Annotated in this window: 58 protein-coding genes, 1 tRNA gene and 1 pseudogene (1 of these 60 running past the window's edge); 40 read left to right on the top strand and 20 right to left on the bottom strand. The window is 46.0% G+C overall.

What is annotated here, in order from left to right:
- The 4 genes from pheA to FTU69_RS09855 all read left to right on the top strand — a co-directional run.
- On the top strand, positions 1–861 hold the 3' portion of the coding sequence (gene pheA / locus FTU69_RS09870; RefSeq protein ID WP_005179005.1) for a prephenate dehydratase. Its footprint begins 249 nt before the window's first position; 861 of the gene's 1110 nt are visible here — the last part of the coding sequence; the start codon falls outside the window, past its left edge; its stop codon occupies positions 859–861.
- Positions 862–925: 64 nt separating this feature from the next.
- Positions 926–2017, top strand: a complete 1092-nt coding sequence (gene hisC / locus FTU69_RS09865; protein ID WP_180103816.1) for a histidinol-phosphate transaminase — start codon at positions 926–928, stop codon at positions 2015–2017.
- A 3-nt stretch (positions 2018–2020) separates the two neighbouring features.
- Positions 2021–4267 carry a bifunctional prephenate dehydrogenase/3-phosphoshikimate 1-carboxyvinyltransferase gene (locus tag FTU69_RS09860; RefSeq protein ID WP_180103815.1) on the top strand — a complete coding sequence of 749 codons (2247 nt, stop codon included), beginning with the start codon at positions 2021–2023 and terminating at the stop codon, positions 4265–4267.
- A 96-nt stretch (positions 4268–4363) separates the two neighbouring features.
- Positions 4364–4729 (top strand): hypothetical protein, encoded by a 366-nt coding sequence (locus FTU69_RS09855; protein WP_016659168.1) that lies wholly within the window; start codon positions 4364–4366, stop codon positions 4727–4729.
- A 114-nt stretch (positions 4730–4843) separates the two neighbouring features.
- Here the strand turns inward: FTU69_RS09855 and FTU69_RS09850 are convergent, their stop codons facing one another.
- The gene (locus FTU69_RS09850) at positions 4844–5476 is read right to left on the bottom strand and encodes an alpha/beta hydrolase (protein ID WP_005178998.1); all 633 of its coding nucleotides are present in this window, start codon (positions 5474–5476) and stop codon (positions 4844–4846) included.
- A gap of 135 nt (positions 5477–5611) precedes the next feature.
- On the opposite strand from FTU69_RS09850, the gene yaaA reads away from it, so the two are divergent.
- Together yaaA and FTU69_RS09840 are read left to right on the top strand one after the other, a co-directional pair.
- Positions 5612–6391, top strand: a complete 780-nt coding sequence (gene yaaA, locus FTU69_RS09845) for a peroxide stress protein YaaA (RefSeq protein ID WP_180103814.1) — start codon at positions 5612–5614, stop codon at positions 6389–6391.
- Between the two features lie 17 nt (positions 6392–6408).
- Positions 6409–7053: a metal-dependent hydrolase gene (locus FTU69_RS09840; protein ID WP_180103813.1), complete on the top strand. Its 645-nt coding sequence runs from the start codon at positions 6409–6411 to the stop codon at positions 7051–7053.
- A 76-nt stretch (positions 7054–7129) separates the two neighbouring features.
- Here the strand turns inward: FTU69_RS09840 and slyD are convergent, their stop codons facing one another.
- The 3 genes from slyD to FTU69_RS09825 form a co-directional block, all read right to left on the bottom strand.
- Positions 7130–7612 (bottom strand): peptidylprolyl isomerase, encoded by a 483-nt coding sequence (gene slyD, locus FTU69_RS09835; protein ID WP_005178991.1) that lies wholly within the window; start codon positions 7610–7612, stop codon positions 7130–7132.
- A gap of 134 nt (positions 7613–7746) precedes the next feature.
- Complete coding sequence (locus FTU69_RS09830; protein ID WP_163141670.1) at positions 7747–9033, bottom strand: NAD(P)/FAD-dependent oxidoreductase; 1287 nt, start codon at positions 9031–9033, stop codon at positions 7747–7749.
- 128 nt (positions 9034–9161) lie between these two features.
- A complete protein-coding gene (locus tag FTU69_RS09825) occupies positions 9162–10472 on the bottom strand; it encodes a D-alanyl-D-alanine carboxypeptidase family protein (RefSeq protein WP_257223631.1) in 1311 nt (436 codons plus the stop codon).
- Positions 10473–10651: 179 nt separating this feature from the next.
- Between FTU69_RS09825 and FTU69_RS09820 the strand changes: the two genes are divergently transcribed.
- Positions 10652–12355 (top strand): M61 family metallopeptidase, encoded by a 1704-nt coding sequence (locus tag FTU69_RS09820; RefSeq protein ID WP_180103812.1) that lies wholly within the window; start codon positions 10652–10654, stop codon positions 12353–12355.
- A 95-nt stretch (positions 12356–12450) separates the two neighbouring features.
- On the opposite strand, the gene paaI is transcribed toward FTU69_RS09820, so the two are convergent.
- Both paaI and FTU69_RS09810 read right to left on the bottom strand, forming a co-directional pair.
- A complete protein-coding gene (paaI, locus tag FTU69_RS09815) occupies positions 12451–12843 on the bottom strand; it encodes a hydroxyphenylacetyl-CoA thioesterase PaaI (protein ID WP_005178971.1) in 393 nt (130 codons plus the stop codon).
- Between the two features lie 177 nt (positions 12844–13020).
- Positions 13021–13806, bottom strand: coding sequence for an rRNA large subunit pseudouridine synthase E (locus FTU69_RS09810; protein ID WP_180103811.1), 786 nt, complete (start codon positions 13804–13806; stop codon positions 13021–13023).
- A 406-nt stretch (positions 13807–14212) separates the two neighbouring features.
- Between FTU69_RS09810 and icd the strand changes: the two genes are divergently transcribed.
- Positions 14213–15469, top strand: a complete 1257-nt coding sequence (gene icd / locus FTU69_RS09805; RefSeq protein ID WP_016659160.1) for an NADP-dependent isocitrate dehydrogenase — start codon at positions 14213–14215, stop codon at positions 15467–15469.
- A gap of 289 nt (positions 15470–15758) precedes the next feature.
- On the opposite strand, the gene FTU69_RS09800 is transcribed toward icd, so the two are convergent.
- Positions 15759–15920 (bottom strand): hypothetical protein, encoded by a 162-nt coding sequence (locus FTU69_RS09800; RefSeq protein ID WP_180088509.1) that lies wholly within the window; start codon positions 15918–15920, stop codon positions 15759–15761.
- Positions 15921–16137: 217 nt separating this feature from the next.
- Here FTU69_RS09800 and FTU69_RS09795 point away from each other — a divergent pair, with 217 nt between their 5' ends.
- Positions 16138–16707, top strand: a complete 570-nt coding sequence (locus tag FTU69_RS09795; RefSeq protein ID WP_005178963.1) for a M23 family metallopeptidase — start codon at positions 16138–16140, stop codon at positions 16705–16707.
- Between the two features lie 6 nt (positions 16708–16713).
- On the opposite strand, the pseudogene FTU69_RS09790 reads toward FTU69_RS09795, so the two are convergent.
- Positions 16714–17010 (bottom strand): annotated as a pseudogene (locus FTU69_RS09790) (MFS transporter); the annotation flags it as partial.
- Between the two features lie 127 nt (positions 17011–17137).
- On the opposite strand from FTU69_RS09790, the gene FTU69_RS14945 reads away from it, so the two are divergent.
- A complete protein-coding gene (locus FTU69_RS14945) occupies positions 17138–17347 on the top strand; it encodes a hypothetical protein (protein ID WP_180088554.1) in 210 nt (69 codons plus the stop codon).
- A 161-nt stretch (positions 17348–17508) separates the two neighbouring features.
- Entirely contained in the window at positions 17509–17670 is a 162-nt protein-coding gene (locus tag FTU69_RS09780; protein WP_155757556.1) for a hypothetical protein, read from the top strand.
- A 6-nt stretch (positions 17671–17676) separates the two neighbouring features.
- On the opposite strand, the gene FTU69_RS09775 is transcribed toward FTU69_RS09780, so the two are convergent.
- Together FTU69_RS09775 and FTU69_RS09770 are read right to left on the bottom strand one after the other, a co-directional pair.
- Positions 17677–18855, bottom strand: coding sequence for a YbfB/YjiJ family MFS transporter (locus FTU69_RS09775; RefSeq protein ID WP_180046832.1), 1179 nt, complete (start codon positions 18853–18855; stop codon positions 17677–17679).
- A 107-nt stretch (positions 18856–18962) separates the two neighbouring features.
- Positions 18963–19541 carry a flavin reductase family protein gene (locus FTU69_RS09770; RefSeq protein ID WP_168384636.1) on the bottom strand — a complete coding sequence of 193 codons (579 nt, stop codon included), beginning with the start codon at positions 19539–19541 and terminating at the stop codon, positions 18963–18965.
- A gap of 135 nt (positions 19542–19676) precedes the next feature.
- Between FTU69_RS09770 and FTU69_RS09765 the strand changes: the two genes are divergently transcribed.
- Together FTU69_RS09765 and FTU69_RS09760 are read left to right on the top strand one after the other, a co-directional pair.
- Entirely contained in the window at positions 19677–20504 is an 828-nt protein-coding gene (locus FTU69_RS09765) for a PhzF family phenazine biosynthesis protein (RefSeq protein ID WP_180103810.1), read from the top strand.
- A gap of 121 nt (positions 20505–20625) precedes the next feature.
- Positions 20626–23388, top strand: a complete 2763-nt coding sequence (locus FTU69_RS09760) for a pitrilysin family protein (protein WP_168383745.1) — start codon at positions 20626–20628, stop codon at positions 23386–23388.
- Positions 23389–23529: 141 nt separating this feature from the next.
- Here the strand turns inward: FTU69_RS09760 and FTU69_RS09755 are convergent, their stop codons facing one another.
- Together FTU69_RS09755 and FTU69_RS09750 are read right to left on the bottom strand one after the other, a co-directional pair.
- Positions 23530–24597: an amidohydrolase gene (locus tag FTU69_RS09755; RefSeq protein WP_163170252.1), complete on the bottom strand. Its 1068-nt coding sequence runs from the start codon at positions 24595–24597 to the stop codon at positions 23530–23532.
- A 124-nt stretch (positions 24598–24721) separates the two neighbouring features.
- On the bottom strand, positions 24722–25117 hold the full coding sequence (locus FTU69_RS09750) for a DUF3144 domain-containing protein (RefSeq protein ID WP_180103809.1): 396 nt from the start codon (positions 25115–25117) through the stop codon (positions 24722–24724).
- Between the two features lie 108 nt (positions 25118–25225).
- Here FTU69_RS09750 and FTU69_RS09745 point away from each other — a divergent pair, with 108 nt between their 5' ends.
- Entirely contained in the window at positions 25226–25858 is a 633-nt protein-coding gene (locus FTU69_RS09745; RefSeq protein WP_163141681.1) for a hypothetical protein, read from the top strand.
- A gap of 22 nt (positions 25859–25880) precedes the next feature.
- On the opposite strand, the gene FTU69_RS09740 is transcribed toward FTU69_RS09745, so the two are convergent.
- Both FTU69_RS09740 and FTU69_RS09735 read right to left on the bottom strand, forming a co-directional pair.
- Positions 25881–27356 carry a CYTH and CHAD domain-containing protein gene (locus FTU69_RS09740; protein ID WP_180103808.1) on the bottom strand — a complete coding sequence of 492 codons (1476 nt, stop codon included), beginning with the start codon at positions 27354–27356 and terminating at the stop codon, positions 25881–25883.
- A gap of 113 nt (positions 27357–27469) precedes the next feature.
- Positions 27470–28927 carry an inorganic triphosphatase gene (locus tag FTU69_RS09735; RefSeq protein WP_180103807.1) on the bottom strand — a complete coding sequence of 486 codons (1458 nt, stop codon included), beginning with the start codon at positions 28925–28927 and terminating at the stop codon, positions 27470–27472.
- 236 nt (positions 28928–29163) lie between these two features.
- Between FTU69_RS09735 and FTU69_RS09730 the strand changes: the two genes are divergently transcribed.
- From FTU69_RS09730 to FTU69_RS09685, 10 genes are all read left to right on the top strand, one after another.
- On the top strand, positions 29164–29547 hold the full coding sequence (locus FTU69_RS09730) for a DUF962 domain-containing protein (RefSeq protein WP_016659152.1): 384 nt from the start codon (positions 29164–29166) through the stop codon (positions 29545–29547).
- Positions 29548–30085: 538 nt separating this feature from the next.
- Entirely contained in the window at positions 30086–30706 is a 621-nt protein-coding gene (gene thiE / locus FTU69_RS09725; RefSeq protein ID WP_016659151.1) for a thiamine phosphate synthase, read from the top strand.
- Positions 30707–30748: 42 nt separating this feature from the next.
- Positions 30749–32050 carry a glutamate-1-semialdehyde 2,1-aminomutase gene (hemL, locus tag FTU69_RS09720; protein ID WP_180088760.1) on the top strand — a complete coding sequence of 434 codons (1302 nt, stop codon included), beginning with the start codon at positions 30749–30751 and terminating at the stop codon, positions 32048–32050.
- 63 nt (positions 32051–32113) lie between these two features.
- On the top strand, positions 32114–32530 hold the full coding sequence (locus FTU69_RS09715; protein ID WP_180088762.1) for a heme-binding protein: 417 nt from the start codon (positions 32114–32116) through the stop codon (positions 32528–32530).
- Positions 32531–32671: 141 nt separating this feature from the next.
- Positions 32672–33466: a hypothetical protein gene (locus FTU69_RS09710; protein ID WP_163141690.1), complete on the top strand. Its 795-nt coding sequence runs from the start codon at positions 32672–32674 to the stop codon at positions 33464–33466.
- Between the two features lie 66 nt (positions 33467–33532).
- Positions 33533–34231, top strand: a complete 699-nt coding sequence (locus FTU69_RS09705; RefSeq protein WP_180088764.1) for a phosphopantetheine-binding protein — start codon at positions 33533–33535, stop codon at positions 34229–34231.
- Between the two features lie 141 nt (positions 34232–34372).
- Positions 34373–35017: an RluA family pseudouridine synthase gene (locus tag FTU69_RS09700; RefSeq protein WP_180037021.1), complete on the top strand. Its 645-nt coding sequence runs from the start codon at positions 34373–34375 to the stop codon at positions 35015–35017.
- Between the two features lie 139 nt (positions 35018–35156).
- Positions 35157–37994: an RNA polymerase-associated protein RapA gene (gene rapA / locus FTU69_RS09695; protein ID WP_180103806.1), complete on the top strand. Its 2838-nt coding sequence runs from the start codon at positions 35157–35159 to the stop codon at positions 37992–37994.
- Between the two features lie 185 nt (positions 37995–38179).
- Complete coding sequence (locus tag FTU69_RS09690) at positions 38180–38446, top strand: PAAR domain-containing protein (RefSeq protein WP_005178913.1); 267 nt, start codon at positions 38180–38182, stop codon at positions 38444–38446.
- Positions 38447–38554: 108 nt separating this feature from the next.
- Positions 38555–39355, top strand: a complete 801-nt coding sequence (locus tag FTU69_RS09685) for an alpha/beta fold hydrolase (RefSeq protein ID WP_180088766.1) — start codon at positions 38555–38557, stop codon at positions 39353–39355.
- A 20-nt stretch (positions 39356–39375) separates the two neighbouring features.
- On the opposite strand, the gene fabR is transcribed toward FTU69_RS09685, so the two are convergent.
- The gene (fabR, locus tag FTU69_RS09680; protein ID WP_228151050.1) at positions 39376–40002 is read right to left on the bottom strand and encodes an HTH-type transcriptional repressor FabR; all 627 of its coding nucleotides are present in this window, start codon (positions 40000–40002) and stop codon (positions 39376–39378) included.
- Between the two features lie 207 nt (positions 40003–40209).
- On the opposite strand from fabR, the gene FTU69_RS09675 reads away from it, so the two are divergent.
- The 8 genes from FTU69_RS09675 to FTU69_RS09640 all read left to right on the top strand — a co-directional run bounded on the left by FTU69_RS09675 (position 40210) and on the right by FTU69_RS09640 (position 46134).
- Complete coding sequence (locus FTU69_RS09675; RefSeq protein WP_180103805.1) at positions 40210–41280, top strand: ferredoxin reductase; 1071 nt, start codon at positions 40210–40212, stop codon at positions 41278–41280.
- A gap of 15 nt (positions 41281–41295) precedes the next feature.
- On the top strand, positions 41296–42390 hold the full coding sequence (locus FTU69_RS09670) for an acyl-CoA desaturase (RefSeq protein ID WP_005178901.1): 1095 nt from the start codon (positions 41296–41298) through the stop codon (positions 42388–42390).
- A gap of 443 nt (positions 42391–42833) precedes the next feature.
- Positions 42834–43097, top strand: a complete 264-nt coding sequence (locus FTU69_RS09665; protein ID WP_127800261.1) for a hypothetical protein — start codon at positions 42834–42836, stop codon at positions 43095–43097.
- Positions 43091–43540: a Tfp pilus assembly protein FimT/FimU gene (locus FTU69_RS09660; protein ID WP_168383869.1), complete on the top strand. Its 450-nt coding sequence runs from the start codon at positions 43091–43093 to the stop codon at positions 43538–43540. The genes FTU69_RS09665 and FTU69_RS09660 overlap by 7 nt, the downstream gene beginning before the upstream one ends.
- On the top strand, positions 43521–43958 hold the full coding sequence (locus FTU69_RS09655; protein WP_127800257.1) for a type II secretion system protein J: 438 nt from the start codon (positions 43521–43523) through the stop codon (positions 43956–43958). The genes FTU69_RS09660 and FTU69_RS09655 overlap by 20 nt, the downstream gene beginning before the upstream one ends.
- Positions 43959–43971: 13 nt before the next feature.
- Positions 43972–44649 (top strand): prepilin-type N-terminal cleavage/methylation domain-containing protein, encoded by a 678-nt coding sequence (locus FTU69_RS09650; RefSeq protein WP_163170240.1) that lies wholly within the window; start codon positions 43972–43974, stop codon positions 44647–44649.
- 14 nt (positions 44650–44663) lie between these two features.
- Positions 44664–45014 (top strand): hypothetical protein, encoded by a 351-nt coding sequence (locus tag FTU69_RS09645; RefSeq protein WP_180103804.1) that lies wholly within the window; start codon positions 44664–44666, stop codon positions 45012–45014.
- A 1-nt stretch (position 45015) separates the two neighbouring features.
- Entirely contained in the window at positions 45016–46134 is a 1119-nt protein-coding gene (locus FTU69_RS09640) for a hypothetical protein (RefSeq protein ID WP_180103803.1), read from the top strand.
- Positions 46135–46190: 56 nt separating this feature from the next.
- Here the strand turns inward: FTU69_RS09640 and FTU69_RS09635 are convergent, their stop codons facing one another.
- Positions 46191–46838, bottom strand: a complete 648-nt coding sequence (locus tag FTU69_RS09635) for an HAD-IB family phosphatase (protein ID WP_180103802.1) — start codon at positions 46836–46838, stop codon at positions 46191–46193.
- Entirely contained in the window at positions 46805–48010 is a 1206-nt protein-coding gene (locus tag FTU69_RS09630; protein ID WP_180103801.1) for a DUF1615 domain-containing protein, read from the bottom strand. The genes FTU69_RS09635 and FTU69_RS09630 overlap by 34 nt, the downstream gene beginning before the upstream one ends.
- 441 nt (positions 48011–48451) lie before the next feature.
- Here FTU69_RS09630 and FTU69_RS09625 point away from each other — a divergent pair.
- From FTU69_RS09625 to FTU69_RS09605, 5 genes are all read left to right on the top strand, one after another.
- Positions 48452–48528: transfer RNA gene (locus FTU69_RS09625), tRNA-Met, on the top strand.
- A gap of 175 nt (positions 48529–48703) precedes the next feature.
- Complete coding sequence (locus tag FTU69_RS09620) at positions 48704–48925, top strand: hypothetical protein (RefSeq protein ID WP_005178882.1); 222 nt, start codon at positions 48704–48706, stop codon at positions 48923–48925.
- A 200-nt stretch (positions 48926–49125) separates the two neighbouring features.
- Positions 49126–49335 carry a cold-shock protein gene (locus FTU69_RS09615; RefSeq protein ID WP_005178879.1) on the top strand — a complete coding sequence of 70 codons (210 nt, stop codon included), beginning with the start codon at positions 49126–49128 and terminating at the stop codon, positions 49333–49335.
- Positions 49336–49565: 230 nt separating this feature from the next.
- Positions 49566–50585: a tRNA dihydrouridine synthase DusB gene (dusB, locus tag FTU69_RS09610; RefSeq protein ID WP_257223632.1), complete on the top strand. Its 1020-nt coding sequence runs from the start codon at positions 49566–49568 to the stop codon at positions 50583–50585.
- A 222-nt stretch (positions 50586–50807) separates the two neighbouring features.
- Positions 50808–51398, top strand: a complete 591-nt coding sequence (locus tag FTU69_RS09605; protein ID WP_005178874.1) for a hypothetical protein — start codon at positions 50808–50810, stop codon at positions 51396–51398.
- Between the two features lie 67 nt (positions 51399–51465).
- On the opposite strand, the gene FTU69_RS09600 is transcribed toward FTU69_RS09605, so the two are convergent.
- Positions 51466–52509 (bottom strand): nitronate monooxygenase family protein, encoded by a 1044-nt coding sequence (locus FTU69_RS09600; RefSeq protein ID WP_180088774.1) that lies wholly within the window; start codon positions 52507–52509, stop codon positions 51466–51468.
- A 209-nt stretch (positions 52510–52718) separates the two neighbouring features.
- Between FTU69_RS09600 and FTU69_RS09595 the strand changes: the two genes are divergently transcribed.
- From FTU69_RS09595 to FTU69_RS09585, 3 genes are all read left to right on the top strand, one after another.
- Positions 52719–53978: a putative DNA modification/repair radical SAM protein gene (locus tag FTU69_RS09595; RefSeq protein ID WP_005178869.1), complete on the top strand. Its 1260-nt coding sequence runs from the start codon at positions 52719–52721 to the stop codon at positions 53976–53978.
- The gene (locus tag FTU69_RS09590) at positions 53978–54757 is read left to right on the top strand and encodes a TIGR03915 family putative DNA repair protein (protein ID WP_104472890.1); all 780 of its coding nucleotides are present in this window, start codon (positions 53978–53980) and stop codon (positions 54755–54757) included. The genes FTU69_RS09595 and FTU69_RS09590 overlap by 1 nt, the downstream gene beginning before the upstream one ends.
- 62 nt (positions 54758–54819) lie before the next feature.
- Complete coding sequence (locus tag FTU69_RS09585; RefSeq protein WP_005178855.1) at positions 54820–55338, top strand: hypothetical protein; 519 nt, start codon at positions 54820–54822, stop codon at positions 55336–55338.
- Between the two features lie 47 nt (positions 55339–55385).
- On the opposite strand, the gene FTU69_RS09580 is transcribed toward FTU69_RS09585, so the two are convergent.
- Together FTU69_RS09580 and FTU69_RS09575 are read right to left on the bottom strand one after the other, a co-directional pair.
- A complete protein-coding gene (locus FTU69_RS09580) occupies positions 55386–56087 on the bottom strand; it encodes a VIT family protein (RefSeq protein WP_005178853.1) in 702 nt (233 codons plus the stop codon).
- A 92-nt stretch (positions 56088–56179) separates the two neighbouring features.
- A complete protein-coding gene (locus FTU69_RS09575; RefSeq protein WP_180103799.1) occupies positions 56180–57391 on the bottom strand; it encodes a YeeE/YedE family protein in 1212 nt (403 codons plus the stop codon).
- Between the last annotated feature and the right edge of the window lie 280 nt (positions 57392–57671).

The following is a 57671-nucleotide window of genomic DNA, read 5'->3' as shown; positions in this document are numbered from 1 at the left end:
TTATTCCGTGAAATCATGTCGGCCTGTCTGGCACTGGAAGCACCGCAAAGTATTGCCTTCCTGGGGCCTGTTGGGACTTATACCCATTCTGCGGTACTCAAGCATTTCGGTCATGATGCCCTGGTGCGCCCTTTACAAACCATTGATGAAGTCTTCCGTGAAGTGGAAGCGGGTAGTGCGCATTATGGTCTGGTGCCGGTAGAAAACTCCTCTGAAGGGGTGGTGAACCATACCTTAGACTGCTTTAAAACTTCAAATCTGAATGTGATTGGCGAAGTTGAATTGCCGATTCATCATCAGTTCCTGATTTCTGCAAATACCCGTAAAGACAGCATTAAACAGATTTATGCTCACCAGCAAACGCTGGCACAGTGCCGTAAATGGCTAGATGCGCATTATCCTGGGGTGGAGCGTGTGGCTTTAAGTTCCAATGGTGAAGCGGCGCGCCGTATTCGTAATGAATGGCATTCTGCGGCCATTGCTTCTGAAATTGCGGCAACCATTTATGATCTTGAAATCATGCACAGCAATATCGAAGACAACCCGGAAAACACCACGCGCTTCTTGGTGATTGGCCGTGAGAAAGTGCCACAAAGCGGCAATGACAAAACTTCATTGCTGGTGTCTGCACATGACCGTGCCGGTGCCTTGCTGGAAATTCTGGCGCCATTTGCCAAACACAACATTAGTCTAACCAGTATTGAAACCCGTCCGGCTTTACCTGAAAAATGGGCCTATGTGTTCTTTATTGATCTGGAAGGTCATATTGAGCAAGACAATGTTAAAGCTGCGATTGAAGAAATCCGTCCATTGGTGAAAGAAGTCCGTGTACTCGGCTCTTATCCGGCGGCAGTTTTATAAAATTCTCTGGTGGCCGTGTGCGCTGCATGCGGCTGCTTTTCACCTGTAAATCTGGAAGTAAAAAATGTCGTTTGTCCCAGCTAATGAAGGCATCTCTAAGTTAAAGCCATATCAACCAGGTAAGCCGATCAGTGAACTTGAGCGTGAATTGGGTATTACCGATATTGTGAAATTGGCATCCAATGAAAACCCGTTGGGCTGTTCAGACAAAGTCAAAGAGGCCGTGGCTGCCGAGCTGGCAGAAATTGGTCGTTATCCAGATGGCGGTGGTTTTATTTTAAAAGACCAGATTGAAGCGCAGTTTGGTTTTGGTCATGAACGGATTACTTTGGGTAATGGTTCAAATGACCTGCTGGAAATGTTTGCCCGCGCTTTTGTGTCCGAGCAGGACTCAATCGTATATAGCCAGCACGCCTTTGCGGTTTATGCGCTGGTGACTCAGGCCATTAATGCACAGGCCATTGAAGTACCAGCCAAAGGTTTCTCGCACGATTTAGAGGCGATGGCTGCAGCCATTCAAGCCAACACCAAGCTGGTGTTCATTGCCAATCCGAATAACCCGACTGGCACCTGGTTTGAAGAAGCTGAATTTGAAGCCTTCATGCAGAAAGTACCGGCCAATGTAATTGTGGTACTGGATGAAGCCTATGTGGAATACTTCCCGGAAAACTTCAACAGCCTGAAATATCTGGATCAGTATCCAAACCTGATTGTTAGCCGTACCTTATCAAAATGCTATGGTCTGGCAGCGCTACGAGTTGGTTTTGCTCTGGCCTCTGTACAGGTGACTGACTATTTAAACCGTATCCGTCAGCCATTTAACGTGAACCATTTAGCTATGGTGGCAGCTGTAGCAGCGCTGAAAGATGAAGCCTTTATCGAAAAATCACGTGAAGTGAACAAGGCTGGTATGGCGCAGTTGGAAGCAGGCTTTAAAGCACTGGGCCTGAATTATGTACCTTCACGTGCCAACTTTATTCTGGTTGATGTACAGGCTGATCCGGCACAAACCTTTAATGCCTTGCTTAAAGAAGGTGTGATTGTACGTCCGGTTGGTATTCCAAACCATCTTCGTGTATCCATTGGAACAGAAGTAGAAAATGCCAAATTCCTGACTGCACTGGCGAAGGTGTTAGGTCTGGACGCAAAGGCATAAGCCATGACGCAACCCCTGTTTGAAAAAGTCGCTTTTATTGGACTTGGGCTGATTGGCTCAAGTCTGGCGCGTGTGATTCAGGCTGAACAGCTGGCTCATGAGGTAGTGGCATCGACCCGTTCGCAAAAAACGCTAGAAGATGCCAAAGCCTTGGGTTTAATTGCTGCCGGTTATAGCGATCCGGTCGAGGCGGTGAAAGATGCTGATCTGGTGGTGCTGGCCTTGCCGGTACGTGCCACCGAATATGTATTGCAGCAGATTAAACCGTATTTAAAACCTGATGCAATCCTGACCGATGTCGGCAGCACCAAAGGCAATGTGGTCGATGCAGCCAAAGCAGTTTTTGGTGAACAACTGCCTGCCGGTTTTGTGCCGGGGCATCCGATTGCTGGAGCCGAGCATACCGGGGTCCATGCCGGTAAGGTCGATTTATTCGCCAATCATAAAGTGATTTTGACTCCATTACCGACCAGTGCGGATTGGGCGGTCAATAAACTGATTCAACTGTGGGAAGCAGCCAAAGCGGAAGTGATCTGTATGGATGTGGACAAGCACGATGAAGTGCTGGCACATACCAGTCATCTTCCGCATTTAATGGCATTTAACCTGGTGGAGCAACTGGCCAACAGGGAAGACAATTTAGATATTTTTCGCTATGCTGCAGGCGGCTTTCGTGATTTCTCGCGAATTGCAGCCAGTGATCCACAAATGTGGCACGACATCTTCTTTGCCAATAAAAAGGCAATTTTGAATGCAGTCGATGGCTTTGAACAACAGCTGGCAATCTTGCGCCAGCTGATCGAACAGGAAAACTCGCAGGCTTTAATGGGCCTGCTGGGACATGCTCAAGCAGCGCGTCAGCATTTTAATCATATGCTGGCCCAAAAACCGTTGATGGAGAACAATAAAGTGACACAACAATTTACGATTTTACCGGGCTCTAAAAATTTCCAGGGTAAATTTACTGTGCCAGGTGATAAATCTGTGTCACATCGTTCAATCATGTTTGGTGCGATTGCAGAAGGCACCACCCATGTCACCGGCTTTTTGGAAGGTGAAGATGCGCTGGCGACCTTGCAGGCTTTTCGCGATATGGGTGTCAGTATTGAAGGCCCGAAAAATGGTGAAGTGACCATTCATGGTGTTGGTATGCAGGGCCTCAAAGCTCCAGCCGGTGCACTGTATATGGGGAACTCTGGCACCTCCATGCGTTTGCTGTCAGGCATGTTATCGGCGCAGGCCTTTGATTCGGTGATGACCGGTGATGCATCCTTGTCCAAGCGTCCAATGGAGCGTATTGCCAAGCCATTACGTGAAATGGGGGCGCAAATCCAGACCACAGGTGAGCGTGGTACGCCACCGGTGTCAATTACGGGCAGCCAGCAGTTAAAAGGCATTCAGTACGATTTACCAATGGCCTCTGCACAGGTGAAATCAGGAATTTTACTGGCCGGTTTGTGGGCCGAAGGTGAAACTGCAGTAACTGAACCGGAACCAACCCGCGACCATACCGAGCGTATGCTGCGTGCTTTTGGTTATGAAGTGAAAACCGAAGGTAACCGTATTTCCCTGCAAGGCGGCGGTAAACTGGTGGGAACCAATATTCAGGTGCCTTCAGATATTTCATCTGCAGCGTTCTTTATGGTGGGCGCGGCCATTACTGAAAATGCCGATGTCACTTTAGAAGCTGTGGGCATTAACCCGACCCGTACTGGCGTGATTGAAATCCTCAAACAAATGGGTGCAGATATTACTGTATCCAACGAGCGTATTGCCGGTGGTGAACCGATTGCCGACATTCGTATTCAGGGCAGCCGTACCTTAAAAGGCATTCATATTCCGGAAGATCAGGTGCCACTGGCGATTGATGAATTCCCGGCGCTGTTTATTGCAGCAGCCTGTGCGGAAGGTCAGACTGTATTGACTGGTGCAGCTGAACTTCGCGTCAAAGAATCTGACCGGATTCAGGTGATGGCAGATGGCTTGAAAACCATGGGCATTGACTGTACCCCAACTGAAGATGGCATCATCATTGAAGGCAAGGGCAAAGCAGGTGACTGGTCGCCTGTGTTCACCGGCGGTGAAATTGAGTCACATCATGACCACCGTATTGCCATGAGCTTCTCGATTGCCGGTTTACGTAACTCGGAAGTAATTAAAATTGTGGGTACAGAAACGGTCGCGACCAGCTTCCCGACCTTTACCCAATTGACCGCTCAGGCCGGTCTGCAGATTGAAGTGACCGAATAAAGAGAAAAATAACCCAAAACAGCCAAGCTTTTGCTTGGCTGTTTGCTTTATATTGCTTATGCTAAAAATACAACAAGAACAGCAGTAGGGTCGTTTATGAAAACACTCCAGTTTACCGCACAATGTGATAACAAGGCCGAATTACAGGACTGTAAGATTGCCCAGAACTATGTGGCAGATTTGCTGGCCCGACAGTTAAACCAGCACGGCTTTGAAACCCTGCCGCAAAGTGGCGCACAAATTGCGGTTAGTGTGGAAGATCATCCTTTGCCCTTAAGCGTGAGCTGTGAAAGCCGCGATGCCGAAGGACGACTGGTGTGTGAAATCCTGTCTTATCCGGAAGAAGAGCAGGACTGGTTTGACCGGATTGAATCGCAAAGCTTGCTAAATCAGCTGGCCCAGGCGGTCGAGCAGACCTTAAAACAGGATGAAAACTTTACGGCCTTTGAATGGAAAAATTAAAACAATCCCAGATTGGAATTGCGAAGCCATTTCGTCTGTATCCATTTTAAAATTAACAGTACCGTCACTGATCTCCTCCCATAAAAAAACCCATCAGCAGATGGGTTTTTGTCTTTAGCCTAAGGCCAGGAAGCGGGTAATTGCAATCCGCAGCTGTTTTAAATAGCCGGTAAAGAAATGGTTGGCACCCGGTAAAATGGTAACCAGATGACGCTGTGGTTTGGCCCAAGTAATCATGTCCGAGAGCAGGGTCACATCATCAGCTTCGCCATGAATAAACAGGATGTCACCTTTAATTTCAGGAGTTACATAGTGACGTACACCAGCTACTGTCGCAGTCGGCAAGCCGCATAAAATGGTCTGTTTTGGCTGTAATTCAACCGGTAGCGCTGCATAACTCTTTGCCATCACATGCGCACCAAAGCTGAAACCGCCGGCATAGAACGGCAGGCCAATGTGCTGGCTGCGCGCATATTTGATGACTTCTAGAATATCGTCCGTTTCGCCAAAGCCTTCATCATGCACACCTTCACTCTGGCCTGAACCGCGGAAGCTTGGGCGATATACCACGCAGCCGCGCTCAAGGTACATTTGTGCTAATAATGCAGGAACTTTGTGTTGCGGGGTGCCGCCTTGCAATGGATGGGGGTGGCTGACAACCGCGAATCCTTTCACTTCACCCTGTGGATAATCTACGAAAACTTCAATTCGACCCACAGGACCTGGAATGAAAATTTGCTCGGACATAAGATAATCGAATAATGGCAGGAGAATCGATTATTTTACCGATTATGTTTAGGAAAAACACAGATTGGCATTAAAATAAGCTGACTGTTATAGTTTGATTAATTATTTTTTAACCACTTTTTGATCAGGATGTGTATGCTCGCCTTAATTTCTCCTGCTAAGACTTTAGATTATGAATCTGCATTACCCACCGACAGCCACACCTTACCAAGACTATTAGCGCATTCACAAGAACTTATCGACGTTAGTCGTACGCTATCTGCTTCAGAAATCGCCAATTTAATGAGTGTGAGCGAAAAAATTGCCAATTTAAACGTAGAACGCTTCCACGACTGGCAGGCCGATTTTGATTTTTCCAATGCGCGTCAGGCGCTGTTTGCCTTTAAAGGCGATGTCTATACCGGTCTGGATGCCTATAGCCTGAAGGATCAGGACATTGATTATGCACAGCAGCATTTGCGCATGTTATCAGGTCTGTATGGCTTATTGCGCCCGCTGGATTTAATGATGCCGTATCGTCTGGAAATGGGCACCAAGCTGAAAAATCCGCGTGGCAGCAATTTGTATGAATTCTGGGGCACCATCATTACTGATCTGATCAATGAAGATCTGGCTGCGGCCAAGTCTGAATTGCTGGTGAATATCGCTTCGGATGAATATTATAAATCGGTGAAAGAAAGCAAGATTCAGGCAGAAATCATCAAGCCGGTATTTTTAGACCAGAAAAATGGCAAATATAAAGTCATCAGCTTCTATGCCAAAAAAGCCCGTGGTTTGATGGCGCGCTATATCATCGAAAATAAAATTGAACGTGCTGAAGATTTAAAAGGCTTTAATAGCGATGGCTATTATTTCGATGCTGACAGCTCCCTAAAAGGTGAGCTGGTGTTTAAGCGAGATGAGCAAGCCGCATAAACAGGGGAGTGCGTGCCATGCAATCAGAACTTGCTGATTTTCAGTTGTATTGGCAACGCTGCGCTCAGCAGTTTTCGCTGAATCGCTGCCAGACGCAGCAGCTGTATGCGCGGCTGCTGGCGGCCTATAGTGAGCCGCAGCGGCACTATCATGGCGTGCAGCATATTCTGCAATGTCTGCAGCATTTCGATCAGATTCGCACACAGTTGCAGCAACCATCGCTGGTCGAGCTGGCGTTATGGTTTCATGATGCGGTCTATCATCCTAAAGCGCAGGACAATGAAGCACAAAGTGCGACATTGTGCCAGCATTTATGTGCAGATTTTTTAACGGCAGCACAACTGGAAACCGTGAGCCGCTGGATTCTCGCGACCCGGCAGCATCAGCCTAGTGATGAGCCAGATTTAAATGCCTTGCTGGATATTGATCTGGCGATTCTGGCTGCGCCGCCAGCACGTTTTGCTGAATATCAGCAACAGATTCATCAGGAATATGCCTGGGTCGAGCAGAATCTTTATCAGCCCAAGCGCCGTGCGGTATTGATGCAGTTTTATCAGATGCAACCGCTATATCAGACCCGGTATTTCCAGCAGCATTATGAAGCACAGGCCAAACACAATCTGGCCCAAGCCTTGTCTGCAGCGGGCGAATTAGCATCGTGATGGTTTATTCACCCACTAAAATTCAGGCATAAAAAAAGGCAAAGTCAGACTTTGCCTTTTCCATCTTGTCACAAGATTAGTGGTGATGACCGCCAACACCGTGTACGTGACCGTGGTCTAACTCTTCTTGAGTCGCTTCACGGATTTCTACGATTTCAACTTCAAAAGTCAGGTCTTGACCAGCAAGCGGGAAGTTGGCATCAACGATTACGTTTTCGCCTTCAACTGCTTTAACCGTTACGATCTGTACGCCATCATCAGTTTGTGCTTGGAACTGCATGCCAGGCTGAATGCTGTCTACGCCTTGGAACATTTGCGCTGGAACTTCTTGAACCAGGTCAGGGTTGTATTCGCCATAACCTTCAGCAGCAGGTACGTTTACAGTGAATTTTTCACCCACAGTTTTACCTTCTAAGGCTTTTTCAAGACCAGGGATGATGTTACCCGCACCATGCAAATAGGCAAGTGGTTCACCTTGAGATTGGTCGAGAGTTTCACCCTCTGCGTTAGTCAATGTGTAGTGGAAAGAAACCACGAGGTCATTTGCAATAGCAGTCATGTTATAGATCCATTTAGTTTTCTAAGGGTACATCATAAAGTGAAAAGGCAAATTTGTTGAATACTTTTACTCAAAAAACTCACATTTGGCTTTTTTATGACATTTTCCCAGATATTGGGGCAGTCGATAAAATTTCAATGCAATTTTATTTTAGGGCCAATTTTTCTGCCGAGCATGTCTTTGGCGGTCAGCACCCCGGCATGGGTATAGCCATGAATGGTGGCCTGATGCAGCCGGTATAAAGACACATACATCGACTTGGCGACTATGCCCTGTACATTGACCCGACCGAGTAATTCACCCACGGCCGTATGCTGGCTTAAAGAAATCAGCGAGCCTTTGTCGGAGAATTTAAACATCGGCAGTGGTTTCCCATTCACGTGCTGGCTCAGGGCACGAACCAGAAAGCTGGCCTGCTGACTGGCCACCTGCGCACGCGGACCCAGCACCGGTTCATCGGCTTTGGGTTGACAATGGGCACAATCGCCAAAGGCAAAAATGTTGGGGTCGGTATAAGTCTGTAAGGTGGCATAGACTTTTAAACGGTGCAGATGATCTTTTTCAAAATCATCCCACTGTTTAAAAATTTCCGGGGCCTGAATTCCGGCAGCCCAGACTTTAATTTCTGCTTCCAGTGGATTGCCTGCAGCAAAATAAACCTGTTCTTCATCGACCTTGGCCACCCGATGCTGGGTCAGCACTTCAATACCAAAGCGCTCCAGCTGGACTTGGGTATGCCGGGAAATTTGCTGCGACAGCGCTGGTAAAATCCGGTCGGCAGCTTCAATGAGCGTAATCCGAACCTGCTGCGGGTCAATCCGGTTTAAACCATATTGGGCAAAGGTCTGTTTGGCCTGATACAGCTCTGCCGCCAGTTCAACACCGGTGGCACCGGCGCCGATAATGGCAATATTCAGGGCACGGCTTTGCGGCTGATTTTGGGCTTCTAAATACAGGTGCAGCAAGTCCTGATGAAACACCGTGGCTTGGGGCAGACTGTCCAGAAAATGACAGTGCTGTTTCACCCCTTCGGTATGAAAGTCATTGGAAGTGGAACCCAGCGCCAGCACCAGTGTGTCATAATCCACGTCGATCTGCTTCGGTGGCTGTTCTTTTTTGGAAAATTGCGGTGCCTGCAACTGAATCTTTTTCTGGGTCCGGTCAAGGCCAACCAGTGTGCCTAATGTAAACTGATAATGATGCTGGGCAGCATGGACAAAATAGTTGGTTTCTTCCTGATGCGGATTGAGCGTGCCGGCTGCAATTTCATGTAGCAGCGGTTTCCAGATATGGGTCAGTTTCTGATCGACCAGAGTAATCTGTGCTTTGCCCGATTTACCCAGACGATGACCGAGTTGGGTAGCAAGCTCCAGACCGCCGGCGCCGCCACCGACAATCACAATATGATGTAAGGCTGACATGATGAACCTATATTGTTATTTTTAATGCAAGAACAGGCTCAATTTATGCCATCTCCCGGTCAGGAAAATGGCTCAGATTGTTCGACAACTTACATCATGTAGCATTTCCACTGTGCTTGTTCACATGATTAAACCAGCGGATAAGTTCTGGCTGCGGTTTCATCCTTGGAGGAAAAGCTAAACAGGCTTTTTAGCCAGATCAGCAATTTTTCAAACAGGCTGGCTTCGGCAATATGTACTTCTTCTTCCAGATGAATGGTATTGATCAGGCGGTTATTCTGATAAACATGCACAGTGGCCAGCTGCATCACCTGTGCCAGCGGGGCCGTCAGTAATTTTTCTTTTAGCTCGACATTCAAATGGGTTTCGGTCTGGGTTAAAGGTTCAATCAGCCGGGTTTGACCGAAGGCATCGTTAACAAACAGGCGCTGCTGGGTCACATCAAACTGTTTTAAATCAATCGCGCTGTTTTCGCCATATAAGGACGTGGTGACAATTTTCGGTTGCTGCACTTCGACCTTGAACATTTTCAGGGTTGACTTCACCACCGGTAATTCGGCAATCAGCTGTTTGTTTTTTAAAGCCACTTCGTTACGGGTGTAGGTATAACTGATGTTCATTAGCTGCTGGGCAATTTCAGCACGTTTAAATGCACTTTTGGCACCCAAAACCACCACAATTAAACGCCGGTTCGGATCATCAAAATTCTGGGTGAGACGGTTGGCCGTCAGTGCCAGATTATAACCGGCGGCTCGGGTATAGCCGGTTTTCAAGCCATCCACCGTCGGGTCCTGTTTGAGCAGAATGTTAGTGGCACGGTGATAACGCTGGTTATAGGTAAAACTGGTCTGTTTGGAATAAGCGAGATAATCCGGAGTGTCATTGACGACCGCCTGTGCCAGACGGGCCAGATCGGCCGCGGTAGAATAATGTTCCGGCATGGTAATCCCGGCCGGATTCTGGAAATGGGTATGCTGCATTCCCAAGGCCTGTGCTTCCTGATTCATACGTGCCACGAACTGCGGTACGCTGCCAGAAATCCGTTCGGCCAGAGTTAGGGCGGCATCATTGGCAGACATCACAATTAAACCAGCTAGCAGCTGATCAACAGAAATCTGCTCACCTTCTTTCAGGTACATCTGGGATTCATCCCACATCACCTGTTTCACCACCGACGTTGCGGTCAGCACATCTGCCACGTTCAGCTTGCCGGCCTGAATGTCCTTGAGCACAATATAGGCCACCATCATCTTGGTCAGCGAGGCTGGAGCGCGCTGAATCTGGCTATTGTGTTCTGCAATGACCTGACCCGATTGTGGATCAAGCACGGTCCAGGCTTCTGCTTCAACCGTTTCAGGATTAAAAGATAATAAGGTGGCATGCGCAAGCGAGCTGCATAGCCAGCACAGCAGCGCAATCAGGTAGATGACACGTTTCAAGGGGATTCCTTTTTTAACCAGTCCGTTGGTCATGAACATAAAAATTTTAGGCATGCTATGCTTTTTTTTGCCGCCTGACTAGCGATAATTTTCGACAATGAAGACGACTGCGCATTGCATGACAAAAAAATGTTAAGCTAATTGATAAGTTATCTCTTTGATCTTTTATATCGCCCATTATGTTGCATTATCAAATCGAATTTGACGATTATCGTCAGCATCTTATTCATGTCACTTTGCGCTTTCTGGCCAATCCGACACAGGTTCTAGCTTTACCAACCTGGATTCCGGGCAGCTATCTGATTCGTGAATTTTCCAAACATATTGAAGCGGTCAAGGCTTATGATGAAGCCGGGCGTATTTTAAAAATCCAGAAATTTGAAAAGAACAAATGGCGTTTGTTTAATACCGATCATGAACTGATTACGGTGGAATATGATGTTTATGCCTACGACCTGTCGGTGCGTGGTGCCTATGTTGATCAGACCCGGTTATATGTCAATCCGGCCTGTGCCTGTTTAGGGCTGGAAGGTCAGGAAGATAAAGCGATTGAAGTCGAAGTGTTCCTACCCAATGAGCTGAAACATTTCCAGCTGGCGACCGGACTGGCGGCCAAAAGTCTGGTGAAGGGGCGTTATACCTTAAAAGCCAAAAACTATGCCGAACTGATTGATGCGCCGTTTGAACTGGCCGAGCAGACCCGTTTTAGTTTTGATGCAGCAGGCATTCCACATGAATTTGTGGTGTCGGGCAAACATGCCATGAATGCTGCGAGAATGCAGCAGGACCTGGAAAAAATCTGCGCCACTGAAATTGCCCTGTTCGGTTCTGCACCGTTTCAGGATTATACCTTTATGACCATGGCGACCGGGAACAGTTATGGTGGTCTGGAGCATCCAAACAGTACCAGCCTGATTACCCCGCGCGATGACTTGCCAAAAGCCAATGAGCCGGAAGAGCCGTCGAAAGAATATCAGCGTTTTCTGGGGCTGTGCAGCCATGAATATTTCCACTCCTGGCTGGTGAAATTTATCCGTCCGGACAGCTTTGTCAATTATGACCTGAACCGGGAAGGTTACACCTCTTTGTTGTGGATTTTTGAAGGTTTCACCTCATATTATGATGACCTGATTTTATTACGCAGCGGTGTGGTTAATCAGGAGTCTTATATTGCTTTATTAAAAGCGCAGATTGACCGTTATTTGCAAAATCCGGGTCGGGCAATCCAAACCGTGGCTGAATCAAGCTTTGATGCCTGGGTGAAATTCTACCGTCAGGATGAAAACTCCAACCATGCCGGCACCAGCTATTACAACAAGGGCTGTCTGGTGGCCTTGTGTCTAGATCTTGGTTTACGTCTGCGTGGCTCTAGTCTGGATGAGTTAATGCGCAAGCTGTATGACAATGCGCAGCAGGGGATTCAGGTGCATGAGCGCACGATTTATGAATTGTGTCAGGAATTAACCGGTGATAGCTGGGCTGAGCAGATTAACCATCTGATTAACACCACCGAAGAATTACCGCTGGATCAGCTGTTCCCGGAATTTGGTCTGAGCTACAGCTTAAAAAATGACAAGCGTTTGCCATTGGGGCTAAAACTGGCCGATAAACCGGAAGGCGTACTGGTACAGGCCGCACGCCGTGATGGTCAGGCAGCGCAAGCCGGTCTGTCGGCGCATGATGTAATCATTGCCATTGATGGCCTCAAAGCCAGCAGCAAACTGATCGAACAGTATGCCAAACAGAGCGGCAGCTTTACAGTACATGCTTTCCGCCGTGATGAACTGATGCAGTTTGAAGTGAATGCAGCAGGTTCTGAACTGACTGAAGTTGAATTAAAAGTTGAAGATCAGGCCAAACTGGATCGCTGGTTAAAAGTGTAAAATCACAGTCTGAAATCTATACTATAAAAAACCGATGCTCAGGCATCGGTTTTTTTATGCAGATCTATCGCAACAAAACCTTTCGCAACAAAACCTTATTTGATGATCAGGCGTGAGGTGCCGCGAAACTCCGCCACAATCTGCTGTTTCTGGTTCGTGACCCGAATATCATAAATACCGCTGCGCCCACTGCTGGCCTTATGTTCTGCCACCGCAGTCAGGGTATCGCCGAGCAGGCCCGGTTTTAAATAATGAATGCCGCAGTGCTGACCCACCGCCGGATGTTCGCCGGTGTTGCAGGCAATGGCAAAAGCCGCATCCGCCAGCGCAAAAATCACCGCACCGTTACAGGTTTGATGGCCTTGTAAATGCTGCTCGGTAATTTTTAATTCAATCTGTGCGCTGTGTTCACCAAACGACACCAAATGGGCGCCCAGATGCTGCATTAATCGGTCCTGATGAAACATGGGATTAACTTGCTGATCCATAGCAGACTCCTTTTTTAAGATACGTTTTATTTTAAATTTAAAATTATGTGAATCATAAATAGCATTGTGATGCTGAAAATACAAGCAAAAAAATAAGGCCCCGTTGGAGCCTTATTTTCATCGTCTATTCAACGCATCTTTGCAACAGCTTTTTTAGCTATACAGATGCCAGCCCCATTAACGGGCACGACGACCACGTGATTTGGTGTTGGGACGGGTGGTGCCATTGGTCTTGCGACGTGGCTTTTCACCTTCTTCCATTTGCCAGATGCGTGGTGTGCCGGATTTTTTCTTGGCGGTACCATCTTTGTTGACTTTTTTCTGCATCGGTTTGCCACCAGCGCCGCCCGGTTTCTTCACATAAGAACGTGAGCGATACGGCTGTTCGGCTGGTACATCTTTAAAGTCGCTATAGAGCAGTGGTTCAATTTCACGGGTTTCACCCGGTTGCAGGCCCAGCTGAACCAGATCAATCGAACCGATTTTGGTGCGAATTAAACGCAAAGTTGGGAAGCCGACCGCAGCGGTCATGCGGCGCACCTGACGGTTACGGCCTTCACAAATTGAAATTTCAGCCCAGGAGGTCGGCACCGAAGCGCGGTAACGTACCGGCGGATGACGTTCCCATAACCACTCCGGTTCAGCCACTTTAATCGCTTTGGCCGGCAAGGTCATGCCATCATTCAGTTCTACACCTTTACGCAGCTGTTCTAGTGCTTCTTCGGTAATGTCACCATCGACCTGGACCAGATAGGTTTTAAACTTTTTATTGGCCGGGTTGGTAATAAACTGGTTTAAACCGCCATGATCGGTCAGGAACATTAAACCTTCTGAATCCATGTCCAGACGACCGGCAATCCGCAAATCCGGATCATCAATGAAGTCGGCCATGGTTGGGTGCTTTTCATCGGGACGAAACTGCGACAGCACATCATAAGGCTTGTTAAGAATAACTATTTTCACTGTAACCTGCTAAAAAATATAAAAAAATCTGGGTGTGATTCTTATGCTAACTGTAATAAAACCCGGCATGGGAGAGAAAGGGTGACAATGAGCAAAAAGAAGGTCCACAATATCCGGCTACTATAGCAGATTCTGTCTGATCTGCCTGAACTTTATGGCAAAGCTGAGCAGATGATTTTGATTGGAAATGTAAAACTTGCTGAGATATGGCACAGGATATATGCCGATTTATTAAGCACAGAAATAAGGCCATTTCCCTTATAAATCCCGGGCTGGTTAAATTTTGATTAAACTGAAAAGATCATCGAGTTAAAAATACAATTAAGCAGACAGCCAAAAAAGACCGGTGCCGGGCAAGAATAGTATGGATTTGCCCGCCCACCAATCACAGGGAGTAGCAAGGATTATGGGTTATCAGAAAATCGTCGTGCCTGCAGATGGCAGCAAAATTACGGTAAATGCAGATTTATCCCTGAATGTGCCGAACAATCCGATTATCCCTTTTATTGAAGGTGACGGGATTGGGGTGGATATTACCCCGACTATGAAAGCGGTGGTGGATGCGGCGGTACAAAAAGCCTATGGCGGCAAACGTGCGATTGAATGGATGGAAGTATATTGCGGCGAAAAGGCCAACAAGATTTATGGCACCTATATGCCGGAAGAAACCTTTGAGGTCTTGCGTGAATTTGTGGTGTCGATTAAAGGGCCGCTAACCACACCAGTTGGTGGTGGGATCCGTTCATTGAATGTGGCCTTGCGTCAGGAACTGGACCTGTATGTCTGTGTGCGTCCGGTGCGCTGGTTTGAGGGCGTACCTTCGCCGGTGCAACATCCGGAACTGACCGATATGGTGATTTTCCGGGAAAACTCGGAAGATATTTATGCCGGGATTGAATGGAAAGCCGATTCACCGGAAGCGAAAAAAGTTATTAAATTCCTGAAAGAGGAAATGGGTGTCACCAAAATCCGCTTTGAAGAAAACTGTGGTATTGGGATTAAACCGGTCTCCAAAGAAGGCACTCAGCGTCTGGTGCGTAAAGCCATCCAGTTCGCGATTGATAATGACAAGCCGAGTGTGACCTTGGTACATAAAGGCAACATCATGAAATATACCGAAGGCGCCTTTAAGGAATGGGGGTATGAAGTGGCGCTGGAGCGTTTTGGCGGCGAATTGCTCGATGGTGGGCCGTGGGTGAAACTAAAAAATCCGAAAACCGGCAAAGAGATTATGATTAAAGATGTAATTGCCGATGCCTTTTTACAGCAGATTTTAATGCGTCCGGCAGATTATTCGGTCATTGCCACCTTAAACCTGAACGGGGATTATATTTCAGATGCGCTGGCGGCAGAAGTTGGCGGGATTGGCATTGCACCGGGCGCCAATATTGGTGGGGCAATTCATATGTATGAAGCCACGCATGGCACCGCGCCAAAGTATGCCGGGCAGGACAAGGTCAATCCGGGTTCGATTATTCTGTCTGCAGAAATGATGCTGCGCGATATGGGCTGGACCGAAGCGGCCGATCTGATTATTCGGGGTGTATCCGGTGCGATTGCAGCCAAAACAGTGACGTATGATTTTGAACGTCTCATGCCAGATGCGACCTTGCTGCGATGCTCCGAATTTGGTCAGGCGATTATTGATAAGATGGACCAATAAAAACGCTATCTATTCGGTGTAACCGCCCGCGTTTAACGCGGGTTTTTTATGCCTTATCTTCCCATTCATTTGTGTCAATGTAATGACAAGTAACCACAGTGATGCTTTGGGTGAGTAAAGTAAAATGACAGAACTTTTTTCACTTGATTTGTAATGGATAATCCTGTGCCCAATTACATTGAGGCAATTTGATACAGCTTATGACTTGGGCAAAAAACAAAACCCGGTAGAGTAATACCTGTACATATTGTGCGACATATCGAACTGATACAGGAGTGATATGAAATGGCTAATCAACAAAACCAGCAGAATCAACAAAACCAACGTCAACAAAATCAGCAGCAGAATGACAATCAACGTCAACAGCAGCAACAGCCTCAGCAACAAAATCAAAAACAGAAAAACCAACGTCAGCAATGATGTCGCACCCCCAATTTAAAAACTTTTTCATCGCCTAAAGGCGCAGATAGGTTTTTAAATTGATTTACTGACAAAGGCTCTCATGATGAGAGCCTTTGTCATATCTATATAGCCCATGACGATCTAGATCGGAAAGCAGCAGAGGAATCATCTCCAAACCCAGATCAGCAAAACCTGTACAAAAACCGTGTTTTATCTACCCCTGAGCAGACCTTAAGATCAAGTTATCCCTTGATGATGCAGGTGCCATGAATATCTTGATTTCTAAACGGCTCGCCGGTCTGGCGCTTGGCTTAAGTTTGAGTGTGCTGCTGGTCGGCTGTCAGCCACCGCCTTCGGGTGATGCCGCCGGTATGCGCTATCCGATGCTGTATCTGAAATTGCAACAGCAGGAATTCATGGCGCCTTTACCGGTCCCGGTAGAAGGTGTGCAGGCCAGGCAGATTAGTGATACCTGGGGCGCAGCGCGCAGTGAAGGGCGTCGGCATGAGGGGACCGATATTTTTGCCAAACGCGGCACGCCGGTACGCTCAACCACGGCTGGAATTGTATCGCGGGTGGGCACCAACAACCTTGGGGGTAAAGTGGTCTGGGTGATTGGTCCGGGCTTAAGCCATCATTATTATGCGCATTTAGAGGATTATGCAGCGGAGATTCAGGAAGGCGACTGGATTGAAGCCGGTGAAATCATTGGTTATGTCGGTAATAGCGGCAATGCTCAAAATACACCGCCACATTTGCATTATGGGATTTATCTCAGTGGTCAAGGCGCCGTGAATCCTTATCCCTATTTGGTACAAGAGCTGACCGATGAATAAGCTAAATCAGTTTACCTCGGCTGTGGAAACCGGTGTTTTGGTGGCCGGCAGGCTGCAAATAAAATATAGATTTCCCAGTGCCAGAACCGCACCGGCCAGTAAAAACTGCTGCGGATAAGACCAGCTGGCGACTTGTAAGCCGCTAAAGCTTAAGCCTCCTATCAGCTGCACGCTGGCAAAGCATAAAGTAGCCATGCCCCATAATTTTTTATAGGCCAGACCATACAGCTGGAGCAGGGTATAAGAGGTCAGAAACACCACCGCCGGATTCAGCAGGCCAGTAAAAAAGGAAGACAGAAAGGTCATCACCTGCCAGGCAGCCACATATTCTGAGGCTGGCCTTACCGAGTTGCGGGAGAAAGGCAATTAATTTTTTATAAGGATTGGCTGAGAGCGGTTTGATCGTTTTTGACCTGTTTTAAATACTGATATTCGTTTTAGTAAAAAGAGGGATAGAAAATTCAGCAGCCTTGGTAGAAATCCAATTAAGGTAAAACTTGCCAGTAAGATTGAACAAATTATTGCTAAGGGGCAGGTTTTTAAACTTGGTGAATCAAGTTATTCCTCTAAAGAAAAAGGGATGACCTACCACTATCTAAAAACTAAGGTTTTTGTAGGCGGCGAGGAAGACGGTGCGTAATGGGTGATTTGAGAGGATTCAAACGAGGCTGTTAATTGTGACATACAAGTCAAAGCAAGTTTTGATGCTATTTTAGACAGTGTGAAAAAATAGGCGATAACTTATAGTTATCGCCTAATGCTACTACTTACAAACCAAGCACCCATGCAGAAGTTAACTCAGTGGCTAGTAGCCAACCCTACGTGCTGCATCACAGTTTAAATATTAATCAATTGAACGAGAATGATCAAGCCATACTTGATGATGCAGGTGCAATGAGCATCTTGATTTCTAAATGGCTTGCCGCTATGTTGCTTGGACTAAGAAAGCTATTTGATGAATAAACGGGATCAGCTTACATCCGCCGTGGAAACCGGGGTTTTGGTGGCCGGCAGTCTGCAAATAAAATACAGATTTCCCAGTGCCAGAACCGCACCGGCCAGTAAAAACTGCTGCGGATAGGACCAGCCGGCGACTTGTAAGCCGCTAAAGCTTAAGCCTCCTATCAGCTGCACGCTGGCGAAGCATAAAGTGGCCATGCCCCATAACTTTTTATAGGCCAGTCCATACAGCTGGAGCAGGGTATAAGAGGTCAGAAACACCACCGCCGGATTCAGCAGGCCTGTAAAAAAGGAAGACAGAAAAGTCATCACTGACCAAGGGGCGATTGCCGCTAAAATGGCCGCCACATACAGGCAATACAGGATTTTCAGGGCTTTGAAATTGCCGAGCTGTTTTGCCAGAAAATAGGCACAGGCCGCTCCGCAGGCACTGCCCAGGCCATATAAAATCCAGTGGCTATTGATCCAGAACAGGCTGAGTTGTTGCACCTGACTTAAATAGTCAATCCAGAAGAGTGAGTGTGGTACATAGGAAAACGCGCTACAGCTATACACCAAGAGCAGGCTGGCAAAGACCTTTTTATTGATGGGTACAGCAGCAGCGCTTTGAGGCTGGCTTTGGATGTTAACCGGTAGGGCTTTGGGTTTGAGCAGGATTAAACCCAGACTGCACAGCACGGCAAAGGCACATAAAATCAGCCAGGCGCTTGAGGTGGAGATATGATCTAAATAGGGCAAAAATAATGTGGCGAGCAGCACACCAAGTCCGATGCCACTAAAACCAATCACATTAATTTTAAACCGATGCTGCAATTCACAGTGCTGCGCAACCACGCTCGGCGCCAGAATCATCAGCCAGCCACCGCAGATGCCGGACAATATTCGCCAGAACAGATACCAGCTGCCCTCAAAACCGGCGAACGCACAGCAGAATAAACTTAAACTGCCGAGAAAGGCCGCGGCCTGAATCCAGCTTAATAGCTGCCGGTTTAAGCGCATGGCCCAGACCGCACCAATTAAATAACCGAGTAAATTGGCGCTGCCTAACAGGCTGGCAAACTCGCTACTCCATTCAAAAGCCAGACGGGTACTGGGTAATAAGGCGGTATAAGAAAAACGAAAAATACCGATACCTAAACAGGTGGCCAGCAGTAAAAACAGGCTGAGGCGGCGTTGCTGTGCATCCATGCAGATTCCTTGCGCTTTTTATTATGCTTAAAATATTGTTGTATGGCGCGCGGGCTATTACAGTTGCGCGCTGATCTGGCCAATTTGTTTGCTAATCTAACAACTGTTTATTCCACTGAAACCGGCTGACCAATGCTATAAAAATGCCCGCCGGCAATATGGTGGATACTTTTCCATTCATCGGCCACTTCATGATAATACCAGTGCCCGTCACGAAATACCCGCTGATCGGCATAGGCTGTAATGACTTTGCCTATAAACAGGTCATGGGTTTGCTGGTTGTGCGGCTCCGGAATAAGTTCACAGATCAGCCAGGCGGCGCATCCGGCCACTGTCGGCACAGGAGAATGCTCAAACTGGAACAGCTCGACCCCACAGCGGTCCAGCTTGTTCGGCTCCTGAAACAGGCTGATGCTTCCCAGTTGATGCACCATCCTGAGCTGTTTTAAGGTCGGCACCTGCAAGGCAAAATAACCTGACTGTTCAATGATGGCACGGGTTTTGGTGCTTTTATCCAGCACTACCGTAACTTTGGCAGGATTAAACTCAAGCGCACAGGCCCAGGCTGCAGCCATGACATCGGTTTCCTGCTGATCTTGCGCAGACACCAGCACGGTCGGACCATGATTGATCAAACGATAGGCCTTTTCCAAAGGTACAGTTTGCAGATCAGCAGGGAGCGTCATATTTTTTATTCCTCAATCAGAGATCATTCCAGAGATATGCAGGAAAACAACAATTCTGCATTGTACCGGGTGTTAAAACTTATATCATTGATGCATGCTTGGGAAAAAGCACAAAATACAGCGGGAGACAGATTCATGAAAATGTATCAGGTTGATGCATTCACAACAGCATTATTTAAGGGAAATCCGGCCGCAGTAATAGTGGTCGAGGACTGGCTTGATGACGCTTTAATGCAGAATATTGCACTGGAAAATAACCTTTCCGAAACTGCCTTTGTCAAGCCGATGGATGCTGAAAATTTCGAGATTCGCTGGTTTAGTCCTACTGTCGAAGTGGATTTTTGTGGCCATGCCACTTTGGCCAGCAGCTTTGTACTGTTTAAGGATTATACCCGCGCCAAAACCATTCATTTTCATGTCAAAAATTTAGGTCTTTTTATTGTCACGCAAGATGATGATGGCAAAATCCGCATGAATTTTCCAACCCGTGTGCCGGTACTGCAAGATGAGTTGCCGGCACAATTGCTGGATGTGATTGATCAGCCGGTCAAGGAAGTCTATTTAAATGCACTGGCTTATATTCTGGTACTGGAATCTGAGCAAGCAGTGTTAGCCGCCCAGCCCGATCTGGCCAAAATCCGGCAGATTGCAGAGCTGCATCAGGTCAGCACCGCAATTACCGCGACAGATTTGGATGTGGCCTTGACCGCACCATCTCAGGACTATGACTATATTGCTCGTTACTTTGCCCCGCATAAAGGGATTGATGAAGATCCGGTGACTGGTTCCATGCATACCGGTCTGGCGCCGTTATGGGCAGAAAAAACCGGCAAAACTGAACTGGTGGCTTATCAGGCTTCGGCGCGAGGCGGAATGCTGTACTGTGCCTTACAGGCAGAGCAGCGTATTGAAATTTCCGGTTATGCCAAATTATATCTGGTGGCCGAGTTATTTTTAGATTAAAACAGAACAGGGAAATCACGCCGGGTATGCCGGTGATTTTCAAACATAAGTCACAACAACAAACAATTTAATGCTGCAGTCATATAAGCGGCTGCAGCAGGTAAAAGGTATTGAAAAAATTATGTTAATGCGGTTTAAACAGCTCAGCCTGTCTTTGCTGATCATGGGTGTAGGGGCTACGACATTTGCCCAGCCGGTGTTGGTAAAAGCTGAACAGCAGATTGAAGAATACCGACTGGATAACGGTTTTCGGGTGATTCTGGCGCCCAATGCCAAAGAAAATAAAGTGGTGATGAGCACCATCTACTTTACCGGTTCCCTGAATGATCCCCAAGGCAAAGGCGGTATGGCACATTTACTGGAACATCTGGCGTTTAAAGGTACCCAGAATGTCCCGGGAGATGAATTCCAGCGCCGTTTAAACCAGTACACCTTAAGCAATAATGCCAGCACCGACTACTACTCGACCAAATATCTGAACACCATCCGCCCAGATCAGACAGCCATTAATGAGATGATTTATCTTGAAGCCGAGCGTATGGACAAGCTGGTGCTGCAAGAAAAATTTGTGCCGGCAGAAATTGCGATTGTGAAGCGTGAACGCGAAGTGCGTATGGATCAGCCCTATGCGGTGTTAATGGATCAGGTCTGGAAAGCGGCCTATGGCAACCAGTATCTGGGCCGTTTACCGATTGGTGATCTGAATGAGTTGCAGTCGATTCAGATGCCGGAATTGCAGCGTTTTTATCGTAACTGGTATGCACCGAATAATGCCGTGATGGTGCTGACCGGCAAGTTTGATAAAGCGCAGGTACTCAAGCAGATTGATCAGCATTTTAGTCCGCTGGCCAAACGCCAGATTCCGGCACAGGTCAAGGTGCCAGTGCTGGATGCCCGTACCATCAAAAACCGGGATTTTTTAGTGCAAAAAGGCAGCCAGCTGGCCAAGTTCAATATCTATTTAAATGGTCAGAACGGCCAGCATAAAACCGCTCTGGCGTTGGCGCCGTATTTATACACCATGCAGCCGAGCGGGCATTTGTATCAGGGCATGGTTGAAACCGGTATCAGCACCATGGTGCAATCGACCACCTGGCTGGATCAGGATTTTAATCTGGTCTTTATGGGTGCCTTGTATGCACCGACTCATAATGCCAAGCAGGTTGAAACTGCCTTGCAGCAGGGTGTCGAGCAGGGCAAAAATTTTAATCAGACCGAGCTGAACCGGGTCAAAACCCTGATTCGCAATAGCCAGGACAGTCTGTTTAGCAATGCCAGTGCTCTTGCCGGTATGCTAAGTGATTATGTGGTATCGGAGCAGGGCAACTGGGCACAGTATTTTGTCCATCAACAGGAATTACAGGCCTTAACGGTGGATCAGGTCAATACACGTTTACAGCAATTCCTGATTCCTGAACATCGTATGCGCGGGCATATTCAGCCGACACCAGAAGAGCAGAAAAAGGCCCAGCAACAGCAGGCTGCTGAACCGCTGAAAACCCTCGATCAAATGGATGTACAGGCCGAGCCACTCAAAGACATCAGCAGCTATGAGCAGGAAATTCAGCAGTATCTGCACACATCCAAACAGGCCTTAAGCCAGACTGAAGCCAAAATCCAGCGTGGCACACTGGCCAATGGCATGAAATATGCACTGTTTCCCACCTCGACCCGGGACGATAAAACCTACGCCACCATTATAGTCGATTTTGGCAATGAAAAATCGCTGTTTAATCAGGGCGAGATTATTGACCTGATGGCCTATTTAATGCTGCGTGCCTCAGATCAGTACAGCCTGCAGGATATTGCTGACAAATCCATTGAAGCCGGCGGTTCGGCTTCGGCACAGGCCAATAGCAATGGTGTGGCCATTTCGATTGTGGCCAAAAAAGATAAATTTGATGAGTTTTTCAGATTTGTCTTGGAAATCATGAAAAAGCCGCTGTTTGAACAGGCCCAGTTTGATCTGATCAAGGCACAAAGTCTGGCCAGTCTGGACCGGCCGTATACCGAGCCGGAAACCGTGGCTGCCTTAAATATGGCACGTTTGATCGAGCGTTATCAGCCGGGAGATTTGCGTTATCACTTCGAGCCGGAATTTGCCAAGCAGCAGTTGACCCAGGCCAGCAATGAGAAAGTCAAACAGCTGTATCGGCAGTTTTTTGCCATGGATCATGCCCGGATTGCCATTACCGGCGATTATGAGGCCAAGCCGGTTCTTAAGCTGTTGCAACAGCAGTTTGCCACTTGGAGTGGGGCACAGCCGTATCAGCGTTTAAGTGTGCCATATAACAGCTATGCGGCGCAAAAACAGCATGTACTGTCCGAACAGCGTGAGTTTGGCAGTTATCAGGGCGTGATGACCCTGCCCGTGGGAAATGATCATCCCGATGCAGCCGCATTAATGGTCATGAGTCATATTTTAGGGGACTCACAACTGACCTCACGTCTGGCGCAAGAGCTGCGTGAAAAAAATGCGCTGGTCTACAGTTTTGGCAGTTCGCTCAGTTTAAGCAGCTTTGAAAATTCCGGTGCCCTCAGTGTGAGTGCCAACTATACTGCCGGTAAAGCGGCGCAGTTGTCGCAGGCGGTACATAAAGTCTTTCAGGAGTTGCGCAAAAATGGCGTGACTGCACAGGAAGTAGCGGCGGCCAAGGCTGACATTCTGAAACAGCGTGTCACAGCGCTGGAAGATGAGCGCCGTATTCACCGGATGCTGGTGGCACAGCTGGAACTTGACCGTGATTTACCGTATCGGGAAAAACGTGATCAGGCCATTGCCCGACTCAGCAAAGCCGATATTGATGCGGTGATCCAGAAATATCTGCTGCCGCAACATTGGGTCGAAGTCATGGCTGATCAATATGGTCAGCCGGTAAAATAAGTGCTGATTACAGATCATTCATATAAAAAATCTCCCTATACGGGAGATTTTTATGAAGCCGGTTATGTTGGCACTGATCCCATCTGCCAGCAATCCTTATAGGTGCTATGAGTAAGTATGAGGTGAATTTATCATAGAGAATTAGAGCCGATAGAATTGTTTGGCATTATCATGGAACACCTGCGCTAATGCCTGCGGATGATACGTCGCCACCACATCGCTAAAGGCATCAATAATCGTGACTAAGTCACTGCTGACCCGATCCATCGGGAAATTGGAACCAAACATCACCCGATACATGCCAAAACTTTTTAGCGCATGCTGAATCAGTGGGGCAGTTAAATCAATAATTTCCTGTTTTGAGGCCAGCCGTTGCTGCTGATGAAACTGATGACCCAGTACCGGCATGAACAGCCCGGACAATTTGGTATAGACATTTGGGCAGCGTGCCAGTTCAGCCAGATCTTCCTGCCAGCGAAACAGGATATTGTCGCGTGCAGTTTGGGTAATACCGGTATGCGAGCCGACCGGACCAAACAGACCGGCCGGTGTACCGAGGTGATCCAGCACAATTGAGGTTTCCGGAAACTGTTTTGCCAGGGCAATCACATCTTCCAGCTGGCTGGAATAGACCCAGGCATCAAAACTTAAATTATGCTGTGCCAGTAGTTCAAAGCCTTTCAGAAATTTTTTGTCGCGGTATAAATGCGGATCATCGGCCCAGGCATAAATGTCTTTATCTTCATGAACCGCAGCCATTTTACGAATCCCGCGAAAATGTTGCGGCGCCGCTTTCTGATGCATTTTCAGAATCTGCTTGAACTGGCTGTCACGCGGGTCGGCCGTGGCCACCACTGCACCCAGCTGGATACCATTTTTGGCAAAATCCAGCGATTCAATAAAACGGGTTTCTCCAACCACACCTTTGCCTTTGTGGTCATGCCAGCTGGCCTCGACATGCACCACTTTTTCAACCGGATAAAAGCCGACATCGCGGCAATAATGTTCGGGCAAATAGGGGGCAGTGACATGCTGGGTGTGTCCCAAAGTGTCAATCAGTGCTTTGGATTTTAGCGTACGGATGGTTTTATCCAGTAAGCGTGGATATTTTCCTAGCAGCTTGACTGCCAGGCGTGCGCTGTGTGGTGTGTTATATGGGTCCCATTGATGAATATGCGCATCAATCAGTGCAAATCCAAGATTTTGCATAGCAGGTTGGTTTGATCCTTGAAGATGTCTATTTTATTCAAAGCCAAGTCTGCAAAAAAGAAAAGGGTATTTATCGAAAAGATGACATTAAAAAAGCCCAACAGGGTGGGCTTTTTTTAGCAATTTAATGATCGTGATCATGTTTGTGTTTATTGCTGTGAAATTCTTCATTACGACGGAAACGTAAATAGTTCTCGAACTGTTCACAGTATTCATCGTAATTGTCTTCCAGCATCATCTGGAACTGCTGCAAAATGTAGGACATGACCTGATCTTTGGCAGCACGCATTTCCTCACCATCTTTGAAGTTATTGGCTGCGACCCAGGTATTAAAACGCGCCGTGCCGAACAGCATGGCAGCACTGACCTGACCGCGTTTTTCCACCGGTTGTTCCTGTGAGCCTTTTTCGACGCGACAAAATTCGTTGGCCTGTTTGATAAATTCATCAGCACGTTCAAAGAAAGCAGCATTTAACGCTTCTTCTTCGGTAACATCGGTTGCTTCAATCTTTTGAACCATGAATTTTTCCTAAGCTAAAATCATAAACAATAATTATAGGCAAAGCCTTGCAGAAACTAAACCTTTGTCTTACTCTAAAAATAGCCTAAGCAAGAAAAAGGAATCACGATGCAAGATGCAATTGCGGTTCAAAGTCTAAAAAGTGATATTGCGCTGCTGCGACAAAACATCTGGCCGCCGGCACATCTGGCCAATGTAGAAGGGCTGCCAATTTATTATGGCAATCCGGCCGAAGTCGAGGCTTATTTCCAGCAATGGTCCGGATTAATTGAGCGGGCACAAGAGCTGTTTCAGTCGTTTATGGAAGATGAAGTGCTGGATGCCATTCATCTGCCAAGTCACTTAAACCTGCCTTTATTTTTTTTTCATGTCGACCGAATCCGGATTAATAAAACCCGGGCCAAAGAATCAAAAACTTTTCGCGGTCTGGCCAGCTTGATGGAAAAGTGCGGCCAGTTTGATGCTACGCAGATGCTGACGATGAAACAGTGGCTGGAGAGTGACGACAGCGCCGCACTGGTGGCACACCGTGAGTTTATTGATTTGCGTACCTATGTGTTTCAGCATGGGCAAAGTGAATACACCCGCACTCGTTTTTATGTCAACGGTATTGTGCTGAGTGTCGAACCGCATTTTCAGCTGGTGGATGCCCGGGAAAAACCGCGCAAGCAGCGGAGCGATAGTTATCATGATCCGCTGGCCGATAACGGTACCTGGAAGGTATTTGGCAAGTACCGCTAAATGATTATCTCCGTGCTGGGCTTTAGTCCGACCAGAAGGTTTTGCTGCGGGTAAATTCCAGCAAATGCTGCTGGGCTTCGGCCAGAACATGCTTTTGCTCGGCAGCAATCCAGCCCAGAACAAACCAGGCCTGTGGGTTTTGCTGAACCTCGTGTTGAAACAGGGCTTCGGCCACCACCAGATCATTAAACTGCCCCAAAGATTCCTGTGCCGGTTTCAGTGCTTTCAGATACTGTTTGACGGCATCCGCTTCAAATAAAGAGGCAATAAACTCGACTGAATAACGCAGGCGTTTGACTCGTTTGCGGGTGCGGTGCTTCTGTTCACTGTCAAGATGTTCAAACTGCACGGCATCCTGACAAATTTGCCGGTGCATTTTTGCAAGCTGTTTCCGTACCTGTTTTTTCAGCGATTGATCATCTTCATGTGCTGTGCACTGGCTAAACTGTAGCAGCTCCAGCAAGAGGCGCACTGTTTCTGGCGCGCGAAATAGTGCATCAATTTCATCGCTGCTTTCGCTACTTGCTGGCAGTTCCGCGAGGGGAGAGCCGGCCTTGGCCAGACGTGGCATCAGGCTTTCACTCAGCGCATCGCGGTCGCGGGTGGAACCAAGTTGCCGGAACAGTTCTGCCAATTGCGCTTGCCATTCGGGTTGTACCTGTTCGGACCAGTGACCAAAGATTTTCAGCGCGCTGCGTAAACGGCGAATGGCCACACGGGCCTGATGTACATGACCACTCTGATAATGATTGTCGGCAATCGCCGTGGCATTTGGTAATAAATGAGTCAGACAGTTGCTGACAATTTTGGCCAGCGCGCGGCTACTCGAATCATGTTTATCGAGGCTAAAAGGTGTTTGATGTTGAACGGGCAAGATGTCCTGCTGATTCTTGAGCATCTGACCGCGCTGTGATTTGCTGCGAACATCAAGCCAGAGCTGATAGCGTTTTACCCATGGCTGCACAAAATCAATCAGGTCGCTAACATCGCCATGTTTCAGTTCAAACTCGACTTCGTAAATATCGCTTTGTGCTGTTGGTGTGCGGACTTCGCCCTGATCAAACGCCAGTTCAATTGCACTGTCTTTGACTTGTTCAAGCACAATCAGGCGTTGCACATCGGTTTCAAATTGCAGCTCCAGACCGGTATTTTTTAAATCGGCCTTTTTCAGCTCCAGCGCCTGTTTTAGCAAGGTTTGCGCCTGTTTATGTTCCTGATACAGGCTTAGATCCAGCTGCTCCGGTTCATCCGGGCCGAGGGCCAGTTCCAGTTCAAAACGTTCAAAATGATGCTGCCCCGGTGCTTTTAAGGTCTGACACCAGCGTTGACCTTCCAGACGCTGACGCAGGGCGATGGCATGCTGTGCCAGCTGCTGCTCAGGACTGTCATAATATTTGGCCCACAGCTGCATTGGCACTGCTTTTTTATTGGCAATGGCTTTTTCAAAGATGCGGCGCTGATGCACCGGCACCTGAAACTTCAGTTCGATTTCCGCCATAACCAACTCCTGCAATTTTTATTCTTGATTGACCTTACTATAGGCCAAGCCATGCATAAAAAGTAGCCATAAAGCGTATTCTTTTGTCTGGCCGGAGCGGAGAGTGGCTGAACTTACTTAATAAATTTGCGGCTGACCAGGAATTGTTCGGTGGCATCCAGCAAAGCTTGCGCATGGACTTCCTGTTTTGCGGTCAGCCAGCCGAGTACAAACCAGTCGCTGGCTTCCAGCTCAGTTTGCTGGATATACAGCGCAGCGGAGGAGAGAACCTGATATTCCTGCGCGGCCAGTTGGGCATCGTTCAGGGCTTTGCTGTACTTTTGCAGGTTTTTAACATCATAGATTGTGGTGAGCACCGGGAAAATAAACTTCAGGGCATTAATTTTCTGCGCCAGCTGATCCAGACTGTCAAAATCGGTCTGGCTGGTCTGGTTTAACTGTTCTTGCAGTAGTTTATATTGATGCTGCAAAGTCTGCTGGGCGGCCTGTTTTAAATCCTGCGCAGGGTGGGAGGCATCTTCATCCAGGCTAAACATCAACAGTTCCAGATAATGATGTACATTCTGGGTCGATTTCACCAGATTGGCCAGTTTCTCTTTGGCATATAAAATATCTTTGGCCAGATTCGAGGCGGTATTCGGGTTCTGCAAAAAGGTGCCGAGGGTATTTTGCATGTGCTGCAAATGTTGCAGCTGGTCAAACTGCTGTCTAAACGCCAGTAACTGATTGGCCCATTTTTCCGAAATAGACGCACTCCAGTCTTTGAGCAAATGCACGGTTAAATACAGCTGATTTAGTGCATTCTGTGCCTGCACAATATGCTCGGCTTCATTAACACCGGCTGAAATGGCCGCAATGTTCGGCAGTAAATGCTGCAATTGCTGGGCAATTAACAATCTTAAATTCTGATCGGCCGAGGCTTTTTTATTTAAACGGAATTCTTCAGCCAGACGCGGCGGGCTGACTTGTAAGTCTAAAGCCAGCAAATTGCCCATTTCGGCCTTGCTGCGTACATCTAACCAGAGCTGGTATTTCTTGACCCATTCAAAACAGAAGGCCAGCAGGGCCTGCACCGAACCAGATTTTAATTCAAACTCAACCTCATGGACGGGATATTCACGCTCGCCGCTGCGAATACAGCCCACATCTAAACTGGCTTCAATCTCCACTTCATCTAGCTGGATAACACGCGAAGTACGCGTAATATCGGTTTCAAATTGCAGTTGCAGCGGGCTTTCAGTCTGACTGAGGACTGCATCTAGTAGCTGTCTGGCTTCAGGAGCGGCATCGTAAATGCTTAAATTAAGCGCAGGTGGCTGTTGCAGTTCGCCCAGGTCATGATTATGTTCAAAACGTTCAATATGGGTTTTACCGGCTTTTAGTGTCTGCACCCAGCGTGTGCCTTCCAAGCGTTGTCTGAGCGCAATACCATGCTGTGCCAGTAGGCGATCGGTAGTGTCATAATAGCGGGCTTGCAGCGAAATGGTTTCAGATTTCTTAGGATCCAGCGCTTTAAGTAAGGCATTACGGCGCGCATCAGGAATTTGAAATTTTAATTCAATCTCGGTCATTCAATTGGTCCTAAAAAATTGAGCAATACAGCAAAAATGTAGCTTTCTGGCAGATGACGCCGCTATACCAAATTATTATCAAGCGTCCAGAAAAGGCGTTCATTGTTTAAGGCTTCTGATTGTAACCAAAATCTGTCCTGAAAAAAGTAGCCAGAAAAATAGCGCGAACAAAGTGGCTTTTATTTGTACAGAAAATGCGGTAATTTGAGCAAGAACAGAGCATCAGGATGATGAATATGAACGCACCCCTCAACACCGAATGGGCGAAAAAACCGGATGACACGCCTCAAGGTCCAATTCAAAATTATCACGAGTTTTATCGTTTTTATTTAACCGAACACCGCAATATCATGAGCCGGCGTCTGCATATGCTGGGCAGTGGTATCGGCCTGATTTGCCTGACGCAAATGGTCAGGCAGCGTAAGCCACGTTACTTTGTCTATGGACTGGTGGCCGGTTATGCCTGCGCCTGGGTCGGTCATTTTTTCTTTGAAAAAAACAAGCCGGCCAGCTTTAAACAGCCGCTGTATAGCTTTATTTCTGACTGGCGAATGTTTGCCGACATTCTGCGCGGCAACCTGAGTCTTAAAGACCGCGCACTGGATAAAATTGACAGCTAATCTTCATTTTTCGAGCAAAACTAAAACTTTCGGTCAAAAATAAGATGAATGGTCAAAAAATTCATTGAAATTGTAGAGTGAATGTTCTATTAATTGAAGCAATGCAGAGTGTATGACACTTTGATGACATCAGTTTTTAACTTTCCAAGCCTGGAGTGACCTTTCTCCGGGCTTTTTTTATAGCTGGAATCATTGAAATAAAAAGAATGAAGCGAGTCAAAAGAGTGTGGACGTACTAGCGTTTGATCACATTTCCCCAAATGCGTCCTGGCATCAAATTTTAGTACGTCCATGAGACCATGAATGCACGTTGGTTGTTATTGATATAAAAAAATAAAAAAACAACAACTTATATCGTTATTATTGTGAGTCCTAGTAAATACCGAAATCGGCGCTGACTCTATCCCCAATACTAGGGATTTTGCATAAAAATCTGAACTGAAACAAAGCATCAGCGAAAATACAGGCAAGGCCTGCTCTTGAGCTGTAACTATGTAATAATGAGAGCCAATTTTTTGAGGTGTTTCAGGCAGGCAAAATGCGTGGCTTATATTTAATTACCAATGATGATCCGATTGAACTGCTTTTAGCCAAACTTGAAGGTGCAATGGCGACCTATGAAGTTGCAGTCTTGCAATATCGCCGTAAAAAGGTGGCAAAAGAAGATCAGGCTTATGAAATTGAATATATGAAATCATTGTGTGCACAGTACAAAGTGCCATTTGTGATTAATGATGATTTGGAAGCTGCGGTAAAATATGGTGTCGGCGTGCATTTGGGTCAAGATGATGGCTCAATTGTCGAAGCCGCAGCACGTTTACCGAAGAATGTCCTGATTGGCCGCAGCTGTAACAATTCACTTGAACTGGCAGAGCAGGCCATTGCCGATGGCGCTAACTATGTGGCATTTGGGGCAATTTTCGCCACCGATACTAAGCCGGAAGCCGGCAATATTGGTCTAGAAACCTTAAAGCAGGCCAAAGCAAAACTGAATGTACCGATCTGCGCAATTGGTGGTTTAACCGTTGAAAATGGTCAGCAGGTGATTGATGCTGGTGCCGACCTTTGTGCGGTGATTAGTGATATATTAGGTCGTCCGATGCATACCGTTGCTCAACGCGTATATGACTGGTCTGAACTATTTAAAAAGGCGGTTTAAGCCGAAATTTTTGTCTGATTTTATTTTGAGTTGAGTCGATTCATGAGCCTATCTCCAAAGCAAGAACAATTATTTAAACAAGCCAGCAAACATATTCCAGGTGGCGTGAACTCACCGGTGCGTGCGTTCAATGGTGTAGGCGGCACGCCGGTCTTTATTGAAAAAGCCCAAGGCGCATATTTATACGATGTAGATGGCAAACGCTATGTCGATTATGTCGGTTCATGGGGGCCAATGATTTTGGGTCATGCCCATCCAGCGATTATTAAAGCGGTGCAGGATGCTGCAGTAGACGGTTTAAGTTTTGGTGCGCCAACTGTTCATGAAACGACGCTGGCCGATATTATCTGTGACATCATGCCATCAATTGAACTGGTGCGTATGACCAACTCCGGTACTGAAGCGACCATGACCGCGATTCGTCTGGCACGTGGTTATACCGGCCGTGACAAGATCGTGAAATTTGAGGGTTGTTACCACGGTCACTCAGATTCATTACTGGTGAAAGCCGGTTCTGGCCTGTTAACCAAAGGTGAGGGTGAAGCGACCTCTGCCGGTGTTCCTGCGGATTTTGCCAAACACACCTTAACCCTGCCATATAACGATATTGCCACCTTAAAAGAATGTTTTGCTAAATTCGGTTCTGAAATTGCTGGTGTGATCGTAGAGCCTGTTGCAGGCAATATGAATCTGGTGAAACCGATTGATGGTTTCTTGCAAGCCATTCGCGATGTCTGTGATGAACATGGCTCGGTGTTTATTATTGATGAAGTGATGACCGGTTTCCGTGTCGGCTTAGGCGGTGCGCAGGCGCATTATGGCGTTACTCCAGATTTAACTACTTTGGGTAAAATCATTGGTGCCGGCTTACCCGTCGGTGCCTTTGGTGGTAAACGCGAAGTGATGGAATGTATTGCACCACTGGGTAAGGTGTATCAGGCCGGAACATTGTCGGGGAACCCGCTGGCGATGCGTGCCGGTATCGAGATGTTTAAACATCTGCGTGAGCCAGGCTTCTATGAAAAATTAAGTACACAACTGGAAAAACTGCTGGCCGGTTTACAGGCAGCGGCAGATGAAGCCGGTATTGCGTTTAAAACCCAGCAAGTGGGCGCGATGTTTGGTCTGTACTTTACCGATCAGGAAGATATCACCAGCTTTGACTCGATGCTGAAATGTGATGTCGATGCTTTCCGTAAATTCTTCCACGGCATGCTGGAGCGTGGCGTGAACCTGGCACCATCTGCATTTGAAGCCGGCTTTATTTCAAGCGCGCACAGCGATGAAGATATCGAGTTTACCATTCAGGCGGCAAAAGCCACTTTTGCTGAGATGAAAGCGTAAATTTGACCTCTCCCTAACCCTCTCCTAAAAGGAGAGGGAAGCTTCAGTTAATTCGAGATCAAAATGAAAACCAAACATTATTTGACTTTAAGTGATGCTGAATTTCTATTAAATGAAGCGCATCAATATGCGATACAGCATAACTTTAATGTCAGTATTGCGGTAGTGGATGAAACGGGCAGTTTACTGGCCATGAAACGTATGGATGGGGCCGCGCCTATGACTGCGAATCTGGCGGTTGAAAAAGCACAATGTTCTGCCATCAGTCGCCGTCCGTCTAAACTGTTTGAAGATATTATTAAAGGCGGCCAGATGGGCTTTTTAACCATGCAGAGTTTTTCAGGCATGTTAGAAGGTGGTGAGCCACTGATGTATGAAGGGCAGCTAGTCGGTGCGATGGGTGTTTCTGGCGTAAAGTCTTTTGAAGATGCAGAAATTGCGCAGTTGGCGATTGGGAAGTTTTTAGAACATGTGGTTTAGATTGATTTACAGTAGGAAATCAAAATATAACAGCCTAGACTGATAGTTCTAGGCGAATCAGTTTAAACAAAGCTCTATCTAAGATTTGAATATTACTTGAGCTGATACCAACTAAATAAGAATAAATTTTGGGAATAATGGATGATCAAAAAAATAATTTTCATTTTGCTTAATAGTATCTTTATTAGCGCCTGTAGTGATTCAGTAGAAGTGGATCATAGCTATGATGATGTACAATATTATGAAGATAATTCCCAAACTGGCGATTTAATTATGTGGGGAATTTCGCCTGAATTAATCATTAAAACTTATGTTGGCGCGAAACAGAATATTGCTGAAAATACAGTGTTGAGTAGTCCTTTTCTAGGCCAGTTTCCAATAAATTTTGAGCCAACCACACATATTTCGAATAGTCTAGATAATATCGAAAATGTTGCGGATTTTGAAAATCCAATGCAATTTAATTTATTACTCAATCAAGCTAAAGATATACCAATAAATAATTTTTATGATAAAAATCATAAAAACCAAGTTAAAGTACATGTGCAAAATTTTAGTAAAGCTGATCCCTTATATTTTAAATATAAACAGACACCACGAGAATGGATAAATTATTTAATATCGCATCAATATGTAAAATATGAAGACTCATTTAAAAAGTTTGATCTAGATTGCTATTCATTAAATTTTGACTCTTCGATCGCTTATCATTGTATTGGTCGTGCATCAGACCAATACCAAACAGAATTTTTAATGAAAATTACCAAAAATATTGAGAATCAACAGATCATTACAACAACAGTTGAAACACCCTTATATCCGAATGTGCGAGTCGAGTGGAGAATGACTCGTGACTCCTTGAATGACTGGAAAGTTGTAGATCGAAATATTTGGCATTTATTAAGTATTTGGAATGTAAGTCAGTACAGAAAATAATATGTGCTTTTGATGTTGTGAGTTAGCATATTCTCATTTATTAAATTATCTTATGAAGTTTTTTAAATGCTTTACCCCGTGCCCAAAAAAATCCAACTTGCGCCATCACAAGCCAAATGGCAGCTTGCATCAAATGAATCCGTTTTGGTTTTAGTCGGATTGCAAAACTTACGTATGCAGCAGGGGATACAAGAGAGTGGACTCATGGCAAATTTGATTCAACTGACCAATAAAGCCAAAGCGCTGGATATTCCCATTGTTGATCTCTATGGTGATGACCTGATGCAAGGCATGCAGCAGTTGGGTGAATACGCTTCAACCCATCCCCAACTGATTTTTGCCGGGCAGATCACTCCGATGCTAAAACAGATTTTACCGCATCTGTATAGCGTGACCGAACAGCTCTGTGTGGTGGATGATGCGATTCTACTGGCCAATCAGGAGCAGCATATCCAATGGATTGAAAATATCTCCCAGCAGGGGCTGCATCATCTGACTAGCTATAGCCTGAACCGGCTTTGGAGTCTCAGTGCGCCCTTGGCATATATCCTGTCCCGCAAAGGCATTTTACTGGCCATAGCCGAACAGCTGGATATGGATGCGCTGGACATCGACCCGCATGAAGACCTGCGTCACTATGGTCTGGATTCGGTGAGTATGGTCAGTCTGGTCGGTTTATGGCGTGCCAATGGTGCCAATATTCGCTATGAAGATCTGCAGTCCAAACCCACACTTCACGGATTGCTGCAGATTTTAACGGACTAAATTTGCTATTTTCAGAAAATTGACATTTTTATTCAGCAAAATCAGAAAAAACGTCTGCAATTTGCGCAAATTGCATTGTAATTGTGGTGCAAGGTTTTTATCATTGCCGCCTTATTTTCGCGATCAGCCTGGAAGTGTACTTTGAGTAATTTTCTAACCGAACACCTGATTTATCGAGATGAAGATTTTATGCTCATCCATAAACCGGCCGGCTTACTCACAGTGCCAGGAAAAACAGCAGATTTACAAGACTGCCTGATCAGCCGTTTGGTCGCCATTGAGCCTAAAACCCTGTTAATTCATCGTCTGGATCGTGACACCTCAGGCATTTTGGTGTTTGGTCTTAGCCGCTTGGGGCAAAACAAGATTTCACGCCAGTTTCAGGAACGCCAGACCGATAAGCATTATCAGGCAGTGGTGGCCGGGCATCTATACGGCGAAGGCACCATTGATGTGCCGGTGGTCTATGATCCAACCCGTCCACCGTTGCATATGGCCGATCCTTCTCATTCGAAACCGGCGCTTACCCACTGGCAGGCGCTGGAACAGTTTGAAATAAATGGACAGGCGGTTACGCGGGTCAAACTCGTTCCCATTACCGGCCGTTCGCATCAGCTGCGGGTGCATATGCAATATCTGGGACATCCGATTATTGGCGATACCCTATATGCCACGCCAGAGCAGCAACAGCTGTCTTCACGCCTGTGTTTACATGCGGCGTATTTAAGTTTTCAACATCCTCAAACGGGAGAAACACTGGAGTTTAATTGCCCGGTGCCGTTTTAAGGGAAACATATCCTCATGAATTTAAGCTCACTTTTTGGTGGGCTTTATGTCAAAATATATTGCTTTACGATGTCAAATTTTGCTCAAATGGCAAGCAGTCCTTGAGTGATAACGCGACAGTCCTAACTTCTAGAAAAAGGTGGAAAAATTGCAGCAGTTTGCTATTGGTCAACGTTGGTTGTCAGATACAGAAACAGAACTGGGCTTAGGCGTTCTTATTGATGTAGATGAACGTTCAATCAGCATTTTATTCCCCAAGAGTGACGAAACCCGTGTCTATGCACGTAACAATGCACCTTTGTCCCGTATCGTGTTTAATGCGGGCGATGAAGTACAGGACCAGGAAGGCCTGAAATGGACGGTTCAGAGTCTGGAAGATCGCGGTGGCGTGGTGCGTTATAACGTGGTACGTCAGCTGGAAGATGGTTCAGAAGAACAGAAATCGCTGAATGAAACCCGAATTGGCGCGCAAATCCAGCTGTCTAAACCCTTAGACCGTTTACTGGCCAGCCAGATTGACTATAAAGAATGGTACGACCTGCGTATTGAAGCGCTGTTGATGCAGGCCAATATGCACAGCAGTCCGCTGCGTGGCCTGATTGGTTCACGCGTTGGCCTGATTCCGCATCAACTCTATATTGCCCACGAAGTCGGTAAGCGTTTTGCACCGCGTGTATTACTGGCCGATGAAGTGGGTTTGGGTAAAACCATTGAAGCCGGTCTGATTATCCATCAGCAGCTCAAAACCGGCCGTTCAGAACGTATTTTAATTTTGGTGCCAGATTCACTGCAATATCAGTGGATGATTGAAATGCGCCGCCGTTTCAACCTGCAGTTCTCTTTATTTGATCTGACCCGTACAGCGTCAATTAAAGAACATGACCCGGATTTAAACCCGTTCCTGACCGAGCAATGTATTATTGCTTCTATTGACCTGATGATTGACCACGAAGATCTGCGTGAGCAGGCACTTGAAGCTGGTTTTGATTTACTGGTGGTTGATGAAGCGCATCACCTGATGTGGTCAGAAGAAGAAGGCGGCAATGACCGTTATGATCTGGTCGAAGAATTCGCTGAACAAACGGCGGGTGTGCTGCTCTTAACTGCAACCCCGGAACAGTTGGGTGTTGAAAGTCACTTTGCCCGTTTACGCCTGCTCGATCCGCAGCGTTTTAGTTCGTTGGACCGTTTCCTGGATGAAGAAGCGCAGTATCAGCAAACAGCCAAAATTGCTGAAGTACTGATGTCCGACATGCCACTGGAAGAAGGTCATCTGGCTGCTTTGGAAGGCTTGCTCGGTCATCGTATTGAAGACCATCCGGAACAGCGTTTCCGCGCCATTCATGAACTGTTAGACCGTCATGGTACCGGCCGTATTTTATTCCGTAACACCCGTGAAGCGATTCAGGGCTTCCCGGGCCGTGACTGTCAGCCAGCACCACTGCCAGCCCCAGACCACTGGGCCAAAGAGGGCAAGTTGCGTGAACAGATGTGGCCAGAAGAAGGCCAGCTTGATGGTGCGTGGATGGAAACCGATCCGCGTGTAATGTGGCTGATGGAAAAGCTGCGCAGCGATTTAAAACACAAAAAAGTGCTACTGATTGCACGTAGTGGTCCAGTGGTGGAAGCGCTAGAAAATGCACTGCGTTTACACGCCGGTATTCGTACTGCGATGTTCCATGAAGGTATGAGCCTGCTGGAACGTGACCAGGCGGCGGCGTATTTCGCAGAAGATTCCTATGGTGCGCAAATCCTGCTCTGTTCGGAAATTGGTTCAGAAGGGCGTAACTTCCAGTTTGCCTCCGATTTAATTTTATTTGATTTACCGGCGAACCCGGACGTACTGGAACAGCGAATTGGCCGTCTAGACCGGATTGGTCAGGAAAATCGGATTCAAATTCATGTGCCGTATTTACTCGGTACGGCGCAAGAACGCATGTTCCGCTGGTATAACGAAGCGTTGAATATTTTCAGCAATATTTCCCCAACGGCGCAGACTTTGCAGGAAAACTTCATTGTTGAATTAAAAGACTGCTTACTGGCAGATCAAGGCCAGCAGTTTGAAGAATTGCTGGAAGTAGTTAGCGTACAGCGCGAAGCTTTGGAAGCTGAATTGCAGGAAGGCCGTGACCGCCTGCTGGAATACAACTCTTGCCGTCCGGTGGTGGCACAGGAAATTGTCCAGGCGCTGGAAGATTATGATGACAACACTACCTTGCCAATGTTCATGAAGCGCTTTATGGCTTCAACCAACATCGACTTTGATGAACAAAGCAATGGCACAGTCATCATCAAGCCAACAGACCAGATGCAGGTGCAAGGTCTGACTTTAGATGAAGAGGGCATGACTGCGACTTTCTATCGTGATCAGGCTCAAATCCGCGAAGATGCACAATATCTGACTTTGGAACATCCATTTACCGAAAGCGTGATGGAAATGATCAATACCCAAAGCTTTGGTAGTACCAATGTGGCGGTGTTAAAGTCAGCTGCATTACCGCAAGGTTCGGTGCTGCTGGAAGTGTGGTTCAAGGTTGATGTGATTGCACCAAAAGCATTGAACCTGCCATCAAGCTTGCCGCAGCAATTGATTCGTGTATTGCTGAGTGAAAAAGGTCAGGATCTGTCGCAAAAAATTGCCCCTGAAATCTTAAAACCGTATTTACATCATTTAGATGGCAATAGCTGCCGTCAGGTGGTAAAAGCACGCCGTGAAGTGATTGAGCAGCGTTATGCACAGGCGCTGGACATTGCCAAAACTGCCTTGCCGGGCTTAAAAGAGCAGGCCAAAGAGATGTATGGCGCGAAATGGCAATATGAAATTGACCGTCTAACGTATCTGAAGCAATTTAACCCAAGCATCCGTGAAGATGAAATCAGCCGTTTGCAGAAATTGCAAAAAGAAGGTTTAAGCCTGCTTGACGGTATTGCGGTTACCCCGGAAGCAATTCAGGTGATGGTGGTGGTTAAACCATAACAGTCGTAATTTTTAGAAAAGCACCTTCTGAACTGCACCCCGAAAGTTGGACACTTTTAGTCTAATTTGAAGGGTGCTTTTTTAATACTGATTTGCCGGACATGAACAGCCCGGCGATCAGTGCACTAGAGTCCGGTAAAATGTTCATGCTAAGATGAGCCAAATTTTTAAAAGATATAACAACGATGGGTAAAGCATTAGTCACTTTAGGCTCTAAAACTTCACATGGCGGTGTGGTTGCTGAATGTGAAAGTTCATTTGTTATTAATGGCATTGCCGTGCATTTAAATGGCATGAAGCATTATTGTCCAAAATGTAAAACTACAGTAGCGGCCATTGCGGCCGATCCAACCACCCAGGTCAAAGGGCGTGGTGTGGTGATTGTTGGTGATAAAACCACCTGCGGCGCAACTTTCTTGCCTAGCCAGAATCTGGTGGTGTCGGCTAAATAAATATATTGGTCAGGCGTAGAGTGTTGAACCAGCCTGGCTAATCTTGAGAATCGCAGCAAAAATTAAAATTACCTCCTGCAAAATGGATTATCTGCTTCAAATAGCTTTATGACCACAACTGTTGTTTATTTTGCCCATGCCAATGGCATCGCCAGTCCTTGCTATCAGACCTTTTTTGATTATTTTGATGCCGATATTGAGCTGAAATATATTCCGGTCATTGGCCTGAATCCGGACTATCCGGTTGAGCCAAAATGGGAAAAACTGGTGGCGCAGGTCATTGCCGATATCGAGTTACAAACACCAAAACAGGCGGTGGTCGGTTTGGGGCATTCTTTTGGCGCGCTGGTGTTGCTGATGGCTTCTTATCAACGGCCAGATTTATTTAGCCAGCTGATTTTAATGGACCCGCCTTTTGTGATTGGTAAAACAGCGCCGATATTCGAGTTATTGCAAAAGCTGGGTTCAAAACAGATTGACCGTTTAACCCCGGCCGGGCTGAGTCTGAAACGTAAAGACGCCTGGTCTAGCCGTGAGCAGGCTTATCAGCAGTTACGTGGCAATGCCTTGTTTAAACAGTTTGATGAGCGCTGTTTTCAGGATTTTATCCGGCATGGTCTTAGAGAAGATGAGGCCGGCATCAGCTTACAGATTCCAAAACAGGTCGAGGCAGATATTTTTAGAACTGTACCAAGCTGGTGGTGGCGTTGGCCGCGTAAAGCCCCAAATTTACCGGTGCATTTAATCACGGCAGAGCAGAGTGCTTTTTATAAGCAAGGTTTCCCGCAGGGACTAAAAAAGATATATGGCATTGAGTTTAGTGTTGTAGCGGGTGGGCATATGTTCCCGCTGGAATCTCCTGAGCAGAGCGCACGCGATGTGCAGCAGCGGATTCGATCAACACTTTAAATAAGCAGTTTAAAATCCAGTTAACGGATTTGTGCTTCATCTAAATGGCGTGCGCCTTCGAGCAGCATGCGGATCATGATCATGGTTTGCTCGGCAATGATTTTACGTTCATTGGCGGGCATATCAATCACTTTGGCACCCATATTAAACACCAGCTGGGTAATGGCTGAAGAAACAATCTCCGGATGGGACAGTTTGCTGTTATTCAAACGCTCCAGACGAATCAGGTCATCTTTCAGTTCCTGCTGGAAATAGTTCAGCTGACGTTCCACTGCCTGCTTATAAGACGTCGATCCGGTATAGCCTTCACGCAACAGCAGACTTAAATTACCTTCATCAGCATCTAGCTGTTCAATAAAGACTTCAACCGAGGTGCGGATAATGCTGTTCTGTTTGGATGCTTTTAAACGTGCCTGATTCAGAATCTGACGCAGCACATGGCCGGCCCGGTCAATCAGGGCAATGGCCAGCTCATCAATATCTTTAAAGTGACGATAAAAACTATTCGGTGCAATACCGGCTTCGCGCGCGACTTCACGCAGGCTTAAAGAGGCAATACTTTTTTGGGGTCCGATCAGATTCAGTGCAGCCTGAAACAGCTCTTCCTTGGTAATGGTCGCTTTCCTGCCGACCGTACGCACCGTCATGGGTTCACGGATGTTGGGAACATCTTGGGCAAGAACATCATTACTTATTTTCATGGCAGGCTGAGTCATAGGGTCCAGAGCTGAAAGGCTTTTCAGTAGTATAGCCGTTGTGTGTGAACTTGTGAAATGAATAGAAACAATACAAGCGTATATACAAATATATATACATGTGTATAATAATTGAGAATTCATCGCGTGGTGTAGGCTATGCACGTTATCGAAAAGTCGAAATCTCCCCTCAAATCTCTTGCGAGTGCGATTGTTGATCCGTATTCGGCAAACTTCTGGTTACAAAAAATCAATCCGTTGTGGTCTGTGAATCAGGCATTGGGCAAGATTGTGCAAAAGCAGCAGACCGCGCAGGACACGGTCAGCCTGATGGTGCAGTTCAATCAGAAATTCCAGCTTGGACAGGCGGGCCAACATCACCCGGTCTTTGTCACCATTGAAGGAATTCGCTATGAGCGTACCTACAGCCTGACGCAACTGGATACTCAGCATGTGCTGTTAACCGTTAAAAAAGTCGATCAGGGTAAAGTCAGCAGCTGGTTGGTCAATCAGGCCAATGTGGGCGATATTCTGGAATTTGGCCAGCCTTATGGCGATATGTTGTTGCCTGAAGCGACACAGCCACTCATTTTGCTGGCTGCCGGTAGTGGTATTACCCCAATGTATAGCCTGGTCGATGCTTTGGCCAAATCGGGTCAATTAAAGCAGACCCCGGTTAAACTGATGTACTGGGTAAAAACCTTTGCCGATGTTGCTTTTAAAACCCAGTTTGAACAATGGGCGACACAATATCCACACTTTCGCTTTGACGTGTTTTATACCCAGGCAGGGGAAACACCGGCACAGCGTCTGAATGAAAGCCATCTGCAAGCCCTTGAGCAGATTGAACAGAGCGCAGTCTATGCCTGTGGTCCATCGGGTTTTGCTGCACGGGTAGAAGAACTGTTTGCGCATGCACAGCAATTAAAAACTGAAGCCTTTAGCATGAGCCCAATGCTCAATGAAGAAGCTGGTTTTGTGCAGGTGACCTTAACCCAATCGAATAAAACCGTGACCATTCCCAAAGGCCAATCTATTTTGACCAGCCTGGAGCAGCAGAATATTCAACCGAAGCATGGCTGCCGTATGGGAATTTGTAATAAATGTGCCTGCAACAAAGTCGAAGGCTCGACCAAAAATCTGGTGAATGGTGCGCAAAACACCGAACCGGGTAATTTGCTCATGCTTTGCGTGAATTCGGCACAAACAGACTTAGTTATTGACTTATAAGCGGGTACACTCACTATGAATATGCCAGTCAAATTTGAATATTTTAAAAATCCTAAAAACCGCGAATTAACCCAATTAGAACTGGATGAATTGGCGCGTGAATTAGACGCCATCAAGCAGGAAGTGCTGGATGATTTAGGCGAAAAAGATGCCAAATACATCCGCCGTGTATACTCAACCATCCGTTATGCTTCTATTGCGGGTCGTGCCTGCCTGTTTGCTGGCTGGTTCCCGCCAGCCTGGATTTTGGGTACTGGTCTGCTCGGCTTTGCCAAAATCATGGAAAATATGGAACTTGGCCATAACGTCATGCACGGTCAATATGACTGGATGAACGATCCAAAATTCAACGGTCAGACCTATGAGTGGGATATTGTCGGTACCTCTGAAAACTGGCGTCAAACCCACAACTACAAGCATCATACCTATACCAATATTAAAGGTATGGATGATGATATCGGCTATGGTCTGGTACGTCTGTTCCCAGAACAACGCTGGAAACCGGGTCATCTGCTACAACCGATTTACAGTATTCCATTCTGTTTACTGTTCCAGTGGGGTGTTGCGATTCAAAACCTGGAACTTGGTAAAGTGTGGATGGGCCGTAAAACCAAGGCTGAGCTGAAAGAAGAGTGGAAACCTTTACAGAGCAAAATCTCTAAACAGCTGTTTAAAGACTATGTGTTCTTCCCGCTGATTGCTGGTCCTGCTGCGTTACCGGTATTCACTGGCAACCTGGTGGCCAACGGGATTCGTAACATCTGGACCTTCAGTATTATTTTCTGTGGTCACTTCACCAAAGATGTTGAGGTATTCCCAAAATCGGTATTGAAAAATGAAAGCCGTGGTCACTGGTATATGCGCCAGATTCGCGGTTCTTCTAACCTGACCGGTTCAGAAGCGTTCCATATTCTGACTGGCCATTTAAGCCATCAGATTGAACACCATTTATATCCGGATGTACCGGCACGCCGTTACCGTCAGATGGCACCAAAAGTACAGGCAGTATGTGAAAAATATGGTTTGCACTACAACAATGCCAGCCTGTTTAAACAATATGGCAGTGTACTGAAACGGATTGCCAAGTATGCGTTTCCGTTTAAAAAATAAGCATAAAATGCGTTAAGACAAAAAAGGCAATTTTCATAGGAAATTGCCTTTTTTATTGAATAGAAGAGTTACAAAAACTAAAACCAAGCCGCTAACTCGGAAATCTGGAGAAAAAGGTTATTTGGTATGATTTTTGTTAATTCTTTATGAAATAATTCACATAAATGATTAAATTTGAGCATTTATGCCAATTACTTGATAAGTACAATGATATCCAAGCTTATATACTCTATGTGAGTATAAGTATATGGTTTTGATGAAAATTCAAAGCACAACAAGATTGATCACACTCAGTTAAATATGTATATGAAAAACATATTAATTATTTACACATTTTAACAGTTGGTAAAAATATTTAGAATTAAACATTTTTTAATTGAAAATCATAATCATAATCATAATCATAATCATAATCATAATTAAAATCAAAATGCAGTGAATTATTGCTAAACAATTTGGAGGTTTATACAACAAATCCAACAACAACTACTGCTCAAACTCAAAATCATGCAAAAGGCTGGCAACCCGCGGCAGCAGATACCTTTAAATATACAGTAGAAATTAAAGATATTGATTCAAAACCTGGTTATGAGTTGATTGCTACGGGAGAGGGGAGGAATGCCGGATGTGTACTGACCTTCAGAAGTAATAATTATAAAAATATTGCTGAAACTAGTAATGGCTGTGGCGGGTTAAGCTCATGGTAAGGCAACGTGGCGTGACCCTCATCGAATTGATGATTGGGATTGCTTTGCTTGCAATTCTTGCTGTGGCTATTTTCCCATTGGGCCGGGCTTGGGTGGCGAATGCGCAAATTACCAAAACTGAAAAAGAACTATTGGAAGCATATGCGCGTGCTAAAAATGAAGCGTTAAGAAACCCGAATGCTGTCAAGGAAGGAGCTAAGGCTGCCAGTCTGGAAGTGACTTCTACTACAGTGGTGGTAAAAGACAGTAACAATGCGACTATTTGGAGTTTCAATATTACTCCAACGGTGACAATTCAGTTGTCAACTTTACCAGCCTCAGCAACCTGTGACTCAGCAACTCAAAAGGTTGAATTAAATAATAATGCGTCTTTACAGACAAACACATGTACCCAGTATTTGATTCAAGCATTAGGAGGTCAAGATGAAGCAGGTTACTTCTAACGATCTTGGAATACCAAAGTATCAGCAGGGCGCGACTTTAATCGAAGTATTGGTTTCAATGGTGCTGATGGCTGTGATTGGCTTGGGTGCTGCTTATATTTCTGGTCGAACAGCAGTGGTGCACCGTGATCAGAATATTCATTTGCATACCATTAATCAAATGCGACAGCAGTTGGAAAACTCCAATGAATGTGGTGGGAAAGCTCTAGGCACACATACTGTTCAGGTACAGGTAGCGGGCAACAATGTAAACCTGGACTGTATTGTGAGCGAGGGTGCTTATACGGTGGTCGCCAATGACTCCACTGGAGGTGGGGTTGCTTCCTCTACGGTGGGCGGAATTAAAGTGAGTGCAGCAACTCTTGAAGTTGACGAAGCTGATACTTTTGTACCGGTTAAAGTGCAAATTGCACCGTGAAAAGGAGAGGAAGATGAATAGCCTAAAATTTTCACAGCGTGGTGTGACTTTAATTGAAATTCTAATCGCCCTGGCATTGTCTATTATTATTATTCTGGCCATGCTACGTGCTTTTGTGACTACAGGAAAAGTGACAGCAGAAGCTTCATTAGGTGCAAAAGTAGATAGCCATATTATGCTTGGTCTAATTGCCACAGACCGGATTTTGCAAGGAATGGGTTATGGTTTAACCAGTCCAACTCAGGCCGATTTTAAAGTATTAGATGCGGCCGGAGATGCAGTTGCCTTAAATACGATAGGTAAATATCTGGTCTGGAAAGTTTCCGATACTCATTGCCGAGCCTTATATAGCCATGAGAATGGCTTGTATTTATATGGCCCAACAGCAGCGGGGTATACATGCTCAGGCCTTGTCAAACCTGTTGATACGATTGCAAAAGAATTACTTATTCAAATTGATCAGGCTGCTTTAACTGATTCTGGTCTTGGCAATGATACGAATAAAATTGGTGCAATTAATATTAAAGTTCAACCTGTAACCGGTGGCTGTAGTCCTTTTGGGATTAAAGGAGGAGCTGGTATTGACTTAGGGAAATATCAGGTAGTGCTTGAGGCGAATACTTATGCGGCAAGTAGTGATAGCACAGCAAGAACAATTCAAAATATTACATGCCTATTTAATTTTAAATAGGGGAGGATAAAGTCATGCATAATGCGGCAGAACATCAAAGAAATTCTAAAAAATCGATTTCTTTTGCTAAGCAGGCAGGTATTTCCTCGCTTTTATTTATTGTATTGGTTGGTTTCTCGCTAACTGTTTTAACTGCTGGCTATATGTCTTCTATGCGCAATTTGCAGTCGAGTGCGACAACTGCACATGCACAGACTCAAGCACAAATGAAAGCAATGATGGGATATCAGGCGCTCAGTGATTTTTTATTGAATCAGCCACAAGGTTATTTAGATCGAATTACGACAGGTGAAATTAGAAATGGTGGAACTGTTACTAGTAGTTATGTGAAGTCTAATACTTGCCGTATCTACAAATCCAGATGAGGTGCATTATTGTTTTGATATTACAGGGCAAAGTGGTGGTGCATCAGCAATCGTACGTGCTATCTATGCTTATCAAAAACAAATTCAACAAAGTACTGTTGCAGGTACAATTTTTGCTGGTGGATTGGTAGTTGGAGGAAATGCAACATTTGTAGGTGAAACAGGAGAAAATGTCACAATTTTCGTAGGTGGAGAAAATGCAGGTAAGGTTGTTGATACTTCTGGTGCTGTGGTCACTTTAGATCGTATTACAGTACAAGCCTATACCAATCCTATTGAAGTTGCAGATGCAATGACTCTGAAAGGGTATGCCAACTATCTTTTTACTAGAAATAATGCTGGTGTAATGGAGTGTTTTCAAAATAATTTACATACTACAGGTACGACAACTATTACTACTCCAGTAAAAATTACATGTCCATCAGGAGTAACACTTAATAATAAGGCGGAATGGACTTTCAACTCAGCAACAGCAAATCTGGCAGGTATCGTTTGGTTTGATAATAATCTTATTGTTGAATTAAATAAAGAACCAAATGATATGGTAAATACGATATTAACAACAGGTTCCCTAACTACAGACTTAGGTACAGGAAATACAGCTGGTACTTATAATGCTTATGCGCCATTGCACTACCTGTTAACAGCAGATGATAGTAATATTAAGACACGTCTAAATAAGGTATGCCCTGCTGAAAATTATCCAACGCAGTATTGTCAGCCTTATGATGCTACTCAAAGAAACCTCATTAGCAATGTGGCATATTTTAGAGATAATAAGGATAAATTTTTAAAAAATACTAATTTATTTCCAGCAAATTTATCCAATATTCTATTTTTAACAGATACAGAGTTTGCTATTGATGCTGAGAATAATACTGTACTTAACTTGTATGGTAACATAGTGGGTACAAAAGGTGCAGGGGGTACGGGTAAAGCATCAGGGAAAATAACAGGTACTGGTGATATTAATGTAAAAGGTAACTTAGTGGTAACAGGTGACCTGAAAACTGAAGTACAAGGTAATATGACGGTTACTTTGGGTCGTAGTAATACAGATGGTAATAATATTCCCATCCTTATTTATTCGACGAAATCAAAAACAATCCGCTACATGTAACCCCAATCCACTAAAAACCCACAATAAATTGTGGGTTTTTTATTGCTTATTTAAAATCAAGCTAATTTCTTATAGAGCGTCACTTCAGGTAAAACTTGATCTGTGCCGACCATATAAGGATAAGTTGCCAGATTCAGCATTGGCTCATCTTCATAACTATTGCCATAAGCATAAATAGCATTGTACTGCTCTAAATCATAACGCATTATAATTTGTTGTTTCTTTTCATATAAACTGCAATCTGCCGTTAAATATTCACCGCTAAAGATAGAGTTCTCTAAAGCCACCTGAGAGCAGATTAAATCAATATTTAATAACTCACATACCGCTTCCAAATAAATATTAATAGAAGCAGAGACCAACACAATATCATCTCCATGGGCTTGATGTTTTTGAAGTTGGTTGAGTAATTCCGGATTTAAAGCTTGAACCAATTGTGCTGCATAGCTTTCTGCTTTTTCCTTAATTTGATGCTGCGGTACCGACTTAAACATTCCCTTAAATAGTCGGGGCCGCATTTTATGCGCCGGATAGAGCTTTAAATAATAAGCCATAATCCAGGGGAGGGTGATCAGTCCACGCTTGAGAATATGCCGTTTGCTCAGACTATAAAAAATAAACCCGGTAAAACTGTCATGCTCATACAGGGTTCCATCAAAATCGAATAAGGCTAGATTTTTATATTTTTGGCTTTTTGCATGCATGTGGTATATCGCCCGTTGACCCGAGTAGCAAACCAGTTGGTATTATAATCACGGCTGAGTTTTGGCCCGGAAATTACCACCTCTGGCATTATCGCATAAAATGGTGCTTTGCCAGTTTGTTCCTGATACAGTTTTAATAAGGCGCGATACGAGGCGGTATCTTCAAAATCCTGCTCTTTTTCTTTTTTCAGATCGGAGCGGATCTGGCGTGGGGTGAGCACAATATTATGTTTGGCAAAAACACTAATCAGCTCGCGTTCAGATTGACTCTTGGCACTGCGAACGTCGCCATCTTTGCTATAGAGCAGTAAATCACCATCTAGAGATAATTCGGCTTCGGTTAAATCATTCAGCATGCTCTGAAAAGCGGCATTACGGCTGGAATACATACCCGAGTTATAATCGGCAAAGCGATATAGCGGTTTATCATAGTCGGCCGGATACATCATCAGGCGGTGAATACCATAATACAGGCCACCATATTGGCTGTATAAATCGGTGCGTAATTCTGCAATATTGCCGCCTTGGCGTTTATGTTCCTTGGCATAGCTGATATGCACCTGCATCGAACCTAAGGTGGTAATCGGATTCAGCTTTTCTCCGATATTTTGACCAAACAGCTTGGCGGCGCCGGTCAGGGCCGACACATGATAATGCTTGGCCATATAGTCAAAAATTTCACGATAAAGTTCATCCAGTTCCCGTTCGGTTTTGACCCGGCGCATCTGGCTTAAATAGTTATCTTCCGGGCTTGGATGGTTTTTCAGTACATCCTGAAAATAGCCGGCAATGGTGCCTCCAATGGCTTCACCGAGTTTATCTTTAAACTTCTCGTCTAAGCGTTCCTGGACTTCTTTAACCGCTTTTTCACCTAAACCATAAACCTGCGGATCGGCAACAAAGTTGGATTCCTGATCGACCACGGCGACAATGGTACACATATTTTCCTTGGTCTGCGGAATACCCAATTGTTCACTAATATCGTAAATATCTTTGGCCCATGAATCACGATCTTTCACGCGGGAAGGAATTAGTCGTTTGATCTGATCTGCATCTAGACTTGGCTCATCGCCTTTATTCCACCAGGCGCTGTCGCCACAGGCAGCTAAACTTAAAGATAACGCAATCAGGCTTAAAGGTTTGATTACAGATGACAGGAAGGTGTGTTTCATAAACAGGAAAACTCGGTCCAGACGGGTCAGCCTACAGGGCAGATGAAGTATACAGAAATTCGGCTATACAGGTGTGAATATATATGTATACGGCCTACGTTGCACTGTCAATTTTTATCTGCAAACAGTCAGAGAATTGAGTAGCTCAAAAAAGTGAATAAGTGTGGAATTAGATACTGAATTCTATTTCAAAATAAAGCGCTGATTTTAACTTGATGATCTTCTGTTATTTTAAGAAAATATTTAAATAAATAAGGGAGATGCTGTATAAAATCATCTGAATTATTTTTTAAAATATTATCTGTTATTTTTTAATGATTGCAAAATTTTCTAATCAAAATAAAGGGAATTATTTTAGCGTAGAACTGTGGTTATTTTAGTGTGTATTTTAAATAAACCTTGTGTTTAGCAAATATAGGGCGTATAAAGCTAACTCTCCTTTGCGGGGTGGAGCAGTCTGGTAGCTCGTCGGGCTCATAACCCGAAGGTCGTTGGTTCAAATCCGGCCCCCGCATCCAACTTTTAATGCTTATAGTGATTGAATATTTGTCCATAATTGTGAGAATTGGGACAGTGAAAAGTTTAAAATAATCAAATTTGATTGTGTTTTTCTCCGATTTTTGAAAGATGAAATTTTAATAAAATTGAACAGCTTTCTTAAATGATCACCTAAGCTCATATAATGAGTCAGTTATGTTGAATAATGTAGAAAATTGGCAGTTGGCCACTGCAGTCAATGGTCAGGAAATTTTTGTAAAAGTAATGCCGCTGAAAAAGAAGCAGCGCTCGAGCCAGGGTTTTATCTGGGTGGAAGTCGGTAAAATGATTGAGCTTCAGTCCGGACAGCAGGTAGAATTTAACCTGGATGGTAAAAGTTTTTATATTGCTTTAAATCAGTTATATAAATTGAATTAATTTATTTTTATTGCATTCAGAACAGAAGTCTGTATAGTGGTCGTTAACTAGAAGAATTACTATTGTTTCAGCAAATCTTTTCCCTCCGTCGTTTTTTAATATCCTTCGTAGTATCAGATTTTTAGTTTCAAAGTCATTTTCCAGTTAATTATTGGTTTATCTATGACCAATTTAAAAGTTTTTTAATACAGGATTATCTTATGTCAAATACAGTTACTGGTACTGTGAAATGGTTTAATGAAACTAAAGGTTTTGGTTTTATTCAGGCAGATTCAGGTCAGGACGTTTTTGCTCATTACAGCGAAATTACCAACCAGGGCTTCAAAACTTTACATGAAGGCCAGCGCGTTGAATTTACCATCGTAGCGGGTAAAAAAGGCGACCAGGCCAGCGGTATTACTGCAATCTAATTGCCGGTTTCGCTGCAAAAAGCTCATCTTCTGATGGGCTTTTGTTTTTTTAGCATCTGCTAAAAACAGATGTGCTGTGGTCGGTACAGATGCATAGAAATTTTAGTCAGAAGGCTTTAAACTAGCCCGGTTTTCAGCGCCGTATCCAGTTTTCTCCCAGGTCAGGATAAGCTGCGCATTTTCTGTTTCCCGAGGTTCCTACATTGAGTTCACATCCTGTCATTCAAGAACTGTTTGATCGTCCTATTGAGCGAAAGCTGTGGGTGGCACCAATGGCAGGCGTCACGGATCGGCCGTTTAGAACGCTGTGCAAATATTTTGGCGCAGGCCATGCAGTCAGTGAAATGATGACCTCGGACAAGACTTTGCGCATGAGCAAAAAAAGTCTGTATCGGGCCAATTTTGATGGCGAAATCGCGCCGATTTCTGCACAAATTGCTGGCTCCGATCCGGCTGATCTGGCTGAAGCTGCGCGTTATCAGGTGGCCAATGGTGCACAGATTGTCGATATTAATATGGGCTGTCCTGCCAAAAAAGTATGTAATAAGCTGGCCGGTTCGGCATTATTGCAGGATGAAGATCTGGTCGCCCGGATTTTAGATGCAGTCGTAGAAGCAGTCGATGTGCCGGTAACTTTAAAAACCCGACTCGGTTTTTTAAACGGTCAGGAAAATATTCTGCGTGTGGCCAAGCGTGCGGAGCAGGCCGGTATTGCAGCGCTGGCCCTGCATGGTCGTACCCGCGAAGATATGTACCTGAACACGGCGCGTTATGAGTTAATCAAGCAGGTTAAGGCCGAGCTGAATATTCCCCTCATTGCCAATGGCGACATCGACAGTCCGGAAAAAGCTAAAATGGTGCTGGATTATACCGGTGCAGATGCGATTATGATTGGCCGTGCGGCACAAGGCCGTCCCTGGATTTTCCGTGAAATTGCCCATTATCTGACGACCGGTGAACATTTGGATGCACCGAGTATTGAAGAAGTCAAACAGGTATTGCTTGGGCATTTATCTGAGCTTTATAGCTTTTATGGAGAATATTCAGGCTGCCGTATTTCACGTAAACATATTGCCTGGTACACCAAAGGACTGCGTTCTAGCAATGAATTCCGCCAGAATATGTACCGTGTGGAAAGCACGGCCGAGCAGTATCAGGTGGTGGAAAACTACTTTAATCAACTGTTAGAACATGGCAACATCATGAGTGATGTGCAGGTTGAGCAGGTGAATCTGTTAGAAACCAAATGATTAAATATCTATCATAATTATGGCGCATTAGAGCGCCATTTTTTATCCCCGATTTTATCCGTTTACAATCTCTACAGACCTGAACACAGGGCAACATACGCTCACTGAATACGGACAGGACTTGGACATTGCAGGGCTTGGCTTGCTCTATGCTAGGTAAGTCTTCACTTGGCAAGATGATATTCCAGTCTTGTTAATAACAATGATCCAGGGAGTTTCAACATGACCAATACTAATCGTCCTGTGACTGAATTTAGCCATAAGACCTCAACAGAATTACCACAAGAACGAAGCCAGGGTTTAAATGTCGACCCGACCGATGTCAATGCACGTCCAGATTTGGACACCAATCGTGTCCCGGATATGAATGAAGCAGGCGATCATCCTGTGGGTACTAGTGTCGGTGTATTAGGGGGCGCGGCAACCGGTGCGGCCGTGGGTGCTGCAGCTGGACCGGTCGGTGCCGTAGTGGGCGGTATTGCCGGTGGTGTGGTCGGTGGATTGGCCGGTAATGAAATTGCCGATGCGATTGATCCGACTGCAGAAGATGTGTACTGGCGTGATCAGTACCAGAACCGTCCATATTATAATGAAACCCGCAGTGTCTATGCCGATGTCGACTATGATCGTGATTATCGAGGGGCCTATCGTCTGGGCTATGAAAACCGTCCTTTATATGAACAAAATGTCGATTTTGACCGGGCCGAGCCAGAACTGCGCACCAAATGGGAACAGATGAAAGGCGATTCCCGTCTAAACTGGGAAGAAGCTAAATTTGCAGCCAAAGATGCCTGGCAACGTGTCACCCGTTAAAGTATTCAAGCCATTATTAAGCCAATAAAAAAACATCTCCGCGGAGATGTTTTTTTATTGTTCTCGCTTAGTGACTGGTCATTTCCAGCACCAGTTGATTAATTAAATCACCGGCTTCCATGTCACGAATCAGACCGACATTGGCACCGGCCCAGAATGCACCGAATCCCTGTTCGCCTTGCTGGCTGGCTGCGGCATGTAACTGCTTGCCAATATCATAGGTATAGGGATAGGTTGGTACCGCCGGACGGTTTGGTGTATCCACCAAACGGTGCCATTGATTGACCAGACCACGTGCCGGACGGCCGGAAATTGAATCGGTAATTTGTGTACAGCTCTGGCTAAATAAAGCCTTGCGATACGCCTCATTGGCATTGGAAGATTTACATTGCACAAAGGCGGTCCCGAGCTGCACCGCAACTGCGCCCAGGTTCATGACACGCTGTGCATGTTGACCATTCATAATTCCACCAGCCGCAACCACCGGAATCTGACAGTGCTGGGTCAACAAGGTGACTAAGTCTACCGTGCGGATACCGCCATCAATAGCGGCATTAAACAGGCCACGATGACCGCCAGCCTCTACGCCTTGGGCAATAATAATATCAATACCCGCCGCTTCAATGGCTTGTGCTTCGGCCAGATTGGTGGCAGACACCATGGTGATAATTCCGGCCTGTTTTAGCGTCTGAATTTGATGCGCGTGTGGAATACCAAAATGAAAACTCACCGCCTGAGGACGGGTTTCCAGCACCAGATTCAGATAATCATCATTGCTTAAAAAACTAGGATACAGATTTTTGAGCTGGGTCGGCAGCGCTACGCCATAATGGACAAAATGCGGACTTAAATAATCCAGCCAGACCTGAGCAGCAGCTTCATCCAGCGGCTCGGGTTGGTGACAGAAGAAATTGACCTGAAAAGGGCAGTCGGTCAGGCCTTGGGTTTTTAAAATCTGCTCTCGGGCAGACGCCACTGAACTGGCCCCTAAGCCCAGTGAACCCAAGCCGCCCTGGTTGGAAACTTCGGCAGCCAGTTCAGGTGTCGAAACACCGGCCATGGGCGCTAAAAAAATAGGATGTTTAATGCCGAGCTGTTCCAATATAGACATGCGATTTCTCCTTATTCTTCCTACACTTTGCCCAAGCTGAACAAAATTAGCAAATCATAATCATTATTTATTTTTTAAATAATCTGCTCCATCTTACACAGCAGTTACATTCGTTGCGACAAGCTGGGTCGTGCTAACGCATCGGCTTGCTAGGCGCAACATTTTCGCTTTTTTATAATCAGCTTATCTCCTGATTTCTGCTGAAACGCATGTCTGAACGTATCCGTGAAAAACTGCAAATTTTAGCCGATGCTGCCAAATATGATGTGTCCTGCTCATCGAGTGGCAGTCGGCGCAAAAATAAAGACCAAGGGCTGGGCAATACCGGTAATGGCATCTGTCACAGCTATACCGAAGATGGGCGCTGTGTTTCGCTGCTTAAAATCCTGTTCTCCAATGTTTGCATTTATGACTGTGCCTATTGCGTGTCGCGGCGTTCCAATGATGTGAAACGCGCAGCCTTTACCGTACAGGAAGTGGTCGATCTGACCATAAATTTTTACCGGCGCAATTATATTGAAGGGCTGTTTTTAAGTTCCGGTATTTTTAAATCGGCCGATTACACCATGGAACGAATGCTACAGGTGGTGAAAAAGCTGCGGCTGGAAGAAAACTTTAATGGATATATTCATTTAAAAACCATCCCGGGCGCATCTCAGGAAATTATTACCGAAGCCGGTTTATATGTTGACCGGATGAGTATTAATCTGGAAATGCCGACCGAAGCCGGACTACAGCAGTTTGCCCCGGAAAAAAGTCATGCCGAAGTGCAGAAGGATTTGGGTATTGTCCGCGATCGCCTGATTCAACTGAAAGATGAATCGAAAATCATCAAATCGGTACCGAAGTTTGTTCCGGCCGGACAAACCACGCAGATGGTGGTGGGTGCACATAATGAAACCGACCAAGACATTATTATGATGGCCGATCGGCACTACAAAGAATTCAAGCTAAAACGGGTTTATTTTTCTGGTTATATTCCAATTAATACACAGGAAAAGGCCTTGCCCGCTGTCGGTTCAGCGCCGCCGTTGCTGCGTGAAAACCGGCTCTATCAAAGTGACTGGTTAATGCGTTTTTATGGTTTTGCTGCGCATGAACTGGTGGATGATCAACATCCCAATTTAGACCTGGATGTCGACCCGAAATTGGGCTGGGCACTGCGTCATCCAGAGGCTTTTCCGGTAGATATCAACCGTGCCGACTACCAGTTGATTTTACGGGTGCCGGGTATAGGCGTGCGTTCGGCGCAGAAAATTGTGCAGGCGCGCCGGTTTGGGCACATTCATATAGATCAGCTAAAACGCATGGGCGTGGCCTATAACCGTGCCCAGCATTTTATTCGCTGTGCCGACAGCCCGAAATTTAAAAAAGAGCCGCCAGCGCAGCAGATTCGCCAGCAGATTTTACAGTCGGGGCAATCCAAATATCAGCAGCAGCTCTCGCCACAACTGGGCTTTGCTTTTTAATGGCCACCTACTGCTTTGATGGCACGCTCACCGGCTTGCTTTGCTGTGTGTTTCGGGCATTTCGCTTTCAAGAGTTTGATGTACACATTACCGCCAATCCGCAGTCCCAGCATGGCCTGTTTGATGAGTTTATTGTCGTGTCTTCACAGGATGAGCAGGGACAGCGGGTCTGGCAGGGCTTGAAACAGAAAATCCAGCCCGGCAGCTTGCGTCAGTTTTATCTGTGCTTTTTGTCGGAGCAGGAACAGGCCTTTCAGCATCTGTTTGATTTTTGCATTTATGTTTTTCAACACGGCCATGCGGTGGATGGTAATTATGGCCATCCGGCGGTGTTGGGCATGGCACAGTGGGCCAAGCAGGTGGGCCGGGAAAAACATCGCATGGAAGCTTTTGTACGCTTTAAAAAATGTCAGGATGGTCTGTTCTTAAGTCTGGTGCGGCCAGATTTTAATGTATTACCGCTGATCGAGCGGCATTTTAAGGCGCGTTACCAAGATCAGCGCTGGCTGATTTATGACGAACAGCGTGATTACGGCATTTATTATGATCTGGATGATGTGCATCAGGTGCAGATGAATGCCCGGCAGCTGGATCTCCAGCTGGGCAGTGGCCACAGTCAGGCCTTTAGTATCGAGCTGGATGCTGAAGAATTTTTATATGACCAGCTGTGGAAAGATTATTTTCACAGCGTCAATATTCAGGCACGGCAGAACATGAAGCTGCATATTCAGTATGTACCGAAACGTTACTGGCGCTATATGAATGAAAAGTCGCTCTAACTTTCATCCCGGCCGGTTTCATCAGTATAATGCCCGGGTTGTATCGTGGAAAAGGTAAAGGCATGAAGGGGTATGTAGGGGCTGTTTTGCTCACAATAACAGGTTTGACAGCATGTGGACCACATGAGGCAGAGCAGGTACAGGTCCAGCCTGAACAGTACCAGGTGGCCAGTGCAGAGCAGCTACAGCAGCGCTTTAGTGCCTTAAACCGTCAACTGGAAGCCGATTTTCAGCAGTTTAAGCAGCTGGAAAGTATTGCCTTTGCCCAGCAGTTTCCTTTAGATGCCGATAATCTGATGACCTTGAACCAGCATCTGGTCAGCAGTACCGCCTTAAAGCCGACCAAAGCCGGCTATTGCGATATGATGAATGGCTATTTTGCCGAGATGTATCGTCTCGGACATTATAATCTGGAACTGCTTGATCAGATCCAGCTGCCCCAGGCTCAACAGGAAAATTTAAAGCAGAATTTTGCCAATGCCGACAATTTTTATGATTTTATTTTAAACCGCTATACCAGCTATCGTCAGGTGCAGCAAACCATGAATTATGGCTGTAACCTGAAAGCGGCTTTACAGTAAACACAGCCCTAAGGTAAAAAAACCGCCCGATTTGCTGGGCGGTTTTTTTATAAAGGTGTGACATGGAACAACGAGCCAATCCAGTGTGCGAATAGCATGGCCACCACGCCCCAGACCGTGACCCGCAAGCTGCCTCTGAGCATGGAGGTGCCGGCAAAATAGCTGGACAGGGCACCGAGTAAGGCCAGCGATAAGACACCTACAATCACAATGCTTCGGTCCAGATATTCCACCGGACTAAAGACAATGGTCAGTAAAGGCAACAGCGCCCCTAAAGAAAATGCAATCGCCGAGGATGCCGCCGCCTGTACCGCATTGGCGGCAGTATTTTCATGAATGCCGATTTCATCGCGGGCGTGGGCGGCTAGGGCATCTTTGGCGGTCAGCTGTACCGCCACTTCATGCGCTAGCTCAGGCGTCAGGCCGCGCAAGGTATAAATATGGGTCAGTTCTTTTAGTTCTAGATCGGGGTTTTTACGCAGTTCTCTGGATTCCATGTGCAGATCAGCCTGCTCGATATCTTCCTGGGATTTGACCGAAATATATTCGCCGGCAGCCATGGAACTGGCGCCTGAAATCAGGCCGGCAATACAGGTAATCAGCAGGGTCTGGCTGGAAGCACCACTGGCCGCCATCCCGATCACCAGACTGGTCACTGAGATAATCCCATCATTGGCCCCCAACACCGCAGCACGTAACCAGCCCGTTCTTAAAATATAATGTTTTTCATGATGATGTGAATAACTCATAGCCCGCCTGATTTCTTATTGTATGCGGCTATCTTAACCCAGAGATGCAAAAATCCTCAACTTTTGGGGCTTTTTGAACGGCAAGTCAGGAATTAACAGCCGGTCAGCTTTTCCGGTTGTGGGCGTTCTTCCGGGAAGAAGAATGGACGCAGTTTGACCCCAATGCCATTGCCAATAAAGGCAAATACCAGCCACAGCCAGCCATGTAAACTGCCAGAGGCAATACCACTGAAATAGGCGCCAATATTACAGCCATAAGCCAGGCGTGCGCCATAACCTAACAGCAAACCGCCAACAATCGCTGCCATCAGCGAGCGTTTTGGAATATTAAAGTTCGGTACGAATTTACCGGCCAGACTGGCTGCCAGCAGGGCGCCGAGCATAATCCCGAAGTTCATCATCGAGGTAATATCAAACCATAACGACTCTGTCAGTGCTTTGGCATTGGCTGGTTGCTGCCAGTAGCTCCAGGAGGCCACATCAACGCCAACAAAACTGGCCGATTTGGCGGCCCAGACGGCCAGCGCAGAGGTTACGCCCCAAGGACGTCCAGCCAACGCAAGAGTAGCGAAGTTCAGCAGGGTCAGGATGATACCGCCCCACACTAACGGCCACGGGCCACGTAAGAAGCGTTTCCAGCCCTGATACTGTGCAGCCGGTTCAACCTCCAGACTGCCATGACGTTTCTTTTCATACCATACGGTAACCAAGGCAATCAGGGCAAACAGCACAAAGTTCAGCAATAACGCCGGCATCACACCTAAGCTGGTGACCAGTGAAATAGGTGCCAGATGCGGCAGGTTAAACCACCAGTCTAAATGCGTGGTGGCAATCAGTGAGCCTAAGCAGAAGAATACCAGTGTTACCAGCATGCGTGCGCTACCACCACCCACGGTATACAGCGTACCAGAAGCACAGCCGCCGCCGAGCTGCATGCCAATACCAAAAATAAAGGCACCAATCATCACCGACATTGACACTGGGCTAACAAAACCATTGACCGGATTGCCAAACAGTTCACCTGCACCTAAGGCTGGGAAAAACAGCAGTACTGCCAGACCAAGCATGATCATTTGTGCACGCAGACCGCGACCACGACCTTGCTTGATAAACACCCGCCAGCTTGAGGTAAAACCAAAAGAAGCATGGTACAGGGTCATCCCCAGTGCACCACCAATCAGGAATAATAGTGCCTGGTTAATGCCCACCACCTGATAGGCGCCAATACAGCCAATAAACAATAACACCAGCGCGACCCAGATCGAGCGATTCGACCGGTCGGCTTTTGCAGCAATAATAGACATAGACAATAACAGGGAGAGAAATCAGAATCCTGAGTATTTTAGTGGAAATTTAAACTTTTAACCTGACAGAAACAGTCATTTAAGCTATTTTTAATTTGAAATTTATAATTTCAAATATTAGTAAAAGGAATAATAAAAAAGCTCCCGGAAGGGTAATGCCAGTCAGTTAAGAGATTGACTGGCTTTTTCTTGGGTATTTTTGAGGTTTTCCTTTTACAACTCTTGGGTAACTCCTCATCCGTCTCTCAGGTAAAACATATCTATCAGATTTCTCCATTAA

Origin of the sequence: Acinetobacter sp. YH12134, from assembly GCF_013418555.1 — a bacterium.
In the GTDB taxonomy this organism is placed as follows: Bacteria; Pseudomonadota; Gammaproteobacteria; order Pseudomonadales; family Moraxellaceae; genus Acinetobacter; species Acinetobacter indicus.
This window is presented reverse-complemented; position numbering and strand designations above follow the sequence as displayed.

Bases quoted from the DNA above. Each gene is read 5' to 3' on its own strand.
- FTU69_RS09630 (WP_180103801.1), bottom strand. From the start codon at position 48,010: ATGAAACACACCTTCCTGTCATCTGTAATCAAACCTTTAAGCCTGATT.
- FTU69_RS09795 (WP_005178963.1), top strand. From the start codon at position 16,138: ATGAATATCTTGATTTCTAAACGGCTCGCCGGTCTGGCGCTTGGCTTA.
- FTU69_RS09620 (WP_005178882.1), top strand. From the start codon at position 48,704: ATGTTGAATAATGTAGAAAATTGGCAGTTGGCCACTGCAGTCAATGGT.
- FTU69_RS09595 (WP_005178869.1), top strand. From the start codon at position 52,719: ATGTCTGAACGTATCCGTGAAAAACTGCAAATTTTAGCCGATGCTGCC.
- FTU69_RS09650 (WP_163170240.1), top strand. From the start codon at position 43,972: ATGAATAGCCTAAAATTTTCACAGCGTGGTGTGACTTTAATTGAAATT.
- FTU69_RS09715 (WP_180088762.1), top strand. From the start codon at position 32,114: ATGAAAACCAAACATTATTTGACTTTAAGTGATGCTGAATTTCTATTA.
- FTU69_RS09605 (WP_005178874.1), top strand. From the start codon at position 50,808: ATGACCAATACTAATCGTCCTGTGACTGAATTTAGCCATAAGACCTCA.
- FTU69_RS09675 (WP_180103805.1), top strand. From the start codon at position 40,210: ATGCACGTTATCGAAAAGTCGAAATCTCCCCTCAAATCTCTTGCGAGT.
- slyD (WP_005178991.1), bottom strand. From the start codon at position 7,612: ATGACTGCTATTGCAAATGACCTCGTGGTTTCTTTCCACTACACATTG.
- FTU69_RS09820 (WP_180103812.1), top strand. From the start codon at position 10,652: ATGTTGCATTATCAAATCGAATTTGACGATTATCGTCAGCATCTTATT.
- FTU69_RS09800 (WP_180088509.1), bottom strand. From the start codon at position 15,920: ATGAAAAAGTTTTTAAATTGGGGGTGCGACATCATTGCTGACGTTGGT.
- FTU69_RS09860 (WP_180103815.1), top strand. From the start codon at position 2,021: ATGACGCAACCCCTGTTTGAAAAAGTCGCTTTTATTGGACTTGGGCTG.
- FTU69_RS09580 (WP_005178853.1), bottom strand. From the start codon at position 56,087: ATGAGTTATTCACATCATCATGAAAAACATTATATTTTAAGAACGGGC.
- FTU69_RS09840 (WP_180103813.1), top strand. From the start codon at position 6,409: ATGCAATCAGAACTTGCTGATTTTCAGTTGTATTGGCAACGCTGCGCT.
- FTU69_RS09730 (WP_016659152.1), top strand. From the start codon at position 29,164: ATGAACGCACCCCTCAACACCGAATGGGCGAAAAAACCGGATGACACG.
- FTU69_RS09740 (WP_180103808.1), bottom strand. From the start codon at position 27,356: ATGGCGGAAATCGAACTGAAGTTTCAGGTGCCGGTGCATCAGCGCCGC.
- FTU69_RS09685 (WP_180088766.1), top strand. From the start codon at position 38,555: ATGACCACAACTGTTGTTTATTTTGCCCATGCCAATGGCATCGCCAGT.
- thiE (WP_016659151.1), top strand. From the start codon at position 30,086: ATGCGTGGCTTATATTTAATTACCAATGATGATCCGATTGAACTGCTT.
- FTU69_RS09590 (WP_104472890.1), top strand. From the start codon at position 53,978: ATGGCCACCTACTGCTTTGATGGCACGCTCACCGGCTTGCTTTGCTGT.
- FTU69_RS09750 (WP_180103809.1), bottom strand. From the start codon at position 25,117: ATGGTTCAAAAGATTGAAGCAACCGATGTTACCGAAGAAGAAGCGTTA.
- FTU69_RS09615 (WP_005178879.1), top strand. From the start codon at position 49,126: ATGTCAAATACAGTTACTGGTACTGTGAAATGGTTTAATGAAACTAAA.
- FTU69_RS09600 (WP_180088774.1), bottom strand. From the start codon at position 52,509: ATGTCTATATTGGAACAGCTCGGCATTAAACATCCTATTTTTTTAGCG.
- FTU69_RS09645 (WP_180103804.1), top strand. From the start codon at position 44,664: ATGCATAATGCGGCAGAACATCAAAGAAATTCTAAAAAATCGATTTCT.
- FTU69_RS09850 (WP_005178998.1), bottom strand. From the start codon at position 5,476: ATGTCCGAGCAAATTTTCATTCCAGGTCCTGTGGGTCGAATTGAAGTT.
- FTU69_RS09705 (WP_180088764.1), top strand. From the start codon at position 33,533: ATGCTTTACCCCGTGCCCAAAAAAATCCAACTTGCGCCATCACAAGCC.
- FTU69_RS09830 (WP_163141670.1), bottom strand. From the start codon at position 9,033: ATGTCAGCCTTACATCATATTGTGATTGTCGGTGGCGGCGCCGGCGGT.
- FTU69_RS09660 (WP_168383869.1), top strand. From the start codon at position 43,091: ATGGTAAGGCAACGTGGCGTGACCCTCATCGAATTGATGATTGGGATT.
- FTU69_RS09735 (WP_180103807.1), bottom strand. From the start codon at position 28,927: ATGACCGAGATTGAATTAAAATTTCAAATTCCTGATGCGCGCCGTAAT.
- FTU69_RS09765 (WP_180103810.1), top strand. From the start codon at position 19,677: ATGAAAATGTATCAGGTTGATGCATTCACAACAGCATTATTTAAGGGA.
- FTU69_RS09670 (WP_005178901.1), top strand. From the start codon at position 41,296: ATGAATATGCCAGTCAAATTTGAATATTTTAAAAATCCTAAAAACCGC.
- FTU69_RS09855 (WP_016659168.1), top strand. From the start codon at position 4,364: ATGAAAACACTCCAGTTTACCGCACAATGTGATAACAAGGCCGAATTA.
- FTU69_RS09770 (WP_168384636.1), bottom strand. From the start codon at position 19,541: ATGACGCTCCCTGCTGATCTGCAAACTGTACCTTTGGAAAAGGCCTAT.
- FTU69_RS09635 (WP_180103802.1), bottom strand. From the start codon at position 46,838: ATGCATGCAAAAAGCCAAAAATATAAAAATCTAGCCTTATTCGATTTT.
- FTU69_RS09575 (WP_180103799.1), bottom strand. From the start codon at position 57,391: ATGTCTATTATTGCTGCAAAAGCCGACCGGTCGAATCGCTCGATCTGG.
- FTU69_RS09710 (WP_163141690.1), top strand. From the start codon at position 32,672: ATGATCAAAAAAATAATTTTCATTTTGCTTAATAGTATCTTTATTAGC.
- FTU69_RS09585 (WP_005178855.1), top strand. From the start codon at position 54,820: ATGAAGGGGTATGTAGGGGCTGTTTTGCTCACAATAACAGGTTTGACA.
- icd (WP_016659160.1), top strand. From the start codon at position 14,213: ATGGGTTATCAGAAAATCGTCGTGCCTGCAGATGGCAGCAAAATTACG.
- hemL (WP_180088760.1), top strand. From the start codon at position 30,749: ATGAGCCTATCTCCAAAGCAAGAACAATTATTTAAACAAGCCAGCAAA.
- fabR (WP_228151050.1), bottom strand. From the start codon at position 40,002: ATGACGGTGCGTACGGTCGGCAGGAAAGCGACCATTACCAAGGAAGAG.
- FTU69_RS09745 (WP_163141681.1), top strand. From the start codon at position 25,226: ATGCAAGATGCAATTGCGGTTCAAAGTCTAAAAAGTGATATTGCGCTG.
- FTU69_RS09760 (WP_168383745.1), top strand. From the start codon at position 20,626: ATGTTAATGCGGTTTAAACAGCTCAGCCTGTCTTTGCTGATCATGGGT.
- FTU69_RS09755 (WP_163170252.1), bottom strand. From the start codon at position 24,597: ATGCAAAATCTTGGATTTGCACTGATTGATGCGCATATTCATCAATGG.
- FTU69_RS09655 (WP_127800257.1), top strand. From the start codon at position 43,521: ATGAAGCAGGTTACTTCTAACGATCTTGGAATACCAAAGTATCAGCAG.
- yaaA (WP_180103814.1), top strand. From the start codon at position 5,612: ATGCTCGCCTTAATTTCTCCTGCTAAGACTTTAGATTATGAATCTGCA.
- FTU69_RS09690 (WP_005178913.1), top strand. From the start codon at position 38,180: ATGGGTAAAGCATTAGTCACTTTAGGCTCTAAAACTTCACATGGCGGT.
- paaI (WP_005178971.1), bottom strand. From the start codon at position 12,843: ATGGATCAGCAAGTTAATCCCATGTTTCATCAGGACCGATTAATGCAG.
- FTU69_RS09775 (WP_180046832.1), bottom strand. From the start codon at position 18,855: ATGGATGCACAGCAACGCCGCCTCAGCCTGTTTTTACTGCTGGCCACC.
- hisC (WP_180103816.1), top strand. From the start codon at position 926: ATGTCGTTTGTCCCAGCTAATGAAGGCATCTCTAAGTTAAAGCCATAT.